The organism is Neisseria sp. N95_16 (assembly GCF_002551535.2).
GTDB classification, from domain to species: Bacteria; Pseudomonadota; Gammaproteobacteria; order Burkholderiales; family Neisseriaceae; genus Neisseria; species Neisseria brasiliensis.
Genome location: NZ_PDBT02000014.1, coordinates 1 through 41154 on the forward strand (window position 1 = coordinate 1; position 41154 = coordinate 41154).

The following is a 41154-nucleotide window of genomic DNA, read 5'->3' on the forward strand; positions in this document are numbered from 1 at the left end:
GCGGTTCTCGCCATTGTTTGTGTTTGCCTATATTTCGTTGGAATATAGGGTTAAAATAGGGCTCTTTTGGGCTTATTCAAATTAGGGACACGCCCTAATTCATATAATTTCTCTCGTTTTTGTTTTCGTTTTTTGGGGCTGAACGGGTGGCTAATAAGGCTCTTAATTTTAATGTTAAACTTGTTCATATGATTATTTTATTTAAAAGGAACAATGGTTTTTCTACTTTTTTGATATGCTTCAATAGCAGAGTATATTTGTTTCTCTCGCTGGCGTTTGGGCTTTGTAAGAAGACGTATAAAATAGTCTTTTAATGTATACTTGGGAGTATTTTCTAAATTTTGTCTTTCTTTTCTTGCAGTTTGTAATTGACTGGTTAAATTAGTTTCTTGTTGATGTTGGTCTGCTTGAATTGCTATAGCAGGACTAAGTTGACAAATAAAATAATTTGGTTGATTAAGCCAAATATCAAACAACAAATGGTCAAAAGGTTGGATTTGTGATTCATTTAAAGCATGACATTTCTGCAATAATATTCTAGCTGCTTGATTGCTGATAATATAAGCAGCAGTACCGTGTTGAGTCGTTGCTAAAGTTAAAAACTCTCGTCTAATAACTTTAGAAATAATGGAGCAATGGTAATGTTCAGCAGGAATCCAAGAAGCTTCTAATCTAATAACTACCGCTTTATCGGTAAAACGTTCTTCCAGCCAATTGATATTGTTTAAGAAGGTGCCTGAATCATTACTTAGGTAGACATCATCTTCATAGATAGCTATGTAAGGCAGATTTTCATCTATGCATTTTTGCCATAGTGCAATATGGCTTATCATACAAGCTTTTTCGCCATCGGTTAATTTTCTACTATTTTCCAAAACAGGGCAGAAATGGCGGATAGCTATTTTTAGTTGCTCAGAAGGCATTAATGCCTCAAAGAAATGGAATGAGACATTCTGCTGAGAAAATTGTTTTGTAATATGTTGCCGTCTTTTATTTGCAGATTTCAAACTTATCACATAATTTTTTAACATTATTTGATCCCATATTGTTGGCAGATTTTTTTCCAGCGACTATGTTTAAAAACTTGGTAAAACCATTTCCTTATTGGTTGATTATAATATTTAATTTTTTGTATTTTATATTTATCTAAGGCTTCAATCATTCTATGGGCATAAATACCATTCTGTTGGTAAAAGTCATGATGTTTTGTGTAGATTTTTATAAAATTTTCAGATTGTTTTGCTTCGCTAGCTGTATTACAGATAGAGGATTCATCTTCACGCTGACGATAGTAAAATAAAGGTTCATCAATAAATTTTATTTCCCCACCACTTTTGGCAATTGAAATAAATAATTCCCAATCTTCATAGTGAGTTAAGGAAATATCAAATCCATTAACTGCATCGAATGCTGATTTTTTTATTAGTGCGGAAATATACATGCCATGATTTAATAGGAGCTGTTCTGTTGTAATTTGTTTTAGTTGGCCGATTTTATTTTTCTTACCAAACAAGTACAAATTACTATATACCACAGCGATATCAGGGGATTTTTCTGCAATATTAATTGTTTTCTCTAAATAAGTTTCATCTAGTTTGTCATCTGAGTCTAAACATACTAAATAGTTACCTGTTGCTTGTTGAATTGCATTCATACGTGCTTTAACAACATATGTATTTTCTTGTGACATAACTTTTAAACGTGGCTCAGTAACAGCGCACTCATGTAAGATTTCCAATGTATTATCAGTTGAGCCGTCATCAATGGCGATAATCTCAAAGTTTTGATATGTTTGATTATAGACACTTTCTAATGTTTCACGAACATAGGCAGCGGTGTTGTAGCAGGGGATAATAATGGATACTAAAGGCTGTGTCTTAATCATTTTTTACTCGATATGTAAAATGCGTTTTATCCAATTGCTGAATGCATACTGCTGTGAAACTTCTGGGGCAATCGGATGATATGGGCGCTGCAAAAAGTCTTTCAGGTCGTCTGAATTGTTTTCAGACCAGATAAAAATATTATCAGGATGATAAAAATTGTATTTTTTTACTTCAGTATTTGTCGTGATTAATTTTTTCTTCATGCCCAATGCATCAAAGGTGCGGAATGATAAGCCTTGGTGAGCAGTTGTGACAAAGTCGACTACCGCTTTACAGTGATAAACTTTATTAAGGTTTTCTTCAAAGCTTAAGATGGTATTGCGGTCAAGGTAGTGGACACCATCGGCTCCAAAGGCATTTTTAGCGCGGTCATCTTTGCTGTAAATATAAAAATCCAGTGGTAGGTTTAAATGATGTGCTTCAGTGATAAAGGCTTTTGTGTCATGTTCTCTCGTTACATCATAGCCGCCAAGGAAATATAGTCCGTTAGCTTGTTGTTGTTTTTCAGGCATTGGGAAATCAAAATAGAAATTTGAGGCCGCCTGAAAATGGTGTTGTGGGTAGCGTTGAATATCTTGTTGGTCAAAAACAAAAAAGTGATCGAAATATTCTAGGTATTGCAAGATGTCAGGGAAACGATCTATACCATCCCATTGGTAATTGACACAAATTTTACTATGTGAGCGAATTTGAGCAATGAGGGATTTGGGATAAATATTGGCGCGGATGCATAATGCGTAGTCAGCTTTGCGCCCATTAAGCGAAGACAGCTTTTTTTGGATTTCTTGTTGATAACGTGAGAATTTCAGTTGTTTTTTATAGTCGTTATCTCGGGCAATGGTTTTGTGGTAAAACGCACAGATACGGCTGAGTAGGTTTGGATAGTAGGAATCACGCTCATCATAGCAAAGGTTGATTACGTCATAGCCTAAATGACGTAGATTTTTTTCAATGCATTGATCAAGGCCGTATAGATAAGGTACGGCTAAAATGACGGTGGGTTGGGATGATTGCTGGGGAGACATAATGTTTAAATGGATTTTCAGACGGCATGCTTTAATGAGGCCGCCTGAAAAATTATTTAGAAATTCAATGTTAGTTAAATCAATGCGTTTCAACAAAAGCCTTCAGGCTATCGCTAGAAACCAACGCGCTACATGAAGCTTCTTTATTGATACGTTTAGCCAAACCAGCCAATACTTTGCCCGGGCCGCATTCGGCCGATTCGGTAATGCCTTCATTGACTAAGGCATTGACGGTTTCTGTCCAGCGCACGGGGCTGTAGAGTTGGCGAACCAAGGCATCTTTAATGGCTTCAGGATCGTCGTAAGCGGCCACGTCGGCGTTGTGAATCACGCGGATTTGTGGTTGTTTGATGTCGACTGTTTTTAAGGCTTCGGCCAGTTTTTCGGCAGCAGGTTTCATCAGGCTGCAATGTGAAGGGACGGATACAGGCAGAGGCAGAGCGCGTTTGGCGCCGGTTTCTTTGGCGGCAGCCATGGCGCGTTCTACGGCGTCGGCATTACCGGCAATAACGACTTGGCCGGGTGAATTGAAGTTAACGGCTTCCACTACTTCGCCTTGTTCGGCAGCAGCGCAGATGACTTTGACTTGCTCGTCCTCCAAGCCCAAGATGGCTGCCATGGCACCCACGCCTTGCGGTACGGCCGATTGCATTAATTCTGCACGCAGGCGAACCAGTTTTACGGCATCGGCAAATTCTAATGCTTCAGCGGCTACCAATGCGGTGTATTCGCCCAAGCTGTGGCCGGCCACTACAGCCGGTGCTTGACCGCCAGCTTCCAAGTAGGCGCGGTAGGTGGCGACGCCGGCAGCGAGCATAATCGGTTGTGTGTTAACGGTTTGGCCGATCAGCTCGGCATTGTCGCCGTTAATCATTGCCCATAAGTCTTGACCCAATGCGGCAGAGGCTTCGTCGAAAGTGGCTTTAACGACGGCTTGTTCGCTAAATCCGTTCATCATTCCTAAACTTTGCGAGCCTTGGCCAGGGAAGAAAAATGCAAAAGACATGATATTCCTTTAATTTCTTAATAATGAGAGAAGAGGATTATCTGCGTAATGTATCAGCAGGGCATAGGCTATGGCAATATTTATTGCCACGGTCAGCCAAAAAATGCGGATAAAACTGATTTTGCTGGTTTTGTGTTGGTAAACGGTGCGCGAAACCAAGGCACCGGGCCAGCCGCCAAGTGCATCAAGAATATGCAGGTTTTTTTCCGGAATTCTGCCTTGGTATGCTTGGCGTTTCTTTTTTGTGGTCTGCGCGATTTGTTTATCAAACTTATACATCAGGTAAGACACGATGCTGACGGCAAAATACACGCCGGCCAATATTTTAGAAACAGCTGTAACGCATATGATAAATGTGACGGCAATCAGGCTGTTGGTCAAAAAAATTGGCTTGGTATATTGAAAAGCATGGTGTGGCAGCCAAGAAGGGCGCATCAGTATTGCACCAATACGGCACCCCATGCGAAACCGCCGCCGATACCTTCGAGTAGCAGGTTTTGGCCGCGTTGGATTTGGCCGTTGCGGATACCGTGGTCTAAAGCCAACGGAATCGAAGCGGCAGAGGTGTTGCCGTGATCTTGTACAGTCAGGATGACTTTATCCGTGCTCAAGCCCAAGTGTTTGGCGGTGGCGTCGATGATGCGTTTATTGGCCTGATGTGGCACCAACCAATCGATTTGATCTTGTTGGTAACCGGCTTCGGTAATCACATCGTCAGCCACTTGTGACAGCATTTTTACGGCGAATTTAAACACGCCCGGGCCGTCCATTTTTAAGTAAGGTGTGCCACAGATTTGGCCGTCGGCAATTTGCACCGGTACGTTCAATAAATCCAGATAATTACCGTCGGCTTTTAATTTGCTGTGAATAATGCCCGGCTCATCGGATGCGCCTAAAACCACTGCGCCGGCACCATCGCCGAACAATACGCAAGTGGTGCGGTCGTTCCAATCCAGAATGCGGCTGAAGATTTCTGCACCAATCACCAACACATTTTTGGCCATCCCGCTTTTAATATAGGCATTGGCGGTGGTTAAGGCATACATGAAACCGGCGCACACGGCCTGCACGTCAAAAGCAGGGCAGCTGTTGGTGATACCGAGTTTTTGCTGCACGATGGTAGCGGTTGATGGGAACTGCATGTCGGGCGTGGTGGTGGCTACAACGATTAAATCAATATTGTCGGCGGTAAGCTTAGCCGATTCCAATGCGCGTTGTGCGGCGTGCACCGCCAAATCGCTGGTTTTTTCGTTGTCGGCTGCAATATGGCGGAATTTGATACCGGTGCGCGTGGTAATCCACTCGTCGGAAGTATCCACTTTTTTCGCCAAATCATCGTTGCTGACGCGGTTGGCGGGAAGATAGCTGCCGGTGCCTAAAATTTTGGCATATTGCATAATGAAAAGCCCTTTGAAATAATTGGAACAGATGCTGTATTGTAAGCGAAAAGTCAGGATTTTTGTAACAAAAAACCGTTGCTTTAATAAAGGATTAGGTAAATTCTTTGAATGGGTTAACCAATCATTTAAAGGCCGTCTGAAACATTATGTTTCAGACGGCCTTTTTCACAAAATGATTTCGCGATTAAGGGGTGCTGATATGGGAAGCGCCGCTATCCAAGGCTTCTTGTTCGCGCACTTCTTCCAAAGCAGCCAATTGTTCGGCCACGCCTTGTTCTATTTTGGCTAAGCTGGCAAATTTGGCTTCGTGATAGGCTTCTTCCAGCGCATACATAAAGCCGATTTCATCGGTGCCGCCGTGGCTCTTGATGACTACGCCGCGCAAGCCTAAGAAAATCGCGCCGTTGAATTTACGCGGATCAAGCTTGGCTTTCATGCCTTTGAGTGCGGGCAGGGCGGTCACGGCGGCCAGTTTGTTAAACACATTGCGGCTGAATTCCTGCTTGATTTCGCCGCTCATGAATTTTACTGCGCCTTCAATGGTTTTCAGCATGATGTTGCCGACAAAACCATCGGCCACGACCACATCAACTTGATCGTTGAATACGCCGTTGCCTTCAACATTGCCGATAAAATTCAATTTGCTGCTTTTGAGCAGCTTGAAGGTTTGTTTGACTGTTTCTGTGCCTTTAATGTCTTCTGTGCCGACATTGAGCAGGCCGACACGTGGTTGGCCTTTTTCAGGAAACATAGCCTGCACCAATTCGCTGCCAATCACGGCAAACTGAGTGAGTTGGTCAGCGCTGCAATCCACGTTGGCACCCAAATCCAGCATCAAGGTGAAATGGTTGGGATTGCTGGAAGGCATGAATTTGGCGATGGCAGGGCGCTCAATACCCGGGATGGTTTTGAGCACAAAACGGGCAGTCGCCATCAGTGCGCCGGTGTTGCCGGCAGAAACGGCAGCTTGCGCGTTACCTTCTTTCACTTGGTTGATGGCCACACGCATAGATGAATCTTTTTTGTTTTTCAGTGCCAATTGCGGCGCTTCATCCATTTCAACCACTTGGCTGGCCGGAATAATGCTGATGCGACCCATCGGGGCATTGGCAGATTTTAATGCTTGCTGAAGGGCGGCTTCATCGCCGACCATCATTAAGTGCACGTCGGGCTGATTTTTCAAAAAAGCAATGGCACCCGGCACGGTAACCGTTAAGCCGGCGTCACCGCCCATGGCATCTACGGCTAATGTAATCATGTTGTTCTCCGTTTTGTGTTTCAGACGGCCTAATTGAATTTAAGGCCGTCTGAAAACGGAAATGCCGTGAATCAGCGGCATTTCTTAAGAAGGGTTGTGCTGCTTGATACGATTGTATTTGGTAGCAATCTATCGAAATATCAACCGCGGCCTTGTGCGGCCAATTGGTTATGCTCGTCGATATTGAGCGCATCCCATGGGTAGTTGATCCACCAGTCTTCTACGGTAATGCCGCTGAAATAAGGGATGTTTTCCGGCAGTTTGCCAACTTTTGCTTTGATTTTTTCGTGCAACACGGCCACGCCGATGGTGTTGAAATCTTCTTTTTGCAATTCGGTCAGGCAAAATTCCATGGTGACGCGGCTGTCGTCCACTTCGTCAACGACCAACACGTTTTTGCCTTTCAACGCTTCCGGCAAAGGATCAAGCCATTGCACTTTTTTCACTTCTTCAGTCACTTGGCCTTGGTTGTCGCTGTCGTAATAGGCAGTGGTAACGGCGTAAATCGGGATTTCCAAAAAGCAACGCAACATACGGGCAGGGATAAAGCCGCCGCCGCCGATGGCAATCATGGCATCGTATTTAACGCCGGAGTTTTGAATTTTTTCAGCCAAGCCTTTGATCACGCGATGAATATCATCGTATGTGTACCAGATTTTCTGAGTCATTTTAACGTCTCGATTGAGAAAATGTGACGAATCGAGGCAGTTCGCGTGTGATACGCTTGCTGCCATCCATTCATATCAGAGATGTAACGTAAAAAAGCCAGCATTGCAGGGCAATATTCTGGCTTTTTCAGTCAGTCGAATAAATTATTCGCCTTTGGCTTTAACCACTTTGCGACCACGGTACATGCCGTTAGGTGAAATGTGGTGTGGGCGGTGTACTTCACCGGTGTTGCTGTCAACAGACAGTGCAGGTGCAGTCAGCGCATCGTGTGAACGGTGCATACCGCGTTTAGAAGGGGATTTTTTGTTTTGTTGAACGGCCATTTCAAGCTCCTAGATAAATAATACTGTGTTCTAATTAACTGTTTTTCAAACCTTTTAAAACAGCGAAAGGGTTGGGTTTGTCCTGATTGACGTGTTCCAGCGAAACATTGTTGCAGTCTTCGTGACGCGGTGAAAACGGTAAAGCCATCAGGATTTGGTCTTCAACCAATTCTCGCACATCAAGCGATTTGGTGATGAGCATACCTTCCAATTCCTCGTCGGAAAGCATGGCATCGTCCAAATGCTCGTCATCGGCAAACAAAACAATGCGGCTGGTTTCGTTGAGTTCGAACGGCATAGGCTTCACGCAACGCTGACAAAGCAGCGGCATATCGGCGTGTACCGTCAAATCAAGAAACAGTCGCTGCAAGCGGTCGCGTCCGCCTTGCAGCGTAAACGAAACTTTGGTTTGCTTGTCAGCCGGATATTCGTGCGACCAAACACGTTCGTCCAACTCATTGAGCAGGAAACTGCCTTGCAGATTCTGCTTTTCGGCGGCGAAAACTTCTGGGTCAATCAAATTAGGGTCTAACATAAACGGGGTATGATATAATTTCAGCAGTCTAACGTCAATATTTTTAAGCAAAAATGAGTGAAAAACTGCCATTAATTTTAGGGTCGAGTTCGGTATTTCGCCGCGAGCAGCTGGCGCGATTGGGCTTGGCTTTTCAGACGGCCTCACCGGATTTTGATGAAACACCGATTGAAGGCGAACACGCGCAAAGCACCGCTTTGCGTTTGGCGGCAGGTAAAGCACGCTCGTTGGCGGCACAATTTTCAAACGCTTTGATTATCGGCGCCGACCAAGTGGCATGGTGCAATCAGCGTCAATTGGGCAAGCCGATGAACGTGGCGAATGCACAACAAATGCTGGCCGAGCTCAGCGGTAAACGCATAGAATTTTACAGTGCAATCGTGCTTTTGAACACTAAATCTGGCCGTATGCAGCAGCATGTTGACCACACCGTCGTGACCATGCGCGAATTAACCAACACGCAAATCCGCCGTTATCTGGAGCGTGAACCCGATGCCGTGTATTGCGCCGGCGCGGCCAAAAGCGAAGGTTTGGGTGCGGCGTTGTTGGCAAAAATCGACAGCACCGACCCCAATGCGCTCATCGGCCTGCCGATTTTTCGCCTGATTGATTTTTTACACCATGAAGGTGTGGAAGTGTTGTAAGAGTCTGTCTGAAGAAGATGATATAGTCGTTTCAAATAGAAATAAGACAAGGCGACAGCGACCGCCGTGTACAAGTAGTACATAAGGGCGCTGGCAACGCTGTATTATTTCTATTTAAAACGACTATAAGGCCGTCTGAAAGGTTCAAACGGCCTATTGAATAGAAAGTAAATCATGTCCCCCATTTTATATCTGATTCCAACCCCTTTAGGCGCACCCGATACGCCGTGTTTGTTGCCGCATGAGCAAGCGCAGATTGTCGGTTTGACCGATTTTGTCGTCGAAGCCGAAAAAACCGCCCGCGCACATTTGAAGCACTTGGGCGTGACCACGCCTATCCGCGAATTGAATTTGCAAACGCTCAACGAACACACCGACTTGAAAACCCTGCCAGAGTTGCTCAAGCCTTTACAAGAAGGGCGCAGCATGGGTATTGTCAGCGAAGCCGGTTGTCCGGCGGTGGCAGATCCGGGCGCGAATTTGGTGGCACTAGCACATAAACATGGCTTTGAAGTGCGGCCGCTGATTGGGCCATCGAGCTTATTATTGGCCTTGATGGCATCGGGTGCAAACGGGCAAAACTTTGCTTTTAAAGGCTATCTGCCGTCTGAAAAAAGCGAGCGCATTGAAGCCTTGAAAGCCTTGGAAAAACGCAGCCGCAGCCAAAACGAAACTCAGTTGTTCATCGAAACCCCATACCGCAACGATGCCTTGCTGGCGGATGTTTTGGATAACCTGCATCCCGAAACACGCCTGTGCATTGCTTGCGATTTAACCTTGCCGATGCAAACCATCATCAGCAAAACGGTTGCCGATTGGAAAAAATTGGGTGAATTACCGAATTTGAAAAAACGGCCGACCATCTTTGTGCTGCATGCGGGCTAGGCCGTCTGAAAATTTCACAATTGGGTTAACGTAAAAAAACACCATTAGGCAAATGTAATGAAAAAACTAAGTCAACCGGCAAAAGTAGCGGCATTTTTACAGAGAAATCCTGAAAAGAAATTTACTGCCCGTCAAATTGCTGAAGGGATTACGATGCAATATGCATCTGATTATCAGCATAAAAAGAAAAAATATGCTGATGAGAAAGCATTTATTCAGCAAATTGTGGCTGAAATTGGTGCGCATAAGGATTCAATTATCAAAATTTGTCCTGAAATTGAAATGCAGGATAAACCAAGACCGCGTTTGTTTTGGTATCAGCCACATGAGTCGCAGGTAATCGAACCTATGGTCATTGAAACACATGATGCAGAAAGAATATCGGAAGCAGATTTATATCCTAAACTGATGGCATTTTTATCACAGGAGTTGAAATTATATTGTTTGCGGATTGATGAAAAACGTTCTAAAAATACTCGCGGTAGTAAGGGGAATCAATGGCTGCATCCGGATATTGTAGCCATGCAGGTGATGGATCAGGATTGGGCTGAAGATGTTCGCCAATGTGTGAAGTTGGGGTCAGGGCAAAATGTTGTGCTTTGGTCTTTTGAAGTGAAATTGGAATTAAATGGCAGTAATGTACGAGAGAGCTTTTTTCAGGCGGTCAGTAACTCTAGCTGGGCAAATGAAGGCTATTTGGTAACGGCCTCTATTGTGGGTGAGCATACTGAAGAAGAATTGAGAATTTTGTCGGCGCTACATGGTATTGGTGTGATTGTGCTTAATGTCCATGAATTATCAGAAAGTGAAATTCTACTGCCTGCTAAACGTAAAACAGAAATGGATTGGCAATCCGCAAACCGTATCGTAGAACAAAATTCTGATTTTGCAAGATTCATTGAATATGTAGCGATTTATTACCAATCTGGCAAGGTAATCAAAGAAAACTGGAATAAATAAACCAGCTCATTTACTTCTAGATGATTTAAAAGGTAGAGAAAGTGAAAAAATATTTGATTGCATTTGTGCTGGCAATAGCACCGGTTGCCCATGCTGCCGATCATGTAATTTTCTTCTGCACCAATGCCCAAGGCAAGCAAGTGCGCGTGACCGAGCAGGGCGGGAAATTCCGTTATCAGTTTGGTAAGCCTAAGCGTGCGGAATTGGTGTTTGAAAACGACCGGCAGGAAGCGATTGACCGTTCGCCGCGCTGGGGCGGTATCGGGCGTGATTTATGGACGAATTTGGTGCTGCAAAACGGTGATTATCAATATGCGCTGTTTTCATCGATGGACAGATTGTCGCCACGCCATGAAACGGTGTATGGCGTAACGGTGCATCGCTTGGTTAATGGTGAAGAGCAGTATGTGACGCAGGTTAAATGCAGCAAAAAGCGCAGAATCGTGGTGAATTTTCCGGAAGAATTGATGTTTTAATAGCTCAATGACGTTGAGTTTGAACATACAAAAAGGCCGTCTGAAAAATCGTTTTCAGACGGCCTGTGTTTTATGTCACATTAAGAAACCACTTCGCCTTGGGCGCGTTGTTTTTCAATGCTTTTGTTGATGTACCATTGTTGCGCGATGGTCAACAGGTTGTTGACTACCCAGTACAGCACCAAACCGGCAGGGAAGAAGAAGAACATTACCGAGAAAATCAACGGCATGATTTTCATCATTTTTGCCTGCATAGGGTCGGTTGGCGGCGGGTTCAAATAGGTTTGGATGAACATGGTCGCGGCCATAATCAGCGGCAGGATAAACCACGGATCAGGACGGCTCAAGTCTTGAATCCAGCCCAGCCAAGGTGCTTGGCGCAATTCTACCGAAGCGAACAATGCCCAGTACAAGCCGATGAACACGGGGATTTGCAACAGCATAGGCAAGCAGCCGCCCAGTGGGTTGATTTTCTCGTCTTTATACATCTGCATCATGGCTTGTTGCTGCGCCATGCGGTCATCGCCGTATTTGTCTTTAATCGCTTGCAGCTTAGGCGCAACGGCGCGCATTTTTGCCATTGAGCGGTAAGAAGCGTTGGTCAACGGATACAGCACAGCTTTGACGATGATGGTCAAGGCCACAATCGCCCAGCCCCAGTTGCCGATTAAATCGTGCAATTCGTTCAGCAGCCAGAACAGCGGTGAGGCAAACCAATGCACTTTGCCGTAGTCTTTGGCCAATTGCAGGTTGTCGGCTACTTGCACCAAAGTATCGGTGGTTTGCGGGCCGGCATACAGATTCATCACGGCTTGGCTGCTGCCGTTGGCCGGAATAGCGGCTAAAGGCACGCTCACGCCGGCGCTGTAAAGATTGTCGTTGCGGCGTTTCAGGTCGATTTTGCAGTCGCCTTGGGCGCAAACGGTTTGACCGTCTTTCGGTTGCAAAATCCAAGTGGCCATGAAGTGATGTTCAATCATGCCCAGCCAGCCGGTTTTGGTTTGGCGGGCGTATTCAGCTTCGTTTTTACCGGATTTGGCATCGTCATCCAAGTCGGAAAAATCGACTTTTTGGAAGTCGTCTTCAGGGGTGTACACCACCGGGCCGACATAAGAATGGGTAAAGTAGCCTTGGCCTTCCGGCTCGCTGTCGTCGCGCACGACATTGTAGTTGGCCGTCAGATTCACCGGATGGCCGGTGCCGTTGGCAACATCAAAGCGTACGTTCACCAAGTAGCTGTCTTTGGTGAAGGTATATACTTTGTCAATTTTCAGGCCGTTGGTTTCCGGCGCGCTCAAGCGCACTTCGACTTTGTCACCGTTGAGGGTATAGTCTTTTTGTGCGGCAGTAAAGTTGACGCCTTTTAAGACATTATTGCCTTGCGCATCCAGTAATTCGGATTGGGCAACGTAGGTGTATTCTTTACTGTCGTTAAACAAAACGAAGTTTTTGCTTTCGTCGCCGGTGGCTTGGTATTTCAACAAAGTCATCTGGCGCAAATCACCGCTTTTTTCATCGATAACCGCTTTCACGGTATCGGTGGTCACGGTAATTGGTGTGGCGGCGGTAAGCGCGGCTTCATTCTGGGCAACGGCCGCTTGCTGTTGCTGCTGAGCGGCTTGTTGTTGTGCCGGTGTCGGTTTTGGTGATGGGAAGAGTTTTTCCCAGCCCATCAAAATCAACAAGGCGATGGCAAAAAATGCCATAAGTCTTTTGAAATCCATAAGAAATTCCTGGAATTGCTGGATAGGTAAATAAAGTGCTGAATATTGCTTCAGACGGCATTATATAGAAATCACTGAGAAATAAAAGGAAATCATGCCGATAAGCGATGATTTTCATGCAGATGGGTATGAAGGCAATCCCTTATTTTCAGACGGCATCTATATAGTGAGCGGTAAAACGGGAAGCAAAGTGAAAGAAAGAGAATCCCGTTTTATGTTCATGCTAAGGCACGGGATCGTGGCCGGAACCGCCGAAAGGGTGGCAGCGGGCGATGCGTTTTAATGCCAGCCAGCCGCCTTTAAAGGCACCATGTTTCTGCACTGCTTCTACAGCATATTGCGAACAAGTCGGGGTGAAGCGGCAGCGTGGCGGAATAAGCGGGCTGATGGCGTATTGATAAAAGCGAATCATCAGCAGCATTACTTTAGCCAAAGGCGATTTCATCGGCGTTTCCGCATCATAAGTTGGGCGAGCTGGTCGCGGGCTTCGGGCGCGTTGTCGCGCGTAAACAAGCGGCGTACCTGCACCACATAATCATGCGGCGGCAGTTGGTCGCGGTGGCGGCGGAACCAATCGCGAATCACACGTTTCATGTAATTGCGTTTGTTGGCGCGTTTGGCGGTTTTTTTGCTGACCACCAAGCCTAGGCGCGCATGCCCCAAGCCGTTGTCACCGGATTGCGAAACATGCAGTAAATCGCGGCTTTTGCGGTTTCTCAACGCAAAAACGGATGAATAATCATCCGTTTTTAATAAGCGATACTGCTTGCCGAAGCCGTAATTCAAAATTACACAGCCAAGCGTTTGCGGCCTTTGGCGCGACGTGCAGCCAATACTGCGCGACCACCGCGGGTTTTAGAGCGAACCAAGAAACCGTGGGTGCGTTTGCGTTTGGTAACGGAAGGTTGATAAGTGCGTTTCATGTCTTTTCCTAAAAAATCGGTAGAATTAAACCGTGAATTACACCCCAATTTCAGGCTTTTGTCAATCAATATAGCAACTTCGTTTGTTCAGGCAGGCGGAATATGTTGGATTTAACATTTATCAAGTGCAAGGCAAGGATGGTGAAATACGCAAGCGGCGCGATGAGGTCGGATAAAGCTGCCGATTGTGGATAAAAATTTGATGCGGTTGTGGATAAAATTCAGTATAATCGCTGAATCTGTATATGCTTACATAGATTTCAGGCCGTCTGAAAAACAGTGTGTTATCAAGCTGTTCCTTTTATTTTCAGACGGCCTTTGCTGTTTTCCCTGCCTTTGTTTTCCCCAACTGTTTCACGATTTGAGCCATTCCATGACCTTAGCTGAATTTTGGCCGCAGTGCCTTTTGAGTCTGAACCTGACCTTACCCGCGCAACAATTCCAGCAATGGATTGCACCGTTGACCGTGGGCGAGGAAGGCGGCGTGTGGGTGGTGTATGGCAAGAACCAGTTTGCCGTCAATATGTTGAAAAATCAGTTTGCTGCCAAGATTGATGCTGTGCGTGTGCAATTGGCGCCGCAGCAAGCTGCGCTGGTGTTTAAAGTCGGTGTGGGGCAAAGCTATGACATGGCGGCGCAAAACAATGCGCCTGCGGCAGAGAATCAGGCAATTGAAACCGTTGAGAACACCACGGCACAAGCAACGAGTGTTGAAGCTGCGCAAGCCGATTTAACCATGCCGTCTGAACCAACGGCCAAACCGACACCGAAAAAATCCGCTGCCGATATTTTGGCCGAGCGTTTGAAAACCTTGCCGGAAAGCAAAGCTGCGTCGGAAGCGGCTGAAGACAAACCTGCGCCCAGCAAAATTAAGCAGGAAGTGCAGCGTGAGGCGGAAGAGGCACGCTATCAGGCAACCAATTTATCATCAGATTACACGTTTGATACTTTGGTGGAAGGTAAGGGTAATCGCATTGCCGCCGCCGCGGCGCAATCGATTGCAGAAAATCCGGGGCAAAGCTACAACCCGTTTTTCCTATACGGCAGCACCGGCTTGGGTAAAACCCACTTGGTGCAGGCCATCGGTAATGAATTGCTGAAAAACAAGCCCGATGCCAAAGTGCGCTATATGCATTCCGATGATTACATCCGCAGCTTTATGAGCGCCGTGCGTTCCAATGGTTATGATGTGTTCAAGCAGCAATACAAGCAATATGATTTGCTGATTATCGACGATATCCAGTTCATCAAAGGCAAAGACCGCACGATGGAAGAATTTTTCTATCTGTATAACCATTTTCATAATGAAAAGAAACAGTTAATCCTGACTTGCGATGTATTGCCGGCCAAAATAGAAGACATGGACGACCGCCTGAAATCGCGTTTCTCATGGGGTTTGACGCTGGAGCTGGAGCCGCCTGAATTGGAAATGCGCGTAGCGATTTTGCAGAAAAAAGCCGAATCTGCCGGCGTGAATCTGACCGAAGAAGCAGCATTTTTCATTGCCAATCTGATTCGCTCGAATGTGCGCGAATTGGAGGGCGCATTCAACCGCGTCAGCGCCAGCAGCCGCTTTATGAATAAGCCGATCGACATTGATTTGGCGCGCGATGCCTTGCAAGACATTATTGCCGTGCGCCACAAAGTGATTACCGCTGATTTGATTATCGATGCCACCGCCAAATATTACCGCATTAAAATCAGCGATATCCTGGGTAAAAAACGCACGCGCAACATTGCCCGCCCGCGCCAAGTGGCGATGAGTTTGACCAAAGAGCTCACTAATTTAAGCCTGCCGTCTATCGGCGATGCATTCGGCGGTCGCGACCACACCACCGTGATGCACGGGGTGAAGGCTGTGGCGAAACTGCGCGAAGAAGATCCTGAATTGGCGCAGGATTATGAAAAACTCTTGATTATGATTCAGAACTGATGTTCAGACGGCCTGATAACTTTTAGGCCGTCTGAAACCGAAAACCAACAAAACCAAACAAAATCCAAAGGACTTCCCCATGTTAATTTTGCAAGCCGACCGCGACAGCATTCTCAAGCCGCTGCAAGCCGTTACCGGTATTGTGGAACGCCGCCATACCTTGCCGATTCTGTCTAACGTATTAATCGAAAGCAGCAACGGCCAAACCAATATCTTGGCGACCGACTTGGAAATCCAAATCAACACCCACGGCCCGGAAAGCCAAGCGGGTGATTTCCGCATCACCACTAATGCCAAGAAATTCCAAGACATTCTGCGTGCGCTGCCGGATACGGCGATTGTGTCGCTGGATTGGGCGGATAACCGCCTGACTTTGAAAGCGGGTAAATCGCGTTTCGCGCTGCAAACCCTGCCGGCGGAAGATTTCCCATTGATGAGCGTGGGTGAAGACGTGAGCGCTGCTTTTTCGCTGACGCAGGAAACCTTTAAAAACATGTTGTCGCAAGTGCAATATAGCATGGCGGTGCAGGATATCCGCTATTATCTCAACGGCTTGCTGATGCAGGTCGAAGGCAACCAATTACGCTTGGTGGCGACCGACGGCCACCGCTTGGCGTATTCCGCGACCACCATTGAAGCCGAGTTGCCGAAAGCCGAAGTGATTCTGCCGCGCAAAACAGTGTTGGAGCTGTTTAAACTCTTAAACCATCCAGGCGAAGCCATCAGCGTGGAATTGCTGAATAACCAAGTACGTTTCCGCTGCAACGATACGGTGATTGTGAGTAAAGTCATCGACGGTAAATTCCCCGATTTCAACCGCGTGATTCCGTTGGACAACGATAAAATCTTCTTGGTATCGCGCACCGAATTGCTGGGCGCTTTGGAGCGTGCTTCAATTCTGGCCAATGAAAAATTCCGTGGCGCGCGTTTATTCTTGCAACCAGGCTTGCTGAGCGTGGTTTGCTCCAACAACGAGCAGGAAGAAGCGCGTGAAGAATTGGAAATCGCTTATCAAGGCGGCGAACTGGAAGTGGGCTTCAACATCGGCTATTTGATGGACGTATTGCGTAATATCCATTCTGACGACATGCAGCTTGCTTTCGGTGATGCCAATCGCTCGACCTTGTTCACCATGCCGAATAATCCTGATTTCAAATACATTGTGATGCCAATGCGCATTTGATGAAAATATAGCTGCGAGGCCGTCTGAAAAGTGATGGTTTTGCAATCATAATCATGCCGTCTGAAACTGTTTTCAGACGGCATTTTTTCATGGAACATTTGCATACATAAAGGCTGAAATATCCAACAAAATCAGGTATAATAACGTGTTATTTGCCGTTGCGTTACAGGTTTGGCCAACATCGATTTCCATCACTTGCAAGCGCGCTTGAAAAAGCATTCAGACGGCCTATTTTTCTATTTAGTTTCAAAAAGATAAAGATTATGACCGACCAAAAACACGAAGAATACGGCGCAGACAGTATCCAAGTCTTAGAAGGCTTGGAAGCGGTGCGCAAACGCCCGGGTATGTACATCGGCGATACGCAGGACGGCAGCGGCCTGCATCATATGGTATTTGAAGTGCTCGACAATGCGATCGACGAAGCCTTGGCCGGTCATTGCGACAAAATTACCGTCACCATTCACGCCGACAATTCCGTTAGTGTGTCCGACAACGGCCGTGGTATGCCGACCGGTATTCACCCGAAAGAAGGCCGCTCGGCTGCCGAAGTCATCATGACCGTGTTGCACGCGGGCGGTAAGTTTGACAACAACAGCTACAAAATTTCCGGCGGCCTGCACGGCGTGGGCGTGTCGGTGGTGAATGCCTTATCTGATTGGGTGACCTTAACCATCTACCGCGACGGTAAAGAGCATTTTGTGAAATTTGTAAACGGCGCGGCGGAAAAACCATTGGCCGAATTGGGGGCGTCGGATAAAAAAGGCACCATCGTGCGTTTCCGTGCCAGCGAAGAGATCTTCGGCAATGTCGAATACAGTTTTGATATTTTGGCCAAACGCATCCGCGAATTGTCGTTCCTGAATAACGGCGTGGACATCGAATTGACCGATGAGCGCGACGGTAAACACGAAAGCTTCGCCTTGAGTGGCGGTGTGGCCGGTTTCGTGCAATATATGAACCGCAAAAAAACGCCGCTGCACGAAAAAATCTTTTATGCCACCGGCGAAAAAGACGGCATGAGCGTGGAATGCGCCATGCAGTGGAATGACAGCTACCAAGAATCGGTGCAATGTTTCACCAACAATATTCCGCAACGCGACGGCGGCACCCATTTGGCGGCTTTTCGCGGTGTGATGACGCGTACTTTGAATGCCTATATCGAGGCTAATGAAGTGGCAAAAAAAGCCAAAGTCGAAACCGCCGGTGACGACATGCGCGAAGGCTTGACCTGCGTGTTGTCAGTAAAACTGCCAGACCCAAAATTCTCATCACAAACCAAAGACAAACTGGTGTCGAGCGAAATCGGCCCGGTGGTGAACGAAGTCATCAACCAAGCCTTGACCGAATTTTTGGAAGAAAACCCGAACGAAGCCAAAATCATCACCGGCAAAATCGTTGATGCAGCACGTGCGCGCGAAGCTGCGCGTAAAGCCCGCGAAATTACCCGCCGCAAAGGCGTAATGGACGGTTTGGGCTTGCCGGGTAAATTGGCCGATTGTCAGGAAAAAGATCCGGCCTTGTCAGAACTGTATCTGGTCGAGGGTGATTCCGCCGGCGGCTCGGCCAAGCAAGGCCGCGACCGTAAATTCCAAGCGATTTTGCCGCTGAAAGGTAAAATTCTCAACGTGGAAAAAGCGCGTTTTGAAAAAATGCTGGCCAGCCAAGAAGTAGCAACGTTGATTACCGCTTTGGGCGCGGGCATCGGCAAAGAAGAATTCAATCCGGAAAAATTGCGCTACCACCGCATCATCATCATGACCGATGCCGACGTCGATGGCGCACACATCCGTACTTTGTTGCTGACTTTCTTCTACCGTCAAATGCCTGAATTGGTCGAGCGCGGCTACATCTACATCGCCCAGCCACCTTTGTACAAAGCCAAATACGGCAAGCAAGAGCGCTATTTGAAAGACGAATTTGAAAAAGACCAATGGTTGTTGGGCTTGGCGGTGGATAAAGCCAAATTGGTTTCAGACGGCCGCACCATCGAGGGTGAAGAATTGGCGCAAATCGCTAAACAATTCCTGTTGGCTAAAGCTGTAATTGAACAAGAAAGCCGCGTGATTGACAGCTTGGTGTTGAATGCTATGCTGCATGCCAAGCCGGTGGATTTATCGACAGCGGAAAGCACCGACCAAGCCATTGCGGAACTGAGCAGCTTGTTGAAAGATCAGGAAATTGCGCTACAACGCATCGAAGGTCATCAAGAAGGCAGCCATTTCATCAAGATTACCCGCCAGTTGCACGGCAACGTGGCCATCAGCTACATCGAGCCAAAATTCTTGAGCAGCAAGCCGTATCAGACCATCGTGCAAACCGCTGAAATATTGGATGGTTTGATGGGTGAAGAAGCGGTGTTGGTGAAAGGCGAGAATGAGCAGCCGGTCGCCAGCTTCGAGGAAGCCTTGAATATCTTGATGAGCGCCGCACAAAAAGGCATGAGTATTCAGCGATACAAAGGCTTGGGTGAGATGAACCCTGAGCAATTGTGGGAAACTACTATGGATCCGAACGTGCGCCGTTTGCTGAAAGTGCGCATTGAAGATGCCATTGCTGCCGATGAAGTGTTTGTCACTTTGATGGGCGATGAAGTGGAACCGCGTCGTGCGTTTATCGAAAACAATGCCTTGATTGCGCAAAATATTGATGCTTAATTGAGTGAATGTATCCAAAAGGCCGTCTGAAACTGTGTTTCAGACGGCCTTTTTGTATGGTATTGATGATGATTGAATCAAACCAATGAGAATGAGACCTTTGTAAAATCCCTATCTTTGGCACATTTCTTCGTTGTGCGTTGCTCGAAAGCTTACCTATCTTCATGATATGTCTTCGCTTTCTGCGCTGCTACAACTTTGAACTGCACTCAAATCTAGGGTGTTGCAAAGGTCTCATAATGTAATTATTGCGTTAAGTTTTCGAGCGTAATAGGCCGTCTGAAACGGATAATGGCGTGAGATATGATGATTGAAACAAGATTAAATGATTGTATTTAAAATGGAATAAATACTTTGTTTTGAGAATTATCCTATTCATTTGATTTAATTTTTCGTAAAAATTCTGCTATTGGCTGCGCTTTGTGTCACACTGCATAAAACAGAATGGATGACCGCTTCGACAGAATATTAATAGTTTAAAGCTACCAATATTTAAATTTAGATTTAAAATAGCAAATTATAATCGGTTTCATAGTTTTAATAGCTAAAATCTTCAGGTATAGTTTGTTTCATAGCAGCAAGCAAACCGTATCTGGCGGCAGTCATTATCCGACCATGATAAGAAAAGTCATCAAAGCAGCGTAAACCAAGCCTGCTTTAAAGATTTCCATCTAAATTCAATACCAAGGAGCAACACCATGAATAAATGCCCTGTGAACCACCTGACCATGAGCAACGGCGCGCCGGTTGCCGACAACCAAAACAGCCTGACCGCCGGCCCGCGCGGTCCGTTACTGTCGCAAGATTTGTGGCTGAATGAAAAATTAGGCGATTTTGTCCGCGAAGTGATTCCTGAGCGCCGCATGCACGCCAAGGGTAGCGGTGCATTCGGCACCTTTACCGTGACCAACGACATTACCCGCTATACCCGTGCTTCGATTTTCAGTGAAGTGGGCAAAAAAACCGAGATGTTTGCCCGTTTCTCGACTGTGGCCGGTGAGCGTGGTGCGGCTGATGCCGAACGCGATATCCGTGGTTTTGCCTTGAAGTTTTATACCGGCGAAGGCAACTGGGACATGGTTGGCAATAATACGCCGGTATTCTTTTTGCGCGACCCACGCAAATTTCCGGATTTGAACAAGGCGGTTAAGCGTGACCCGCGCACCAATATGCGTTCTGCTACCAACAATTGGGATTTTTGGACTTTATTGCCGGAGGCTTTCCACCAAGTAACCATCGTGATGTCGGATCGCGGTATTCCTAAATCGTATCGTCATATGCATGGTTTTGGCTCGCATACTTACAGCTTCTGGAACAAAGCCGGCGAGCGTTTCTGGGTGAAATTCCACTTCCGTACCCAACAAGGTATTGAAAATTTGAGTGATGCCGAAGCAGAAGCCGTAATCGGTAAAGACCGCGAAAGTCACCAAAAAGACCTGTATGAAGCGATTGAACGCGGTGATTTCCCGAAATGGAAAATGTATGTGCAAATCATGCCGGAAGCCGAAGCGGAAAAAGTACCTTACCATCCGTTTGACTTGACCAAAGTATGGCCGAAAGGCGATTACCCGCTGATTGAAGTGGGTGAGTTTGAGCTGAACAAAAATCCGGAAAACTACTTTGCCGATGTCGAACAAGCTGCCTTTGCGCCGAGCAATCTGGTGCCGGGCATCAGTGCATCGCCGGATAAAATGCTGCAAGCGCGTTTGTTTAACTATGCCGATGCCGAGCGTTACCGCTTGGGCGTGAACCGCAATCAAATTCCGGTAAACGCGCCACGTTGTCCGGTACACAGCAATGCTCGCGACGGTTTGAACCGCGTTGACGGCAACTACGGCAGCCTGAAACACTACGAGCCAAACAGCTACGGCCTGTGGCAAGAACAGCCTGAATTTGCCGAGCCGCCTTTGAAAATCAACGGTAATGCCGATTACTGGAATTTCCGTGAAGATGATGCGGATTACTTCAGCCAACCGCGCGCCTTGTTCAACCTGATGAACGACACGCAAAAACAAGCCTTGTTTGACAACACTGCGGCGGCCATGGGCGATGCGGCAGACTTCATCAAACACCGCCATATCCGCAACTGCTTCATGTGTGACCCTGCTTATGGCGAAGGCGTTGCCAAAGCCTTGGGCATGACCGTTGCCGACGCACAAGCTGCCCGCGCGACCGATCCTGCGCTGGGGCAACCGGGTTTGCTGTAATGTGGTTGGAAATCAACGAGTGGATTGATGTATTGATTCACCCAAATCAAGATTAAGGTTTGATATGAATAAAGGCCGTCTGAAAATTCAGACGGCCTTTTTGTATGATAAAACACTGGATTCAATTATTTGGCTTCCAAATCGACAACCAATACCGTTTGCTCGATTTGGGCGGCGGTGATTTTGTGCGTTTTCAAAATGTCTTTAAATTCGCCAAACACGCTTAAATTGATTTGAATGGTCTGCTTCTCCATATCGACTGATAATTTTTTGGTTTTGATGTTACCAAACAAGCCGGATGCGCCTTTTGCCAATAGGCTCGCACCCCAGCCGAGATGGTATTGGAACAACAAATGATCGGCGCCATGGCCAATCAATGTCATGTCGATATTGACCAAATAATTGGCGCGGATTTCATTCGGTGCAATTTGCTTCAGTGTGATGTTTTTGCCGCTTTGTTTGTGCAATATGTCGCTGATTTCGGATAGAGTTTTTCGGATTTGCATGTTGGTATTTAAATCATTTTAGAGGCCGTCTGAAATTTCAGGCGGCCTTGTTTTGAAGATAAAAAAGTTTCAGACGGCCTCAATCAAATATTTCCATTCGCCGTAGCCTTCTTCGTCCATTTTTTCTAACGGAATAAAACGTAGGCTGGCACCGTTGATGCAGAAACGCAGGCCGCCGAGCGCTTGCGGGCCGTCGGGGAAAACGTGACCCAAATGTGAATCGGCCACTTTGCTGCGCACTTCGATACGGCGCATATTGTGGCTCAAATCTTCCAGCGCGGTGATGTGTTCGCGTGCAATCGGTTTGGCAAAGCTCGGCCAGCCGCAGCCGGAATCAAATTTATCGGCCGAGCTGAACAAAGGTTCGCCGCTGACAATATCGACATAAATACCCGGCTCGAATAGATGGTCGTAAGCGTGGGAAAACGGACGTTCGGTGCCGCTTTGCTGGGTGACGTAATATTCTTCGTCGCTCAATTTTGCCCGAATTTCGCTTTCAGACGGCTTGCTGAACACGCGCGGGGCAGTATTATCGGCGGATAAGGGTTTGTGCGCCAAACGAATGTCGATATGGCAATAGCCGTTGGGATTTTTGCCCAAGTAATCTTGGTGGTAGTCTTCGGCAGGGTAGAAATGCTGTAAAGGTTCGCATTCGACCACAATCGGCGCGGCGTGTTTTTGCTGCTCGGCGGCTAAAGTGGCGCGGATAACTGCTTTATCGCCAGCTTCGGTATAATAAATGCCGGTGCGGTATTGCTCGCCGACATCGTTGCCTTGGCGATTGAGTAAGGTCGGGTCGATGATGCGGAAATAATATTGCAACACATTGGCCAAGCTGATTTTTTCGTCGTCAAACACCACTTTCACCGCTTCGGCGTGGCCGGTGTTGCGGTGGCAAACGTCTTCGTAAGACGGATTTTCGGTGCGGCCGTTGGCATAGCCCGATACCGCTTCTGCGACACCGTGAATGCGGCGAAAATAGGCTTCCACGCCCCAGAAGCAGCCGCCGGCCAGATAAATGGTGTGTGTCATGGTCATTCTCCGTTTAAAATTGAATCACTTACATATGGGGGCATTCCCTAAAATTTCTATTCGTTTTACAATTGCGAATTATTCTTAATTTTGTGCCAAAATCATCAGGCCGTCTGAAAGCTCACGAAAGCTTATTATGTCCATCGCTGACCCCCAACGAATTTTAATCATCAAATTGCGCCATCATGGTGATGTGTTGCTGACCACGCCAGTAGTGGCTGCCATCAAACAGCGTTTTCCCGCTTGCGAAGTCGATATGCTGGTGTATCAGGAAACTGCCGACATTATCCGCGATAATCCCGAAATTACCCATATTTTCGGCGTGGATCGCACATGGAAAAAGCAAGGGGTGAAGGCGCAGATTCAGCATGAAACCGATTTATTCAAGCAGCTTAAAGCGCGCAGCTATGATTGGGCATTTAATTTGTCCGACCAATGGCGCACGGCGTTTATTGCCAAATTCTGTGCCGAATGCAGCGCGACCTTGGCCTATGAAAAACGCGATAACGCGGCATGGCGTTTTTTCCATGATTTTATCAACCCTGATTTGGACGTAAACCATCATGTGATCGAGCGGCATTTGGCGGTGTTGCCGCCATTGTTGGCACGTGCGGATTGCGGCGAAGCGAAAGCGCTGCTCACCATCAGTGATGAAGTACGGCACGGTTGGCAAGAGAAATTACGCCAACAAGGCTGGCGCGGCGAGGATTATGTGTTGGTGCATCCCGGTTCGCGCTGGTTGTTTAAATGTTGGGAAGACGGCAAAAATGCAGCGGTGGTGCAGCTTTTGCTCAATCACGGCTGCCATGTGGTGCTGACCGCTGCGCCTGACGAAGCCGAACGCAATATGCTGGATGAAATTTTAGGCCGTCTGAATATTCCTGCCGGTGTGAAGGTGTGGGACATGGGTGCTAAACTCAACCTGCGCGAACTGGCCGCCGCAATCGACGGCGCGCAATTGTTTTTCGGCGTAGATTCTGTGCCCATGTACATTGCGGCGGCTTTGGATAAACCGCAAGTCGCTCTATTCGGCCCGACATGGGTTGGCCGTTGGCGGCCGTATTCGCAGCAGGCTGACGTGGTGTGGGCAGGTGATTTCGGCGAATTGCCGCATCCGGAAAGCATCAATACCGATGATAAAACGCGTTTGCTCGGCGCGATTCCTTTGGAAGTGGTGTGGGAAAAAATTGCAGCCAAATTAGGCTTGCCGCGTTAGCAGTTGCTTAATTACCAACAGGCCGTCTGAAAAACTGGTTTCAGACGGCCTGTTTAATTTCAGCGGTCTTTCCCAAAGCCGATATACGATTCGCCACGTTGTTTGCGTTCGCGCCATTCTTGGCGCAATGAGCCGTTGTTGCCGTTGCGTTTATCAGAAACAGTGGGCGCGTCTTGCTCCCATTGCCATGTCATTTGGTTGCCGTTGCTGCCAATCGGGTAAGAGCCGCGCAAACCGATAAAGCTGCCTTGATCGGCGACTTGGGTGTTGGAAACGGATTTACCGTTGATTTTGGTGCGCGAGCTTTCCACGCCGCTTTTGAGTTCGCCGTAGATTTTCACTTCGGCACACGCCAGCGCGGGCAGAAGCAGGGTGGTTAGGATCAAGGCGGTGGATTTCATGATTTGCCTTTCGCGTCAAAAGAAAATAAGATGGGGTCAGTATAACCGACTTGGCTGTAAAAGAATGACGGTTCAGGTAAAGGCCGTCTGAAAGGAAATGATATGGCTCACACAATCCGCGCTGCCGCCGTGCAGATGGTTTCCACGACCGCCCCCGATACCAACATTCAAACCATGCGCCACTTGGTGAAAGAAGCTGCCGAAAAGGGCGCCGATTGGGTATTGCTGCCGGAATACTGGCCGATTATGGGGCGGCAGGATACCGATAAAATCGCTTTTGCCGAAAGCTTGGGCGAAGGCAAACTTCAGACGGCCTTAAGCGAAGCCGCGCGTGACAATCAGGTGGTTTTGTTCGGCGGCACCATCCCGTTAACCAGCGATGAAGACGGCAAAGTGATGAACACCATGCTGGCTTACGACCGAGACGGCCAATCTTTGACGCACTACCACAAAATGCACTTGTTCGGCTTTTCCGGTTTGGGCGAACGCTATGCCGAAGCCGACACCATCACTGCAGGCAAAGAAGTACCTGATTGGCAGGTGGACGGGCTGAACGTGGCGGCCGGTGTGTGCTACGATTTGCGTTTTCCCGAATTTTTCCGCATGCAGGCGCCGTTTGACGTATTGTTGTTGCCCGCGGCCTTTACCTACACGACCGGCGAAGCGCATTGGGAATTACTGTTGCGCACGCGGGCGGTGGAAAACCAATGTTACGTTGTCGCTTCGGCGCAGGGCGGCAAACACGAAAGCGGACGCCGCACTTTTGGCCACAGCATGATCATCGACCCGTGGGGCGAAGTGTTGGCCGTGTTGCCGGAAGGCGAAGGCGTGGTGGTGGCCGATTTGGATGCCAGCCGTCTTAGCAGCGTGCGCACGCGCTTGCCTGCTTTGCAACACCGTTTGCTTTAAATACAAAGGCCGTCTGAAACCAATTCAGACGGCTTGTTTCCCAAATTGAATCCAATGAATAAGAAACCCATCCGCATTTTAGGTATCGACCCCGGCAGCCGCATTACCGGTTTCGGCGTGATTGACGTCTATGGTCGTGAACACAGCTATGTTGCTTCAGGCTGCATCAAAACCATTCCCGGCGACGAACTGGCCGGCCGTATCGGCGTGATTTGCGAGCACATCAACGAAATCATCGATGTGTACCAACCCAATCAAACCGCCATCGAACAGGTGTTTGTCAACGTGAATCCGGCGGCCACGCTGATGCTGGGGCAGGCGCGGGGGGCGGCGATTGCCACTATGGTGATGCGCGGTTTGCCGGTATATGAATACACCGCTTTGCAGGTCAAGCAGGCGGTGGTCGGGCAGGGCAAAGCGGCGAAAGAACAGGTGCAGCACATGGTGGTGCAGATGTTGGGTTTATCGGGTACGCCGCAAGCCGATGCCGCCGATGGCTTGGCCGTGGCGCTCACCCACGCGCTGCGCAATCACGGTTTGGCCAATCAAATCAACCGCAATGGCTTGCAGATTAAGGGTGGGCGGTTTCATGGTTGAGGCCGTCTGAAAAGCTTGGATTCTGTAAAAGTGACACTTGCTTAAAAAACAGGCCGTCTGAAACCAGCAAAAATTTCAGACGGCCTTTACTGCTATAATAGCCACACTTCACACACAGGCCGTCTGAATAATGAAATTTGCTTTTTTTATTTTGTATCTGGTGCAGCTGTTGCCCTTCAAGCTGATCCACAAAATCGCTGATGCGGTGGGTTGGCTGGCGTATTATGTCGTGAAACCCCGCCGCAAAGTGGGGCAGGTGAACCTGAAAAAATGTTTTCCCGAGTGGAGCGATGACAAACGTGAAGCGGTGTTAAAACGCCATTTCCAACACATGGCTAAGCTGATGTTGGAATACGGCCTGTATTGGTACACACCTGCCGAGCGCTTGCGCAGCTTGGTGCGCTATGAAAACAAACATTATCTTGATGATGCGTTGGCGGCGGGTGAAAAAGTGATTTTGCTCTATCCGCACTTTACCGCGTTTGAAATGGCGGTGTACACGCTCAATCAGGATGTGCCGCTGACCAGCATGTATTCGCATCAAAAAAACAAAGCGATGGACGAGCAGATTTTAAAAGGCCGTCACCGCTATGATAATGTGTTTTTGATTGGCCGCACGGAAGGCCTGCGCGCGATTATCAAGCAGTTGCGCAAAAGCGATGCGCCGTTTCTTTATCTGCCGGATCAGGATTTCGGCCGCAATGATTCGATTTTTGTCGATTTTTTTGGGATTCCGACGGCTACGATTACCGGTTTGAGCCGCATTGCCGGCATGGCGAATGCCAAAGTGATTCCGGCGATTCCGTTTCGTGAGGCCGATAATACCGTGACTTTGCGTTTTTACGAGCCATGGGAACATTTTCCCAGCGAAGATGTGGTCGCCGACACCCAGCGCATGAACGACTTCATCGAAGCGCGCGCGCGTGAGATTCCCGAGCAATATTTCTGGTTGCATAAGCGTTTTAAAACCCGTCCGGAAGGCGAAGCGGGCTTTTATTGATTACATACAGTTACAAAAAATTAAGGTTCGGTGGCTGCCGAACCTTTTTTATTTCTGTTTAATTGAGTAGCAGGCTGATATTTATTCATACATGTTTGTATGTGAGAAAAACGCCGTATGCTTAATTTAAAAGGGAATTAGGCCGTCTGAAAGATTGAGATGATGGCTATGAAATCATTTGCTTCATTTAATTTTCATATAATCTGAATATTTAATTAATATATTAAATTTAATGTTTTTAAAAAACAATAGTTTGTGAAAAATTAGTTCAAATTTAAATATTTTATTATTTTGGAATAAGATTTTAAATTTTAAATTTAAGAGAAAATCAGTATTTTATTTTTTAAAAATTAAATTTTAGAAATTATTCTAATATAATTTTATTTTAAGAGAAATATTCTATTTTTAGAAGAAAAAGAGAATTTTTCAAAAAAACACTTGGCAAGCGCGCTAAAAACGCGTACATTTCACTATATCGAGTTACAAGATATTCAGCCAAAAGGATTTTGAATATCGCCAAGTTCCCTTAACGGGCGTTTTTCCGGTGTGATTCCTGCCGATGAAACGACTGTTTATTAATGCAGAGTTGAGCTGCATTAATAAAGCCGCAGGCGAGAGCCTGTATTGTTTGTGAAGCGTAAATCTCTGATTTGAGGTATTGAGGCAATCCTGTGGGGGGTTGCCTCTTTTTTTATCCACGGCTTCGTGTCACAATGCCCATATCCTGATCCAAGGAGCATGTCATGACCCCGATACTCGCTTTTGATATTGAAACCATTCCCGATGTCAACGGCATCCGACTGCTTTACGATTTGCCGCAAAGTGTGTCGGATGACGAAGTGGTGTTATTCGCCCAACAAAAACGGCGCGCGCAAAACGGCAGTGATTTTATGCAACACCATCTGCATCAAGTGGTGGCGATTTCGTGCTGTATGCGTTGGGGCAGCGAGAAAATCCATGTCGGCACCATTGGCGAAATCGACGACAGCGAAGAGACAGTGATTGCCAAGTTTTTCGAGTTGATTGAAAACCACACGCCGCAGCTGGTGAGCTGGAACGGCGGCGGTTTCGATTTGCCGGTATTGCATTATCGCGCCATGATACACGGCATAGCCGCCGCGCGTTATTGGGACATGGGTGAAGGTGATTTTGGTGACAGCCGTGATTTTAAATGGAACAACTACATCAGCCGCTACCACAACCGCCATTGCGATTTGATGGATTTGCTCGCGCTGTATCAACCGCGTGCCAACGTGCCGCTGGACGACATGGCCAAGCTGTGCGGCTTTCCCGGCAAATTGGGTATGGACGGCAGCAAAGTGTGGGAAGCGTATTATCAAGGCCGTCTGAAAGACATCCGCGATTATTGTGAAACCGATGCCGCCAATACTTATCTGATGTATCTGCGTTTCCGCCTGATGAGCGGCGCTTTGGACAGCGACGAATACGAAGTCGAGGTCAAACGCTTGAAAAACTATCTCAAAGAGCAAGCCGAAGATAAATTGCATTGGCAGGAATTTGTCGGCCAATGGCGATGAATATTTGAATGAGGCCGTCTGAAACGCAATCTGTTTCAGGCGGCCTTTTACTCCCAACGCTTAATCAGGTAAACTCGTTTTTTTTGTTCACACTGTCGTCTGTCATGTCTGCCATTACCCCACTCAAACAAATCACCCTTATCGGCGTTGGGCTGATAGGCGGCTCGTTTGTGCTGGATTTGAAACGCTTGGGGCTGGTGGAAACGGTGGTCGGCATCGACTTAAACCGCGAAAACCTTGACCGTGCATTAGAACGGCGTGTGATTGATGCCGCGTTTACCGAAATCAATGCCGAGAGCATCAGCGGGGCGGATTTGGTGTTGATTGCTACGCCGGTATCGACTTTGCCGACGATTTGTCAGGCCATCAAGCCGTTTTTGCAGGCCGATGCGCTGGTGTCGGATGTCGGCAGCACCAAGCAAATTGCTGTCGAAGCTTTCCGCACTTATCTGCCCGAACATTTGCCGCGCTGTATTGCCGCGCACCCGATTGCCGGTTCCGATCGACATGGCGCGTTGGCGGCGCAATTTGGTCTTTATCAAGACAAAAAGCTGATTATCACACCACACGGCAACGAATATTCAGACGGCCTTGAACGGCTGGAGTCGCTGTGGCAAGCGGTGGGTGCACAAACGTTTCGTTTAAGCGCGGCCGAACACGATGCCATTTTCGCCGCCGTGTCGCACATGCCGCATTTGTTGGCCTTTGCCTTTGTACACGAAATTTTCGATCATCCCGATGGACAAGCCTATTTGAGCTTTGCGGCTTCCGGTTTCCGTGATTTTACCCGCATTGCCTCCAGCCACCCGGCGATTTGGACGGACATTTGTTTAGCCAATAAAAACAGCCTGCAGGATTTGATCGGTGGTATCCGTCGGCAATTGGATACTTTGGAACATCTGCTGGCAACGGAAAATAAAGCTGCGTTGTACACATATTTTGAAGAAGCTAAAAACACACGCGATGAGTGGTTGAAAGGGCAGTAGTTGTCAGCAATCAATAAGGCCGTCTGAAAGCAAACGCTTTCAGACGGCCTTAAACATAAATAGGCTTAACCCGGTTTGCCGCCAACACGCGGACGAATCAGCCAAGGAATGTATTTCCACGCATAAAGCAACAAAGCAGCGGCAAACAGCACGGCCGACAGGCGGATGCTGTGGGTGTAAGCCGTGCCGTGAACGAAGGTAGCCAAAATGCGCACCAAAGTTGAAATAATCATCAACCAAAATGCCACTGGCACTGATTTGGGCGGCGGATAAATTGCGTTGCCGGTGTGGCCGAGCGCGGTGCGCGCCATCATGCCTAAGGTCAATACGCCAATGCCACCGACGCCGATTAAGTGCACGCCCAAGTTTAGGAACGACGGCGAGAAGTAGGAAATGCCGACTGCCATCAAGCCCAATCCGGTGAAGAAATAGCCGGCGAATAAAATCCACAGCATCGGTTCTTTCAACACATCTTTATGCAACCAGCGATACACCTGCACCAAGCTGATGACACCTGCTGCAAAGGCAAACAAGGCAGCCAGCGGCAACAGCATTTGGTGCGCCATCAGCATGGCGGTCAACATCGGCAGCCATAAAGATGCGTGGCCGACCCATTGCGGGCTGGCGATTTGTGGGATATTTAAGCGTTTGGATGTGAAAAACGAGATGATGCGCATGCCGATTAAGCCGATGAAACCGGCTACCATAATCAGGCCGGATTGCAGGCCGACCAGCAAGGCAGCAGGGTCAAACGGGCTGAGTTGGCGGTGAAAAGCGACGTGTGTGCCGCCCAACACAAAAATGGCAAACACGGCGACATAGTTGCGTTTGTTTTTGGTGCGGAACACTGGCAACGCCATGCACACCGCGCCATACCAAAAGAAAATCGTGCCGAAAATGCCGCTGGCTGCCGCGCCCCAGCCGGGAATAAATGCGCAAATGCGTGCCAACAGCCAAAACGCGGTTAAGCCGACCAACACTGCACCGCGGGTAGGCGGCTGGCTGGTCCACGTGGCAACGGCGGTGAGCAGAAAGGCAATCACCACCAAACCGGCATAGCCCCAAATCATTTCATGCGCGTGCCAGTAAAAGCCGGGCAGCTCGGGTGTGCCTTGATAGCCGAAGCCCCACAGTAAAATCGACAGCGCACCGTAAAGGGCGGCCAGCGAGTAAAACGGGCGGAAAGCCATGGCCCAAACAGGGTGTTTGAACAATGCGTTCATGGTGGTTCCTTGAATGATTATGGTCAATAGTGGATAGGCCGTCTGAAAGTTTCAGACGGCCTTATATTATGTTTAAGCCGTTACGTTATCTAAGTAAGGCTCAACTGCAGGGAAAAGCTCGCGTTCTTCAAAGCGGGCGTGGTCGCGCAGTGTAGTGGCGAATTCTTGGTTCCATGCTTCGCTGGTGTATTCAGGTTGCGCCATCATTTGGCGCAGTTTGGTGTGGTCGTGTTCAAAACGGACACGCAGCTCGGGTGTAATATTCGGCCAATGCGGTGCAAACTGGTTTTCTTCTTCTTCGAAATGTTGCATTAATTCAACAAAGTGCGGCTCGAGTTCGGCCTGATGGCTTTCAGACGGCGTGCGCAGAATACGCACACATAAAGAAAGGGAGTGATGGTGTTCGCGCGACAAATCAATTAGCGCGGGATGGCGTTTCAATGGTGTCATAATCAGTGGCCCGTGTTGGATTTTACTGGATTAATTTATAAGTTTCATATATTATGAAACTTAATTCTATATAAAGTCAAACACATACCGCCCGAATTCTATGATGAATCATTAGAGCGGCTGATTTTAAATAACAAATATAACCTGATTCAGAGCAGAGATCGTTATGTATCTAACCCAGCATACAGATTACGGATTGCGCGTTTTAATCTATACCGCCATCAACGATGACTCGTTGGTCAACATCAGCACCATTGCCGACACTTACGGCATTTCTAAAAGCCATTTGATGAAAGTGGTGACTGCCTTGGTCAAAGGCGGTTTTCTCACCAGCGTGCGCGGCAAGGGCGGCGGATTAAAGCTGGCCATGACTGCAGACAAAATCAACATCGGCGCCGTGATACGGCATTTGGAGCCTATGCAGTTGGTTGAATGCATGGGTAATAACAACGATTGCCTGATTACACCGTCTTGCCGCTTGGCCGGTATTCTTGGCGGTGCAATTAAATCGTTTTTCAATTATCTCGATGGCTTTACGCTGGAAGATTTGTTGAACAAACCTACCTACGATTTGCTGTATTTCCCGAAAATCGACATTTTGCCCGAGCATGAGTCTGTAGAAACTATGCCGTCGCCGCTATCTGAAAATCTAGACCATGTACCGGAGAAAGTGGCGCAGTCAAACGCGATTCGCATCGATACGGTGAACTGAGTTTAGATGCTTCGCCAGTAAATTGATATTTTTTCTAACGGCTTTATTTCCAATACATTGCCGGAATAAAGCCGTTTGTTTTAGGATTGATGTGAGAATGAATATTACATTCAGTCTTCTTTAATTTGATGGTTTTTAAAGTGATTATTTGAATGGTAACAAGCCTGTTGTTTGGCTGAATTGTGTAAAAATAAGTTGCAAACAGGAATAATTGCTATTACCATACGCGTACTATGAAAAAAGATCGAATGATAAACCCCACGGTGGTTGCTGTGGTCGCTCTTTTGCACATTGGATTGATGTCCTTATTATGGAAAGCCCATAAGCCCGACATTGTTGACGTTGAGCATATCGAGTTTGTTGAATTAGGTGATTTCGGTGGCGGCGATGGTGCACCGGAAGGTGCCGGTTCGCCTGCTCCAGTGCAAGCGCCACCACCGCCGCCGCCACCGAAACCTAAACCGCGTCCTGAGCCCAAACCTAAACCGAAACCGGTAGAAGAGGCGAAGCCGGTGATTAAACCGGTGATTACCAAAAAAGCAGACGCAGATATTCAGCAGCCTAAAGAAAAACCGAAACCGGTCGAAAAACCTAAACCGAAACCCGAGCCTAAGCCGGAACCTAAGCCCGAGCCAAAACCCGAGCCCAAGCCTGAACCGAAACCGGTGCCAGAGCCTAAAGCAGAAAAACCTGCCGAGAAACCGGCAGAAAAAGCCGGTGGTAGTGCATCTGAAAAAGCAGGCAGCGAGAGTGGTAAAGGTGGTTCATCTGCTAAAGGTGAAGGAAAAGGCAGTGGTAGTGGCACCAAAGGTGAAGGCAGCGGTCGCGGTGAAGGTAGTGGCAGTGGTTCAGGCGGTAAAAAAGGTGAAAGCGGTTCCGGTGACGGCAGCGGCGCAGGCGGCGGTAGCGGCCCGGGCAGCAGTCGCAGCAATCCGGTAAAAGCCACCGGCTCCATTCCGACTCCGCCGTATCCTGCTTTATCGCAAGAGAATGGTGAAGAAGGTACCGTTGTGCTGAATATATTGGTGGCGCCGGGCGGGAAAGTCGCTTCAGTATCGGTTGCCAAGAGCAGCGGCTCATCACGCTTAGATCGCGCAGCACGCAATGCCGCCAAATCCGGCCACTTTAACACCAATGTTTGGACCAGCTACCGTGTACCGGTGCGCTTCAGTTTAGGTGGATAGGCCGTCTGAAAGCAGTCATGCGGTGGGCTGAATCCCAACAGTCTGCCGCCAAATGTTTGATTTATTTATTTTGATTTTGGAAAAACCATGAATTTAGGATTAGTGTTTGAATCGGGCGATTACGTCTTAATCAGTGTATTTTTATTGATGGTCATCATGAGCATTGTGACTTGGAGCGTTTTGATTGTGCGTGTGATTAAGCTGCGCAAAGCCAAAGCAGGTAATGCGGCGGCCAAAAAAGCAGTCATGGATTCGTTCACATTAAATGATGCTGTGCAGAAAGTCAGAAACATTGATGCGCCGATCAGCACGCTGACCACTGACGCCGTTCATGCTTATGATAACTATCGCCAAAGCACCACCAAAACCTTGGCCAACGCATTGCCGCTGAATGAATTCTTAGTCGGCCAAATCCGCACCAGCATGAATCAGACCATGCGCCAGTTTGATGGCGGCATGACGGCGTTGGCTTCGATTGGTGCTACTGCGCCATTTATCGGTTTGTTTGGTACCGTTTGGGGTATTTATCACGCGTTAATTAACATCAGCGAAAGCGGCCAAATGAGCATCGCCGCCGTAGCCGGCCCGATTGGCGAAGCTTTAGTGGCGACTGCAGCCGGCTTGTTTGTGGCGATTCCGGCGGTATTGGCTTACAACTTCTTAAACCGCGGTAAGAAAACCGTTTCCCAAGACTTAGACGCTTACGCGCATGATTTGCACGTTCGTCTGCTGAATCAAAAGGATTAAGATATGGCATTCGGTTCAATGAATTCCGGTGATGAAGATGCACCGATGTCTGACATTAATGTAACGCCTTTGGTCGATGTGATGCTGGTGTTGCTGATTGTGTTTATGATTACCATGCCAGTATTGACGCATTCGATTCCGCTGGAGCTGCCAACTGCTTCCGAACAGGCAGCGAAAAAAGATACGCAGCCCAAAGAGCCTTTGCGTGTGACGATTGGTTCGGATGGTGCTTATTATATCGGTGGCGATTCCGATAAGAAAATCACCATCGAAGAAGTGACCGCCCGTTTGAAAGAAGCCAAAACGGCAAACGAAGATGCTATCGTCGCCATTGCAGCGGATAAGGCCGTGGAATACGATTATGTCAACAAAGCCCTAGGTGCTGCGCGCGAAGCCGGTATCAGCAAAATCGGTTTCGTTACAGAGACCAAAGCAGAATAACCGTTGAAAGCGGTGGAAATATTTCCGCTTATCTGTTGAACAGGCCGTCTGAAACGTTTCAGACGGCCTTTTACGATGCGGAATTAAGCTAATTTATGCTTGGCAGCTTCCTGCAAACGTGCTTCAAAATTGCTTAAATCAATGCCGGCTTCGGCAGCAGCAGCTTTGGCCTCGGCAACGCTCATGCCGTTTTGCACTTGATGATAAGCCCATAATAAAGAACTGCGCGTGCCGGTGCGGCAATAGGCCAAAACGGGTTGGCCGGCTTGCTGCAATAAATCTTGAAATGCGACAACATCGGCAGCGGTGATATTCGGTGCGACAACAGGCTGATGTTTGAATGAAGTAATGCCTTCTGCCGACAGCCATTGTTGCACTTGCATGGTAGAAGGTTGATTCTCTTCTTCACCGTCCGGGCGGTTGCAGATAACGGTTTGAATGCCCAATTGCGCGGCATCTTTTGCATCTTGTTCGGTCAGTTGTGGTGATACATATAATTGTTCGCTCAATTTCAAAATAGCCATGATTTTCCTTCCTTTCGACAATTTTCAGACGGCCTTTTATCAGGCCATCTGAAAGTTTAGCGGTTAAACAACCATTTATCTACCAAATCTTGGTTGGCAACTTTCAACAAAGCCGTATTCGCTTCCACGGCTTGCACGGTGATGTGCGTTTGGTGCAGTACGCCGCTGCGGAAAAAGTGCAGTGTGGCGCGTTCGCCGACAGCCAATTGCGCCCATTGCGCGGCCAAGTCAGTGCAGGCATAGCCGTTAAGCGCGATGATTTTGTCTTGTGGACACAAAGCCGTATTTTCTGCGCTGCCGCCATTAAATACGTGTGTCAGGGTGGCGCTGTCGCTGTTTTGTTTGAAACGTGCGCCGAAATCGCCGGCGGGTTTGATGCAAACGGTTTCGCCCGCCAAGCCACCGCCATGACTGCGCGGCAAGGGCTGCCAATCCAATGTGACGCCGACGTGCGCCAAGCATTCTTGCAAGGGCAGGTCATCGGTGCCGTATAAGGCCGTCTGAAAAAATGATTGCAAATCCAAGCCGGTGATCTGTTGGCAACGCTCTTGCCATTGCTTTTCCGGAATGCCTTGGCCGGTGTTGACCCAATCGCGATAGTGCTGCTGCATCACGCTGTCTAATGAATGCTTGCCGCCGCTTTTTTGGCGAATCAGTACATCCAAACACAATGCCGCCAGCGCACCTTTTTGGTAATAACTGACGATGGCATTGCTGCTGTTTTCATCTTGCTTGTAAAACTTGTTCCATGCGGTGAAGCTGGATTCGGCCAAGGTTTGTTTCAGACGGCCTTTTGTATGTTGCACACGGGTAATCGATTGGGCGAGCAGATTTAAATAAGCATTGCTGTCAATCACGCCGCTGCGTGCCAAGAACAAATCATCATAATAAGAGGTGATGCCTTCAAATGCCCACAGTTGCTCAGTGTAGCTTTCTTGATCGAGGTCGTAAGGCACAAATGCTTCGGGCTTAATCGATTTCACATTCCAGGCGTGGAAGTATTCGTGGCTGAACAGGCCGAGCAATTGGGTATAGGCTTCGTTGGCTTCGCCCATATTGTGCGGCGGCAGGCTGTTGCGGTCGGCCAAAAGGGCGGTGCTGCTGATGTGTTCGAGGCCGCCGTAGATGTTGTCGCCGACATGCAGCATAAACAGATATTCTTGAAACGGCGCAGGCTCAGAGAACATGGCCAATTCGGTTTCGCAAATTTTTTGAATATCATCGACAAAACGTTGGCGGTCAAAATCGCGATAAAAGCCGCTCAGGGCAATGCGGTGGGGAATGCCGGTTGCGGTAAAGTCTAAAAATTCAATCTTGCCCATTTCGACAGGGTGGTCGATTAAATCGGCATAAGAGGCCGTCTGAAATTGGTGTGTGGCGGTTTGCGGTAGGGTAGTAGCGATTTGCCATTGGTTGGGAAAGTCTTTTAGGGAAACACTGTGTGGCAGGTTTTCGCAGCCATGAATCTTTAAAAAAAGACAAGCGCCATCGAAGAAGCCGCGTTCGGTGCTTAAAAACGCACCGCGTACGGATAAGTCAAACGCATAAACGGTGTAGCAAATTTGCCACTCACCTTTTTGGCCGTTTGCCTGCCATTTGTTTTTGGTCAATTGCGTCAATGCAACAGTATGGCCATTGCAAGAAGCACTTAATTGCGTGATATGTCGGGAGAAATCACGAATCAGATAGCTGCCCGGCACCCAGTTGGGTAGGCTGAATTCAATAGGTAAATCATTGTCTTGATTGAAACTCAATGTAATTTGATATTCATGACTCAAAGGGCGGAATGAGATTTTGTAATTAATCATATCTATTGCTTAGTTTGTTAAAATTAATGAATAACGTTGGCATACAGTGTCTGATATTTAATTTACATCAAAAAGCCTTTAAAAAAACGGGGCTTGAAAAAAATGTATGCCTTTTATTAGAGCTCATTTGTTTTAATTATTTGATTATTATAATTTTTTATTTTTTAGGTTACATATTCGCTTGAGCGGAAGAAATGTAATATTGCTTGGCTCAATCTTGTATATATGTTAAATTTAGAAAAATTTATACTTTGCCTTAATGTTTTTTGTGGAAACGTAGAAAACATTCGGGCGGGTAAAGCAAAAATTTTCAATTCCCATAATTTATGGAGACTCCCATGGACACACAAACTTATAACTACAAAGTGGTGCGCCAGTTCGCCATCATGACTGTAGTTTGGGGCATCGTGGGTATGTTGGTCGGTGTGATTGTCGCCGCCCAATTATACTTGCCGGCTCTTAATTTATCTGAAATCGGACCTTGGTTCCACTTTGGCCGTCTGCGTCCATTGCACACCAATGCGGTAATTTTCGCATTTGGTGGCTGTGGTCTGTTTGCCACTTCTTATTATGTGGTGCAGCGTACCTGTAATACCCGCCTGTTTGGCGGCTGGTTGGCATCATTTACCTTCTGGGGTTGGCAAGCGGTTATTGTAGCAGCAGTCATCACTTTGCCGATGGGTTTTACCCAAGCTAAAGAGTATGCCGAATTGGAATGGCCAATCGATATCCTGATTACTTTGGTATGGGTGGCTTACGCAATCGTATTCTTCGGCACCATCGCCAAACGTAAAGTAAAACACATTTACGTGGCCAACTGGTTCTACGGCGGTTTCATCTTGGCCGTTGCCTTGCTGCACATTGTGAACAACATCAGCATTCCTGCCGGCTTCATGAAGTCTTACCCGGTGTATGCCGGTGCCATCGATGCAATGGTTCAATGGTGGTATGGCCATAATGCGGTAGGTTTCTTCCTGACTGCAGGCTTCTTGGGCATGATGTACTACTTCGTTCCAAAACAAGCAGGCCGTCCGGTTTACTCTTATCGTTTGTCTGTGGTTCACTTCTGGGCATTGATTTTCACTTATATGTGGGCAGGTCCTCACCACTTGCACTACACCGCATTGCCTGACTGGACACAATCTTTGGGTATGGTTTTGTCGCTGATTCTGTTCGCACCATCTTGGGGCGGTATGATCAACGGTATCATGACCTTGTCTGGCGCGTGGGATAAACTGCGTACCGACCCGATTTTGAAATTCTTGATCGTTTCCCTGTCTTTCTACGGTATGTCGACCTTTGAAGGCCCGATGATGTCGATCAAAACCGTTAACGCCTTGAGCCACTACACCGACTGGACTGTTGCACACGTACACGCCGGCGCATTGGGTTGGGTAGGTTTTGTAACCATCGGTTCGATTTATTACCTGATTCCGCGTCTGTTTGGTAAAACCCAAATGCATAGCGTGAAATTGATTGAAGCACACTTCTGGATTGCCACCATCGGCGTGGTGTTGTACATCGCTGCGATGTGGATTGCCGGTGTGATGCAAGGTTTGATGTGGGGTTCGTTGAATGACGACGGTACTTTGACCTACTCATTTGTTGAGTCTGTAAAACGTACTATGCCTTATTATGCAATCCGTGTAGTAGGTGGTCTGATGTATTTGGCTGGTATGTGTATCATGGCGTACAACGTTTACCGTACTGCAATCAGTGGCAAACCTGTTGAAGCTGAGATCCCTGCGGTTTCTCAACAACACCACTAAATAACAAGAAAGTAGGCTACCAAATGAAATTACAACAATTAGCTGAAGAAAAAGTCGGCTTTCTGATTATTTTCACTGTGATTGTAATCAGTTTCGGCTTGTTGATTGAAGTTGTGCCTTTGTTTGGCACGAAAGCAGTCATCGAACCTGCTCCGGGTGTGAAGCCTTACAATGCGCTGCAAGTGGCGGGTCGTGATATTTATGTGCGTGAAGGTTGTTACAACTGCCACTCACAAATGATTCGTCCTTTCCGTGCAGAAACCGAGCGTTACGGTCATTACTCTGTTGCCGGCGAGTCTGTTTACGACCGTCCGTTCCAATGGGGTTCGAAACGTACCGGTCCTGATTTGGCGCGTGTTGGTGGTCGCTATTCTGATGAATGGCACCGCATCCACTTGCTGAATCCGCGTGACGTGGTTCCTGAATCCAATATGCCGGCATTCCCATGGTTGGCACGTAACAAGGTAGACGCTGAAGCCACTGTGGCACGCATGAAAGCATTGCGCGCCGTAGGCACGCCTTACAGCGATGAAGAATTGCAAGAAGCACCGGAAATGTTGACCAACAAATCCGAGCTGGATGCAGTGATTGCCTACTTGCAAGGTTTGGGCTTGGCATTGAAAAACGTAAGGTAACATCATGGATATTAACTGGATTCGCTCGCTTTTTACGCTGCTGATTTTTGTCAGCTTCATGCTGGTCATCTATATTGTGTTCAGCCGACGCAATAAACAAAATTATGATGAAGCAGCCAGCAGTATTTTTGACAATAATGAAGATGCGTCTGATAAAAACGGGCGATAACCGGTTAATCCGTGGTCACGGAGCAAAAGAATGAACACAACATCCCAATTTACCAGTAATTTCTGGAATATATACATTGCCGCCATTGTCCTGCTCAGCTTTATCGGTTTGGCTTGGCTGCTTTTCTCACAAAATGTGGTGAAACAGCCGAAAAAAGGCGAGGAAGTCGAAACCACAGGCCACGAATGGGACGGTATTGCAGAATATAACAATCCGTTGCCGCGTTGGTGGTTTTGGTTGTATGTCTTCACTTGGATTTTCGGTGCCGTTTACTTGGTGCTGTATCCGGGGGTAGGCGACTGGAAAGGTATCTTGAATTGGACCAGTCACAACCAATACGAAAAAGAAGTGGCTAAAGCAAACGAACAATACCAACCGCTGTATGCTAAGTTTGCCAAAATGCCGATTGAGCAAGTGGCGAAAGATCCGCAAGCCCAACAAATCGGTAAAAACATGTTCGATACTTACTGTATCCAATGTCACGGTTCGGATGCCAAAGGTTCTAAAGGTTTCCCTAACTTGACCGACCACGATTGGTTGTGGGGTGGCGAGCCTGAGCAAATCTCTGAAACCATCGAAAAAGGCCGTACCGGTGTGATGGCTGCATGGGGTCCGCAATTGGGTGAAGAACGTGTGAAAGACGTTGCGAACTATGTAATGTCTTTGTCTAAAGGTAAAGACCAATACGACGAAGAACGCGCTGCCCGCGGTCAGGCTTTGTTTAACGGTGCTCAGGCCAACTGTTTCACCTGTCACGGTGACAAAGGCCAAGGTATCCAAGGTTTGGGTCCTAACTTGACTGATGACGTTTGGTTGTGGGGCGGTACGCAAAAAGCCATTATCGAAACCATTACCAACGGTCGCCATAACCAAATGCCGGCATGGGGTAATTTCTTGGATAAAGATAAATTACACATCATGACCGCCTATGTTTGGGGCTTGTCAAATAAAGACGGTAAAGCACCAGCGAAAAAAGTAGAACCTGCCGCTGCGGCTCCGGCTGTCGCTGCGAGTGAAGCTTCCGCTCCTGCAACTGAAGCAGCTTCTGCTGCCAGCGCACCTGCTGCAACTGCAAATACTGCACCGGCCGCTGACGTTGCTGAAGTATCTTACAATGCAAACGATGGCGCAGTATTCTTCTTTGCAACCGGTAAAAGCGATGTGGCTGCTAATGCAGAAACCGTCGTAGCTGATTTGGTTACAGCCGCTAAAGAAGGTAAACGTTTGGTGGTAAGCGGTTATACCGACAGCACTGGTGACGCTGCAGCGAATGCCGAATTGTCTAAAAAACGTGCCCAAGCAGTTCAGGCATTTTTTGAAGCACAAGGTGTAAAAGCTGAAAGCATCGAATTGCGTAAACCTGAAAACACAACTGCCGCACAAGGTAATGACGTTCAAGGTCGTCGCGTAGAAGTCAAATTGGAAGGTTAATCTTCTGATGAAAAGCCACTCGAAAGAGTGGCTTTTTTGCATTCAGCTGTTTATATTCAGACGGCCTGAGGCTTTTGTAAAACTAGGGCGTGTCCCTAATTTGAATAAGCCCAAAAGAGCCCTATTTTAACCCTATATTCCAACGAAATATAGGCAAACACAAACAATGGCGAGAACCGCAA

Annotated in this window: 41 protein-coding genes and 2 pseudogenes; 22 read left to right on the forward strand and 21 right to left on the reverse strand. The window is 47.6% G+C overall.

All coding sequences use genetic code 11. The features are described 5' to 3' along the window. Positions 1-197: 197 nt before the first annotated feature. The 10 genes from CRG49_RS03570 to CRG49_RS03615 form a co-directional block, all read right to left on the reverse strand. On the reverse strand, positions 198-1031 hold the full coding sequence (locus tag CRG49_RS03570) for a glycosyltransferase family 25 protein (RefSeq protein WP_097784576.1): 834 nt from the start codon (positions 1029-1031) through the stop codon (positions 198-200). Then, entirely contained in the window at positions 1031-1885 is an 855-nt protein-coding gene (locus CRG49_RS03575; protein WP_095503307.1) for a glycosyltransferase, read from the reverse strand. Before CRG49_RS03575 ends, CRG49_RS03570 begins: the two co-directional genes overlap by 1 nt. 3 nt (positions 1886-1888) lie before the next feature. Continuing rightward, a complete protein-coding gene (locus CRG49_RS03580) occupies positions 1889-3004 on the reverse strand; it encodes a hypothetical protein (RefSeq protein WP_229436932.1) in 1116 nt (371 codons plus the stop codon). Continuing rightward, positions 2991-3917 (reverse strand): ACP S-malonyltransferase, encoded by a 927-nt coding sequence (gene fabD / locus CRG49_RS03585; RefSeq protein WP_095503306.1) that lies wholly within the window; start codon positions 3915-3917, stop codon positions 2991-2993. Before fabD ends, CRG49_RS03580 begins: the two co-directional genes overlap by 14 nt. 9 nt (positions 3918-3926) lie before the next feature. After that, the gene (locus tag CRG49_RS03590) at positions 3927-4379 is read right to left on the reverse strand and encodes a DUF1294 domain-containing protein (RefSeq protein ID WP_198511393.1); all 453 of its coding nucleotides are present in this window, start codon (positions 4377-4379) and stop codon (positions 3927-3929) included. Then, on the reverse strand, positions 4352-5314 hold the full coding sequence (locus CRG49_RS03595; RefSeq protein WP_095503304.1) for a beta-ketoacyl-ACP synthase III: 963 nt from the start codon (positions 5312-5314) through the stop codon (positions 4352-4354). The genes CRG49_RS03590 and CRG49_RS03595 overlap by 28 nt, the downstream gene beginning before the upstream one ends. Positions 5315-5501: 187 nt before the next feature. Next, a complete protein-coding gene (gene plsX / locus CRG49_RS03600) occupies positions 5502-6575 on the reverse strand; it encodes a phosphate acyltransferase PlsX (protein ID WP_095503303.1) in 1074 nt (357 codons plus the stop codon). 140 nt (positions 6576-6715) lie between these two features. After that, positions 6716-7243 carry a phosphoribosyltransferase gene (locus CRG49_RS03605; protein ID WP_095503302.1) on the reverse strand — a complete coding sequence of 176 codons (528 nt, stop codon included), beginning with the start codon at positions 7241-7243 and terminating at the stop codon, positions 6716-6718. Positions 7244-7387: 144 nt separating this feature from the next. After that, on the reverse strand, positions 7388-7567 hold the full coding sequence (gene rpmF / locus CRG49_RS03610; RefSeq protein ID WP_095503301.1) for a 50S ribosomal protein L32: 180 nt from the start codon (positions 7565-7567) through the stop codon (positions 7388-7390). Positions 7568-7601: 34 nt separating this feature from the next. Then, complete coding sequence (locus tag CRG49_RS03615; protein WP_095503300.1) at positions 7602-8102, reverse strand: DUF177 domain-containing protein; 501 nt, start codon at positions 8100-8102, stop codon at positions 7602-7604. 53 nt (positions 8103-8155) lie between these two features. Between CRG49_RS03615 and CRG49_RS03620 the strand changes: the two genes are divergently transcribed. The 4 genes from CRG49_RS03620 to CRG49_RS03635 all read left to right on the forward strand — a co-directional run bounded on the left by CRG49_RS03620 (position 8156) and on the right by CRG49_RS03635 (position 11067). Next, complete coding sequence (locus tag CRG49_RS03620) at positions 8156-8746, forward strand: nucleoside triphosphate pyrophosphatase (protein ID WP_095503299.1); 591 nt, start codon at positions 8156-8158, stop codon at positions 8744-8746. 174 nt (positions 8747-8920) lie between these two features. After that, positions 8921-9631, forward strand: a complete 711-nt coding sequence (locus tag CRG49_RS03625; protein WP_095503298.1) for an SAM-dependent methyltransferase — start codon at positions 8921-8923, stop codon at positions 9629-9631. Positions 9632-9688: 57 nt separating this feature from the next. Then, positions 9689-10591: a COG2958 family protein gene (locus tag CRG49_RS03630; protein WP_095503297.1), complete on the forward strand. Its 903-nt coding sequence runs from the start codon at positions 9689-9691 to the stop codon at positions 10589-10591. Positions 10592-10632: 41 nt separating this feature from the next. Next, positions 10633-11067 (forward strand): hypothetical protein, encoded by a 435-nt coding sequence (locus CRG49_RS03635; protein ID WP_095503296.1) that lies wholly within the window; start codon positions 10633-10635, stop codon positions 11065-11067. Positions 11068-11147: 80 nt separating this feature from the next. On the opposite strand, the gene yidC is transcribed toward CRG49_RS03635, so the two are convergent. The 4 genes from yidC to rpmH all read right to left on the reverse strand — a co-directional run bounded on the left by yidC (position 11148) and on the right by rpmH (position 13714). Next, the gene (yidC, locus tag CRG49_RS03640) at positions 11148-12791 is read right to left on the reverse strand and encodes a membrane protein insertase YidC (protein WP_095503295.1); all 1644 of its coding nucleotides are present in this window, start codon (positions 12789-12791) and stop codon (positions 11148-11150) included. 223 nt (positions 12792-13014) lie between these two features. Then, positions 13015-13236 (reverse strand): membrane protein insertion efficiency factor YidD, encoded by a 222-nt coding sequence (yidD, locus tag CRG49_RS03645; protein WP_095503294.1) that lies wholly within the window; start codon positions 13234-13236, stop codon positions 13015-13017. Further along, the gene (gene rnpA / locus CRG49_RS03650; RefSeq protein WP_095503293.1) at positions 13233-13577 is read right to left on the reverse strand and encodes a ribonuclease P protein component; all 345 of its coding nucleotides are present in this window, start codon (positions 13575-13577) and stop codon (positions 13233-13235) included. The genes yidD and rnpA overlap by 4 nt, the downstream gene beginning before the upstream one ends. Before the next feature lie 2 nt (positions 13578-13579). After that, complete coding sequence (rpmH, locus tag CRG49_RS03655) at positions 13580-13714, reverse strand: 50S ribosomal protein L34 (protein ID WP_002214728.1); 135 nt, start codon at positions 13712-13714, stop codon at positions 13580-13582. A gap of 373 nt (positions 13715-14087) precedes the next feature. Between rpmH and dnaA the strand changes: the two genes are divergently transcribed. The 4 genes from dnaA to CRG49_RS03675 all read left to right on the forward strand — a co-directional run bounded on the left by dnaA (position 14088) and on the right by CRG49_RS03675 (position 21694). After that, on the forward strand, positions 14088-15647 hold the full coding sequence (gene dnaA, locus CRG49_RS03660) for a chromosomal replication initiator protein DnaA (RefSeq protein ID WP_095503292.1): 1560 nt from the start codon (positions 14088-14090) through the stop codon (positions 15645-15647). A 79-nt stretch (positions 15648-15726) separates the two neighbouring features. Then, positions 15727-16830 carry a DNA polymerase III subunit beta gene (dnaN, locus tag CRG49_RS03665; protein ID WP_095503291.1) on the forward strand — a complete coding sequence of 368 codons (1104 nt, stop codon included), beginning with the start codon at positions 15727-15729 and terminating at the stop codon, positions 16828-16830. Between the two features lie 263 nt (positions 16831-17093). Further along, positions 17094-19487 (forward strand): DNA topoisomerase (ATP-hydrolyzing) subunit B, encoded by a 2394-nt coding sequence (gene gyrB / locus CRG49_RS03670; protein ID WP_095503290.1) that lies wholly within the window; start codon positions 17094-17096, stop codon positions 19485-19487. Between the two features lie 698 nt (positions 19488-20185). Then, positions 20186-21694: a catalase gene (locus tag CRG49_RS03675; RefSeq protein ID WP_095503289.1), complete on the forward strand. Its 1509-nt coding sequence runs from the start codon at positions 20186-20188 to the stop codon at positions 21692-21694. 125 nt (positions 21695-21819) lie between these two features. On the opposite strand, the gene CRG49_RS03680 is transcribed toward CRG49_RS03675, so the two are convergent. Then, positions 21820-22200, reverse strand: a complete 381-nt coding sequence (locus tag CRG49_RS03680; RefSeq protein WP_095503288.1) for a hypothetical protein — start codon at positions 22198-22200, stop codon at positions 21820-21822. A 69-nt stretch (positions 22201-22269) separates the two neighbouring features. Then, positions 22270-23229, reverse strand: a pseudogene (gene msrAB / locus CRG49_RS03685) (bifunctional peptide-methionine (S)-S-oxide reductase MsrA/peptide-methionine (R)-S-oxide reductase MsrB); the annotation flags it as partial. Between the two features lie 139 nt (positions 23230-23368). Between msrAB and rfaQ the strand changes: the two are divergent. After that, the gene (gene rfaQ / locus CRG49_RS03690) at positions 23369-24448 is read left to right on the forward strand and encodes a putative lipopolysaccharide heptosyltransferase III (RefSeq protein WP_095503286.1); all 1080 of its coding nucleotides are present in this window, start codon (positions 23369-23371) and stop codon (positions 24446-24448) included. 59 nt (positions 24449-24507) lie between these two features. On the opposite strand, the gene CRG49_RS03695 is transcribed toward rfaQ, so the two are convergent. Next, entirely contained in the window at positions 24508-24849 is a 342-nt protein-coding gene (locus CRG49_RS03695) for a hypothetical protein (protein WP_095503285.1), read from the reverse strand. A gap of 102 nt (positions 24850-24951) precedes the next feature. On the opposite strand from CRG49_RS03695, the gene CRG49_RS03700 reads away from it, so the two are divergent. The 5 genes from CRG49_RS03700 to CRG49_RS03720 all read left to right on the forward strand — a co-directional run bounded on the left by CRG49_RS03700 (position 24952) and on the right by CRG49_RS03720 (position 29879). Then, positions 24952-25758, forward strand: coding sequence for a carbon-nitrogen hydrolase family protein (locus CRG49_RS03700; protein WP_095503284.1), 807 nt, complete (start codon positions 24952-24954; stop codon positions 25756-25758). A gap of 54 nt (positions 25759-25812) precedes the next feature. Beyond that, on the forward strand, positions 25813-26355 hold the full coding sequence (gene ruvC, locus CRG49_RS03705; RefSeq protein WP_095503283.1) for a crossover junction endodeoxyribonuclease RuvC: 543 nt from the start codon (positions 25813-25815) through the stop codon (positions 26353-26355). 130 nt (positions 26356-26485) lie between these two features. Then, positions 26486-27355: a lipid A biosynthesis lauroyl acyltransferase gene (locus CRG49_RS03710; RefSeq protein ID WP_095503282.1), complete on the forward strand. Its 870-nt coding sequence runs from the start codon at positions 26486-26488 to the stop codon at positions 27353-27355. Between the two features lie 743 nt (positions 27356-28098). Beyond that, on the forward strand, positions 28099-28893 hold the full coding sequence (locus CRG49_RS03715) for a 3'-5' exonuclease (protein ID WP_095503281.1): 795 nt from the start codon (positions 28099-28101) through the stop codon (positions 28891-28893). 113 nt (positions 28894-29006) lie between these two features. Continuing rightward, positions 29007-29879, forward strand: a complete 873-nt coding sequence (locus CRG49_RS03720; RefSeq protein WP_369832015.1) for a prephenate dehydrogenase — start codon at positions 29007-29009, stop codon at positions 29877-29879. Positions 29880-29944: 65 nt separating this feature from the next. On the opposite strand, the gene CRG49_RS03725 is transcribed toward CRG49_RS03720, so the two are convergent. Both CRG49_RS03725 and CRG49_RS03730 read right to left on the reverse strand, forming a co-directional pair. Then, positions 29945-31102, reverse strand: coding sequence for an NnrS family protein (locus tag CRG49_RS03725; RefSeq protein ID WP_095503279.1), 1158 nt, complete (start codon positions 31100-31102; stop codon positions 29945-29947). Positions 31103-31174: 72 nt separating this feature from the next. Beyond that, positions 31175-31552, reverse strand: coding sequence for a hypothetical protein (locus tag CRG49_RS03730; RefSeq protein WP_095503278.1), 378 nt, complete (start codon positions 31550-31552; stop codon positions 31175-31177). A 166-nt stretch (positions 31553-31718) separates the two neighbouring features. Between CRG49_RS03730 and CRG49_RS03735 the strand changes: the two are divergent. From CRG49_RS03735 to CRG49_RS03750, 4 genes and pseudogenes are all read left to right on the forward strand, one after another. Further along, a pseudogene (locus CRG49_RS03735) lies at positions 31719-32150 on the forward strand (Rrf2 family transcriptional regulator); the annotation flags it as partial. Positions 32151-32497: 347 nt separating this feature from the next. Further along, positions 32498-33448, forward strand: a complete 951-nt coding sequence (locus CRG49_RS03740) for an energy transducer TonB (protein WP_095503276.1) — start codon at positions 32498-32500, stop codon at positions 33446-33448. A gap of 87 nt (positions 33449-33535) precedes the next feature. Beyond that, the gene (locus CRG49_RS03745) at positions 33536-34195 is read left to right on the forward strand and encodes a MotA/TolQ/ExbB proton channel family protein (protein ID WP_095503275.1); all 660 of its coding nucleotides are present in this window, start codon (positions 33536-33538) and stop codon (positions 34193-34195) included. Between the two features lie 3 nt (positions 34196-34198). Further along, entirely contained in the window at positions 34199-34636 is a 438-nt protein-coding gene (locus CRG49_RS03750; protein WP_095503274.1) for a biopolymer transporter ExbD, read from the forward strand. Between the two features lie 83 nt (positions 34637-34719). Here CRG49_RS03750 and CRG49_RS03755 read toward each other — a convergent pair whose 3' ends face one another. Together CRG49_RS03755 and CRG49_RS03760 are read right to left on the reverse strand one after the other, a co-directional pair. Beyond that, entirely contained in the window at positions 34720-35160 is a 441-nt protein-coding gene (locus CRG49_RS03755; RefSeq protein ID WP_095503273.1) for a TIGR01244 family sulfur transferase, read from the reverse strand. Between the two features lie 56 nt (positions 35161-35216). Beyond that, on the reverse strand, positions 35217-36968 hold the full coding sequence (locus CRG49_RS03760) for a M61 family metallopeptidase (protein ID WP_095503272.1): 1752 nt from the start codon (positions 36966-36968) through the stop codon (positions 35217-35219). A 338-nt stretch (positions 36969-37306) separates the two neighbouring features. On the opposite strand from CRG49_RS03760, the gene ccoN reads away from it, so the two are divergent. The 4 genes from ccoN to ccoP are packed head-to-tail and all read left to right on the forward strand — an operon-like array spanning position 37307 to position 40972. Then, positions 37307-38737 (forward strand): cytochrome-c oxidase, cbb3-type subunit I, encoded by a 1431-nt coding sequence (ccoN, locus tag CRG49_RS03765; protein WP_195714680.1) that lies wholly within the window; start codon positions 37307-37309, stop codon positions 38735-38737. Positions 38738-38760: 23 nt separating this feature from the next. Next, positions 38761-39372, forward strand: coding sequence for a cytochrome-c oxidase, cbb3-type subunit II (gene ccoO / locus CRG49_RS03770; protein WP_095503270.1), 612 nt, complete (start codon positions 38761-38763; stop codon positions 39370-39372). Positions 39373-39376: 4 nt separating this feature from the next. Continuing rightward, positions 39377-39541 (forward strand): CcoQ/FixQ family Cbb3-type cytochrome c oxidase assembly chaperone, encoded by a 165-nt coding sequence (locus tag CRG49_RS03775; RefSeq protein WP_095503269.1) that lies wholly within the window; start codon positions 39377-39379, stop codon positions 39539-39541. A gap of 30 nt (positions 39542-39571) precedes the next feature. Next, positions 39572-40972 (forward strand): cytochrome-c oxidase, cbb3-type subunit III, encoded by a 1401-nt coding sequence (ccoP, locus tag CRG49_RS03780; RefSeq protein WP_095503268.1) that lies wholly within the window; start codon positions 39572-39574, stop codon positions 40970-40972. Positions 40973-41154: the final 182 nt, after the last annotated feature.

What these genes read in the sequence shown, in the direction of transcription:
- CRG49_RS03570 (WP_097784576.1), bottom strand. Translation starts at nt 1,031, where the DNA reads ATGTTAAAAAATTATGTGATAAGTTTGAAATCTGCAAATAAAAGACGG.
- CRG49_RS03575 (WP_095503307.1), bottom strand. Translation starts at nt 1,885, where the DNA reads ATGATTAAGACACAGCCTTTAGTATCCATTATTATCCCCTGCTACAAC.
- fabD (WP_095503306.1), bottom strand. Translation starts at nt 3,917, where the DNA reads ATGTCTTTTGCATTTTTCTTCCCTGGCCAAGGCTCGCAAAGTTTAGGA.
- CRG49_RS03590 (WP_198511393.1), bottom strand. Translation starts at nt 4,379, where the DNA reads ATGGGGTGCCGTATTGGTGCAATACTGATGCGCCCTTCTTGGCTGCCA.
- CRG49_RS03595 (WP_095503304.1), bottom strand. Translation starts at nt 5,314, where the DNA reads ATGCAATATGCCAAAATTTTAGGCACCGGCAGCTATCTTCCCGCCAAC.
- plsX (WP_095503303.1), bottom strand. Translation starts at nt 6,575, where the DNA reads ATGATTACATTAGCCGTAGATGCCATGGGCGGTGACGCCGGCTTAACG.
- CRG49_RS03605 (WP_095503302.1), bottom strand. Translation starts at nt 7,243, where the DNA reads ATGACTCAGAAAATCTGGTACACATACGATGATATTCATCGCGTGATC.
- rpmF (WP_095503301.1), bottom strand. Translation starts at nt 7,567, where the DNA reads ATGGCCGTTCAACAAAACAAAAAATCCCCTTCTAAACGCGGTATGCAC.
- CRG49_RS03615 (WP_095503300.1), bottom strand. Translation starts at nt 8,102, where the DNA reads ATGTTAGACCCTAATTTGATTGACCCAGAAGTTTTCGCCGCCGAAAAG.
- CRG49_RS03620 (WP_095503299.1), top strand. Translation starts at nt 8,156, where the DNA reads ATGAGTGAAAAACTGCCATTAATTTTAGGGTCGAGTTCGGTATTTCGC.
- CRG49_RS03625 (WP_095503298.1), top strand. Translation starts at nt 8,921, where the DNA reads ATGTCCCCCATTTTATATCTGATTCCAACCCCTTTAGGCGCACCCGAT.
- CRG49_RS03630 (WP_095503297.1), top strand. Translation starts at nt 9,689, where the DNA reads ATGAAAAAACTAAGTCAACCGGCAAAAGTAGCGGCATTTTTACAGAGA.
- yidC (WP_095503295.1), bottom strand. Translation starts at nt 12,791, where the DNA reads ATGGATTTCAAAAGACTTATGGCATTTTTTGCCATCGCCTTGTTGATT.
- yidD (WP_095503294.1), bottom strand. Translation starts at nt 13,236, where the DNA reads ATGAAATCGCCTTTGGCTAAAGTAATGCTGCTGATGATTCGCTTTTAT.
- rpmH (WP_002214728.1), bottom strand. Translation starts at nt 13,714, where the DNA reads ATGAAACGCACTTATCAACCTTCCGTTACCAAACGCAAACGCACCCAC.
- dnaA (WP_095503292.1), top strand. Translation starts at nt 14,088, where the DNA reads ATGACCTTAGCTGAATTTTGGCCGCAGTGCCTTTTGAGTCTGAACCTG.
- dnaN (WP_095503291.1), top strand. Translation starts at nt 15,727, where the DNA reads ATGTTAATTTTGCAAGCCGACCGCGACAGCATTCTCAAGCCGCTGCAA.
- gyrB (WP_095503290.1), top strand. Translation starts at nt 17,094, where the DNA reads ATGACCGACCAAAAACACGAAGAATACGGCGCAGACAGTATCCAAGTC.
- CRG49_RS03675 (WP_095503289.1), top strand. Translation starts at nt 20,186, where the DNA reads ATGAATAAATGCCCTGTGAACCACCTGACCATGAGCAACGGCGCGCCG.
- CRG49_RS03680 (WP_095503288.1), bottom strand. Translation starts at nt 22,200, where the DNA reads ATGCAAATCCGAAAAACTCTATCCGAAATCAGCGACATATTGCACAAA.
- rfaQ (WP_095503286.1), top strand. Translation starts at nt 23,369, where the DNA reads ATGTCCATCGCTGACCCCCAACGAATTTTAATCATCAAATTGCGCCAT.
- CRG49_RS03695 (WP_095503285.1), bottom strand. Translation starts at nt 24,849, where the DNA reads ATGAAATCCACCGCCTTGATCCTAACCACCCTGCTTCTGCCCGCGCTG.
- CRG49_RS03700 (WP_095503284.1), top strand. Translation starts at nt 24,952, where the DNA reads ATGGCTCACACAATCCGCGCTGCCGCCGTGCAGATGGTTTCCACGACC.
- ruvC (WP_095503283.1), top strand. Translation starts at nt 25,813, where the DNA reads ATGAATAAGAAACCCATCCGCATTTTAGGTATCGACCCCGGCAGCCGC.
- CRG49_RS03710 (WP_095503282.1), top strand. Translation starts at nt 26,486, where the DNA reads ATGAAATTTGCTTTTTTTATTTTGTATCTGGTGCAGCTGTTGCCCTTC.
- CRG49_RS03715 (WP_095503281.1), top strand. Translation starts at nt 28,099, where the DNA reads ATGACCCCGATACTCGCTTTTGATATTGAAACCATTCCCGATGTCAAC.
- CRG49_RS03725 (WP_095503279.1), bottom strand. Translation starts at nt 31,102, where the DNA reads ATGAACGCATTGTTCAAACACCCTGTTTGGGCCATGGCTTTCCGCCCG.
- CRG49_RS03730 (WP_095503278.1), bottom strand. Translation starts at nt 31,552, where the DNA reads ATGACACCATTGAAACGCCATCCCGCGCTAATTGATTTGTCGCGCGAA.
- CRG49_RS03740 (WP_095503276.1), top strand. Translation starts at nt 32,498, where the DNA reads ATGAAAAAAGATCGAATGATAAACCCCACGGTGGTTGCTGTGGTCGCT.
- CRG49_RS03745 (WP_095503275.1), top strand. Translation starts at nt 33,536, where the DNA reads ATGAATTTAGGATTAGTGTTTGAATCGGGCGATTACGTCTTAATCAGT.
- CRG49_RS03750 (WP_095503274.1), top strand. Translation starts at nt 34,199, where the DNA reads ATGGCATTCGGTTCAATGAATTCCGGTGATGAAGATGCACCGATGTCT.
- CRG49_RS03755 (WP_095503273.1), bottom strand. Translation starts at nt 35,160, where the DNA reads ATGGCTATTTTGAAATTGAGCGAACAATTATATGTATCACCACAACTG.
- CRG49_RS03760 (WP_095503272.1), bottom strand. Translation starts at nt 36,968, where the DNA reads ATGATTAATTACAAAATCTCATTCCGCCCTTTGAGTCATGAATATCAA.
- ccoN (WP_195714680.1), top strand. Translation starts at nt 37,307, where the DNA reads ATGGACACACAAACTTATAACTACAAAGTGGTGCGCCAGTTCGCCATC.
- ccoO (WP_095503270.1), top strand. Translation starts at nt 38,761, where the DNA reads ATGAAATTACAACAATTAGCTGAAGAAAAAGTCGGCTTTCTGATTATT.
- CRG49_RS03775 (WP_095503269.1), top strand. Translation starts at nt 39,377, where the DNA reads ATGGATATTAACTGGATTCGCTCGCTTTTTACGCTGCTGATTTTTGTC.
- ccoP (WP_095503268.1), top strand. Translation starts at nt 39,572, where the DNA reads ATGAACACAACATCCCAATTTACCAGTAATTTCTGGAATATATACATT.